Source organism: Alishewanella tabrizica, assembly GCF_014652375.1.
In the GTDB taxonomy this organism is placed as follows: domain Bacteria; phylum Pseudomonadota; class Gammaproteobacteria; order Enterobacterales; family Alteromonadaceae; genus Alishewanella; species Alishewanella tabrizica.
Genome location: NZ_BMYR01000011.1, coordinates 57,672 through 115,342, shown reverse-complemented (window position 1 = coordinate 115,342; position 57,671 = coordinate 57,672). Strand labels below are relative to the sequence as shown.

General features: G+C 46.2%; 58 protein-coding genes (2 of these 58 cut by a window edge). 26 read left to right on the top strand and 32 right to left on the bottom strand.

All coding sequences use genetic code 11. The features are described 5' to 3' along the window. On the top strand, positions 1-580 hold the end of the coding sequence (locus IE070_RS13485) for a serine hydrolase (protein WP_229797069.1). It extends 1,031 nt beyond the left edge of the window; only the last 580 of its 1,611 coding nucleotides appear in the window; its start codon lies off the left edge, out of view; the stop codon is at positions 578-580. 222 nt (positions 581-802) lie between these two features. On the opposite strand, the gene IE070_RS13480 is transcribed toward IE070_RS13485, so the two are convergent. Then, positions 803-3,043 carry a TonB-dependent receptor gene (locus IE070_RS13480; protein ID WP_189483719.1) on the bottom strand — a complete coding sequence of 747 codons (2,241 nt, stop codon included), beginning with the start codon at positions 3,041-3,043 and terminating at the stop codon, positions 803-805. Between the two features lie 227 nt (positions 3,044-3,270). Between IE070_RS13480 and IE070_RS13475 the strand changes: the two genes are divergently transcribed. Together IE070_RS13475 and IE070_RS13470 are read left to right on the top strand one after the other, a co-directional pair. Continuing rightward, entirely contained in the window at positions 3,271-5,343 is a 2,073-nt protein-coding gene (locus IE070_RS13475) for a protein-disulfide reductase DsbD family protein (protein WP_229797068.1), read from the top strand. Between the two features lie 50 nt (positions 5,344-5,393). Beyond that, positions 5,394-5,993 (top strand): redoxin domain-containing protein, encoded by a 600-nt coding sequence (locus tag IE070_RS13470; RefSeq protein WP_189483718.1) that lies wholly within the window; start codon positions 5,394-5,396, stop codon positions 5,991-5,993. 34 nt (positions 5,994-6,027) lie between these two features. Here the strand turns inward: IE070_RS13470 and IE070_RS13465 are convergent, their stop codons facing one another. The 9 genes from IE070_RS13465 to mtnK all read right to left on the bottom strand — a co-directional run bounded on the left by IE070_RS13465 (position 6,028) and on the right by mtnK (position 14,821). Continuing rightward, positions 6,028-6,957 carry an exo-alpha-sialidase gene (locus IE070_RS13465; protein WP_189483717.1) on the bottom strand — a complete coding sequence of 310 codons (930 nt, stop codon included), beginning with the start codon at positions 6,955-6,957 and terminating at the stop codon, positions 6,028-6,030. A 60-nt stretch (positions 6,958-7,017) separates the two neighbouring features. Beyond that, the gene (locus IE070_RS13460) at positions 7,018-7,812 is read right to left on the bottom strand and encodes a transporter substrate-binding domain-containing protein (RefSeq protein ID WP_189483716.1); all 795 of its coding nucleotides are present in this window, start codon (positions 7,810-7,812) and stop codon (positions 7,018-7,020) included. Then, a complete protein-coding gene (locus tag IE070_RS13455; protein ID WP_189483715.1) occupies positions 7,809-8,252 on the bottom strand; it encodes a nucleoside deaminase in 444 nt (147 codons plus the stop codon). Before IE070_RS13455 ends, IE070_RS13460 begins: the two co-directional genes overlap by 4 nt. A 179-nt stretch (positions 8,253-8,431) precedes the next feature. Beyond that, the gene (locus tag IE070_RS13450) at positions 8,432-9,667 is read right to left on the bottom strand and encodes an ABC transporter permease (protein WP_189483714.1); all 1,236 of its coding nucleotides are present in this window, start codon (positions 9,665-9,667) and stop codon (positions 8,432-8,434) included. A gap of 1 nt (position 9,668) precedes the next feature. Beyond that, positions 9,669-10,853, bottom strand: a complete 1,185-nt coding sequence (locus IE070_RS13445) for an efflux RND transporter periplasmic adaptor subunit (RefSeq protein ID WP_189483713.1) — start codon at positions 10,851-10,853, stop codon at positions 9,669-9,671. Continuing rightward, positions 10,850-11,854 carry an HlyD family secretion protein gene (locus tag IE070_RS13440; protein WP_189483712.1) on the bottom strand — a complete coding sequence of 335 codons (1,005 nt, stop codon included), beginning with the start codon at positions 11,852-11,854 and terminating at the stop codon, positions 10,850-10,852. The genes IE070_RS13445 and IE070_RS13440 overlap by 4 nt, the downstream gene beginning before the upstream one ends. Then, positions 11,844-12,794, bottom strand: a complete 951-nt coding sequence (locus tag IE070_RS13435) for an HlyD family secretion protein (protein WP_189483711.1) — start codon at positions 12,792-12,794, stop codon at positions 11,844-11,846. Before IE070_RS13435 ends, IE070_RS13440 begins: the two co-directional genes overlap by 11 nt. Continuing rightward, positions 12,782-13,462, bottom strand: a complete 681-nt coding sequence (locus IE070_RS13430; protein ID WP_189483710.1) for an ABC transporter ATP-binding protein — start codon at positions 13,460-13,462, stop codon at positions 12,782-12,784. The genes IE070_RS13435 and IE070_RS13430 overlap by 13 nt, the downstream gene beginning before the upstream one ends. Before the next feature lie 141 nt (positions 13,463-13,603). Beyond that, complete coding sequence (gene mtnK, locus IE070_RS13425; protein WP_189483709.1) at positions 13,604-14,821, bottom strand: S-methyl-5-thioribose kinase; 1,218 nt, start codon at positions 14,819-14,821, stop codon at positions 13,604-13,606. Between the two features lie 91 nt (positions 14,822-14,912). On the opposite strand from mtnK, the gene mtnA reads away from it, so the two are divergent. Both mtnA and IE070_RS13415 read left to right on the top strand, forming a co-directional pair. Then, positions 14,913-15,962 carry an S-methyl-5-thioribose-1-phosphate isomerase gene (gene mtnA, locus IE070_RS13420; protein WP_189483708.1) on the top strand — a complete coding sequence of 350 codons (1,050 nt, stop codon included), beginning with the start codon at positions 14,913-14,915 and terminating at the stop codon, positions 15,960-15,962. A 132-nt stretch (positions 15,963-16,094) separates the two neighbouring features. After that, the gene (locus IE070_RS13415; RefSeq protein WP_189483707.1) at positions 16,095-17,003 is read left to right on the top strand and encodes a substrate-binding periplasmic protein; all 909 of its coding nucleotides are present in this window, start codon (positions 16,095-16,097) and stop codon (positions 17,001-17,003) included. A 378-nt stretch (positions 17,004-17,381) separates the two neighbouring features. On the opposite strand, the gene IE070_RS13410 is transcribed toward IE070_RS13415, so the two are convergent. From IE070_RS13410 to IE070_RS13395, 4 genes are all read right to left on the bottom strand, one after another. Then, positions 17,382-18,287: a LysR family transcriptional regulator gene (locus tag IE070_RS13410; RefSeq protein ID WP_189483706.1), complete on the bottom strand. Its 906-nt coding sequence runs from the start codon at positions 18,285-18,287 to the stop codon at positions 17,382-17,384. 168 nt (positions 18,288-18,455) lie between these two features. Beyond that, entirely contained in the window at positions 18,456-18,998 is a 543-nt protein-coding gene (locus IE070_RS13405; protein ID WP_189483705.1) for a 1,2-dihydroxy-3-keto-5-methylthiopentene dioxygenase, read from the bottom strand. 3 nt (positions 18,999-19,001) lie between these two features. Continuing rightward, complete coding sequence (gene mtnC, locus IE070_RS13400; RefSeq protein WP_189483704.1) at positions 19,002-19,676, bottom strand: acireductone synthase; 675 nt, start codon at positions 19,674-19,676, stop codon at positions 19,002-19,004. After that, positions 19,673-20,314 carry a methylthioribulose 1-phosphate dehydratase gene (locus IE070_RS13395; RefSeq protein WP_189483703.1) on the bottom strand — a complete coding sequence of 214 codons (642 nt, stop codon included), beginning with the start codon at positions 20,312-20,314 and terminating at the stop codon, positions 19,673-19,675. Before IE070_RS13395 ends, mtnC begins: the two co-directional genes overlap by 4 nt. A gap of 150 nt (positions 20,315-20,464) precedes the next feature. Between IE070_RS13395 and IE070_RS13390 the strand changes: the two genes are divergently transcribed. The 6 genes from IE070_RS13390 to IE070_RS13365 all read left to right on the top strand — a co-directional run bounded on the left by IE070_RS13390 (position 20,465) and on the right by IE070_RS13365 (position 26,478). Further along, positions 20,465-21,643, top strand: a complete 1,179-nt coding sequence (locus IE070_RS13390; protein ID WP_189483702.1) for a methionine aminotransferase — start codon at positions 20,465-20,467, stop codon at positions 21,641-21,643. Then, positions 21,631-22,413 carry an amidohydrolase gene (locus tag IE070_RS13385; protein WP_189483701.1) on the top strand — a complete coding sequence of 261 codons (783 nt, stop codon included), beginning with the start codon at positions 21,631-21,633 and terminating at the stop codon, positions 22,411-22,413. The genes IE070_RS13390 and IE070_RS13385 overlap by 13 nt, the downstream gene beginning before the upstream one ends. A gap of 120 nt (positions 22,414-22,533) precedes the next feature. Continuing rightward, a complete protein-coding gene (locus IE070_RS13380; protein ID WP_189483700.1) occupies positions 22,534-23,703 on the top strand; it encodes an MFS transporter in 1,170 nt (389 codons plus the stop codon). A gap of 63 nt (positions 23,704-23,766) precedes the next feature. Beyond that, on the top strand, positions 23,767-24,195 hold the full coding sequence (locus IE070_RS13375; protein WP_189483699.1) for a cytidine deaminase: 429 nt from the start codon (positions 23,767-23,769) through the stop codon (positions 24,193-24,195). An 8-nt stretch (positions 24,196-24,203) separates the two neighbouring features. Beyond that, positions 24,204-25,514 carry a thymidine phosphorylase gene (gene deoA / locus IE070_RS13370; protein WP_189483698.1) on the top strand — a complete coding sequence of 437 codons (1,311 nt, stop codon included), beginning with the start codon at positions 24,204-24,206 and terminating at the stop codon, positions 25,512-25,514. 91 nt (positions 25,515-25,605) lie between these two features. Beyond that, positions 25,606-26,478 carry a hypothetical protein gene (locus IE070_RS13365; protein ID WP_229797067.1) on the top strand — a complete coding sequence of 291 codons (873 nt, stop codon included), beginning with the start codon at positions 25,606-25,608 and terminating at the stop codon, positions 26,476-26,478. 13 nt (positions 26,479-26,491) lie between these two features. Here IE070_RS13365 and rho read toward each other — a convergent pair whose 3' ends face one another. Together rho and trxA are read right to left on the bottom strand one after the other, a co-directional pair. Further along, positions 26,492-27,760 (bottom strand): transcription termination factor Rho, encoded by a 1,269-nt coding sequence (gene rho, locus IE070_RS13360; RefSeq protein WP_189483697.1) that lies wholly within the window; start codon positions 27,758-27,760, stop codon positions 26,492-26,494. Positions 27,761-27,950: 190 nt separating this feature from the next. Further along, the gene (gene trxA, locus IE070_RS13355; protein WP_189483696.1) at positions 27,951-28,277 is read right to left on the bottom strand and encodes a thioredoxin TrxA; all 327 of its coding nucleotides are present in this window, start codon (positions 28,275-28,277) and stop codon (positions 27,951-27,953) included. 101 nt (positions 28,278-28,378) lie between these two features. Here trxA and rhlB point away from each other — a divergent pair, with 101 nt between their 5' ends. Further along, entirely contained in the window at positions 28,379-29,668 is a 1,290-nt protein-coding gene (gene rhlB, locus IE070_RS13350; protein WP_189483695.1) for an ATP-dependent RNA helicase RhlB, read from the top strand. Continuing rightward, positions 29,634-31,193, top strand: a complete 1,560-nt coding sequence (gene gppA, locus IE070_RS13345; protein WP_189483694.1) for a guanosine-5'-triphosphate,3'-diphosphate diphosphatase — start codon at positions 29,634-29,636, stop codon at positions 31,191-31,193. The genes rhlB and gppA overlap by 35 nt, the downstream gene beginning before the upstream one ends. Positions 31,194-31,214: 21 nt before the next feature. Here the strand turns inward: gppA and hemB are convergent, their stop codons facing one another. The 10 genes from hemB to IE070_RS13295 form a co-directional block, all read right to left on the bottom strand. Further along, positions 31,215-32,216 (bottom strand): porphobilinogen synthase, encoded by a 1,002-nt coding sequence (gene hemB / locus IE070_RS13340; protein WP_189483693.1) that lies wholly within the window; start codon positions 32,214-32,216, stop codon positions 31,215-31,217. Next, positions 32,206-33,003, bottom strand: coding sequence for a TatD family hydrolase (locus IE070_RS13335; RefSeq protein WP_189483692.1), 798 nt, complete (start codon positions 33,001-33,003; stop codon positions 32,206-32,208). The genes hemB and IE070_RS13335 overlap by 11 nt, the downstream gene beginning before the upstream one ends. Before the next feature lies 1 nt (position 33,004). Beyond that, positions 33,005-33,496, bottom strand: a complete 492-nt coding sequence (locus IE070_RS13330) for a hypothetical protein (protein ID WP_189483691.1) — start codon at positions 33,494-33,496, stop codon at positions 33,005-33,007. Beyond that, complete coding sequence (gene tatC, locus IE070_RS13325) at positions 33,493-34,248, bottom strand: twin-arginine translocase subunit TatC (RefSeq protein WP_189483690.1); 756 nt, start codon at positions 34,246-34,248, stop codon at positions 33,493-33,495. The genes IE070_RS13330 and tatC overlap by 4 nt, the downstream gene beginning before the upstream one ends. After that, complete coding sequence (gene tatB, locus IE070_RS13320; protein WP_189483689.1) at positions 34,226-34,600, bottom strand: Sec-independent protein translocase protein TatB; 375 nt, start codon at positions 34,598-34,600, stop codon at positions 34,226-34,228. Before tatB ends, tatC begins: the two co-directional genes overlap by 23 nt. 2 nt (positions 34,601-34,602) lie before the next feature. Next, positions 34,603-34,902 carry a twin-arginine translocase TatA/TatE family subunit gene (tatA, locus tag IE070_RS13315; RefSeq protein WP_189483688.1) on the bottom strand — a complete coding sequence of 100 codons (300 nt, stop codon included), beginning with the start codon at positions 34,900-34,902 and terminating at the stop codon, positions 34,603-34,605. Between the two features lie 57 nt (positions 34,903-34,959). Beyond that, complete coding sequence (ubiB, locus tag IE070_RS13310; RefSeq protein ID WP_189483687.1) at positions 34,960-36,588, bottom strand: ubiquinone biosynthesis regulatory protein kinase UbiB; 1,629 nt, start codon at positions 36,586-36,588, stop codon at positions 34,960-34,962. A gap of 3 nt (positions 36,589-36,591) precedes the next feature. Beyond that, positions 36,592-37,197 (bottom strand): ubiquinone biosynthesis accessory factor UbiJ, encoded by a 606-nt coding sequence (locus tag IE070_RS13305; protein ID WP_189483686.1) that lies wholly within the window; start codon positions 37,195-37,197, stop codon positions 36,592-36,594. After that, positions 37,197-37,952 carry a bifunctional demethylmenaquinone methyltransferase/2-methoxy-6-polyprenyl-1,4-benzoquinol methylase UbiE gene (ubiE, locus tag IE070_RS13300; protein ID WP_189483685.1) on the bottom strand — a complete coding sequence of 252 codons (756 nt, stop codon included), beginning with the start codon at positions 37,950-37,952 and terminating at the stop codon, positions 37,197-37,199. Before ubiE ends, IE070_RS13305 begins: the two co-directional genes overlap by 1 nt. Positions 37,953-38,045: 93 nt before the next feature. Continuing rightward, on the bottom strand, positions 38,046-39,068 hold the full coding sequence (locus IE070_RS13295) for a GGDEF domain-containing protein (protein WP_189483684.1): 1,023 nt from the start codon (positions 39,066-39,068) through the stop codon (positions 38,046-38,048). Between the two features lie 284 nt (positions 39,069-39,352). Here IE070_RS13295 and IE070_RS13290 point away from each other — a divergent pair, with 284 nt between their 5' ends. Further along, the gene (locus IE070_RS13290; protein ID WP_189483683.1) at positions 39,353-41,104 is read left to right on the top strand and encodes a DUF885 domain-containing protein; all 1,752 of its coding nucleotides are present in this window, start codon (positions 39,353-39,355) and stop codon (positions 41,102-41,104) included. Between the two features lie 35 nt (positions 41,105-41,139). Here the strand turns inward: IE070_RS13290 and IE070_RS13285 are convergent, their stop codons facing one another. Further along, complete coding sequence (locus tag IE070_RS13285) at positions 41,140-41,382, bottom strand: hypothetical protein (protein ID WP_189483682.1); 243 nt, start codon at positions 41,380-41,382, stop codon at positions 41,140-41,142. A gap of 43 nt (positions 41,383-41,425) precedes the next feature. Beyond that, positions 41,426-41,881: an EVE domain-containing protein gene (locus IE070_RS13280; protein WP_189483681.1), complete on the bottom strand. Its 456-nt coding sequence runs from the start codon at positions 41,879-41,881 to the stop codon at positions 41,426-41,428. Positions 41,882-41,944: 63 nt separating this feature from the next. Between IE070_RS13280 and tesB the strand changes: the two genes are divergently transcribed. After that, positions 41,945-42,808: an acyl-CoA thioesterase II gene (gene tesB / locus IE070_RS13275; RefSeq protein WP_189483680.1), complete on the top strand. Its 864-nt coding sequence runs from the start codon at positions 41,945-41,947 to the stop codon at positions 42,806-42,808. A 2-nt stretch (positions 42,809-42,810) separates the two neighbouring features. Here tesB and plsB read toward each other — a convergent pair whose 3' ends face one another. Further along, positions 42,811-45,243 (bottom strand): glycerol-3-phosphate 1-O-acyltransferase PlsB, encoded by a 2,433-nt coding sequence (gene plsB, locus IE070_RS13270; RefSeq protein ID WP_189483679.1) that lies wholly within the window; start codon positions 45,241-45,243, stop codon positions 42,811-42,813. A 180-nt stretch (positions 45,244-45,423) separates the two neighbouring features. Between plsB and lexA the strand changes: the two genes are divergently transcribed. The 5 genes from lexA to IE070_RS13245 all read left to right on the top strand — a co-directional run bounded on the left by lexA (position 45,424) and on the right by IE070_RS13245 (position 50,598). Then, entirely contained in the window at positions 45,424-46,044 is a 621-nt protein-coding gene (gene lexA, locus IE070_RS13265) for a transcriptional repressor LexA (RefSeq protein ID WP_189483678.1), read from the top strand. 377 nt (positions 46,045-46,421) lie between these two features. Further along, positions 46,422-47,567: a cytochrome c oxidase subunit II gene (gene coxB / locus IE070_RS13260; RefSeq protein WP_444541863.1), complete on the top strand. Its 1,146-nt coding sequence runs from the start codon at positions 46,422-46,424 to the stop codon at positions 47,565-47,567. A 3-nt stretch (positions 47,568-47,570) separates the two neighbouring features. Continuing rightward, the gene (gene ctaD, locus IE070_RS13255) at positions 47,571-49,154 is read left to right on the top strand and encodes a cytochrome c oxidase subunit I (RefSeq protein ID WP_189483677.1); all 1,584 of its coding nucleotides are present in this window, start codon (positions 47,571-47,573) and stop codon (positions 49,152-49,154) included. A 9-nt stretch (positions 49,155-49,163) separates the two neighbouring features. Next, complete coding sequence (locus IE070_RS13250) at positions 49,164-49,718, top strand: cytochrome c oxidase assembly protein (protein ID WP_189483676.1); 555 nt, start codon at positions 49,164-49,166, stop codon at positions 49,716-49,718. A gap of 1 nt (position 49,719) precedes the next feature. Continuing rightward, complete coding sequence (locus IE070_RS13245; RefSeq protein WP_189483675.1) at positions 49,720-50,598, top strand: cytochrome c oxidase subunit 3; 879 nt, start codon at positions 49,720-49,722, stop codon at positions 50,596-50,598. A 22-nt stretch (positions 50,599-50,620) separates the two neighbouring features. On the opposite strand, the gene IE070_RS13240 is transcribed toward IE070_RS13245, so the two are convergent. Further along, positions 50,621-50,830: a DUF2909 family protein gene (locus IE070_RS13240; protein ID WP_189483674.1), complete on the bottom strand. Its 210-nt coding sequence runs from the start codon at positions 50,828-50,830 to the stop codon at positions 50,621-50,623. A gap of 22 nt (positions 50,831-50,852) precedes the next feature. Between IE070_RS13240 and IE070_RS13235 the strand changes: the two genes are divergently transcribed. From IE070_RS13235 to IE070_RS13215, 5 genes are read left to right on the top strand one after another with little or no spacing between them, the layout of a single operon-like run. Beyond that, complete coding sequence (locus IE070_RS13235) at positions 50,853-51,572, top strand: SURF1 family protein (protein ID WP_189483673.1); 720 nt, start codon at positions 50,853-50,855, stop codon at positions 51,570-51,572. A gap of 11 nt (positions 51,573-51,583) precedes the next feature. Next, complete coding sequence (locus IE070_RS13230) at positions 51,584-52,090, top strand: redox-active disulfide-containing membrane protein (RefSeq protein WP_189483672.1); 507 nt, start codon at positions 51,584-51,586, stop codon at positions 52,088-52,090. A gap of 51 nt (positions 52,091-52,141) precedes the next feature. Further along, positions 52,142-53,134, top strand: coding sequence for a COX15/CtaA family protein (locus IE070_RS13225; RefSeq protein WP_189483671.1), 993 nt, complete (start codon positions 52,142-52,144; stop codon positions 53,132-53,134). Then, positions 53,135-54,046: a heme o synthase gene (gene cyoE, locus IE070_RS13220; protein WP_189483670.1), complete on the top strand. Its 912-nt coding sequence runs from the start codon at positions 53,135-53,137 to the stop codon at positions 54,044-54,046. Then, positions 54,036-54,671 carry an SCO family protein gene (locus IE070_RS13215; protein WP_189483669.1) on the top strand — a complete coding sequence of 212 codons (636 nt, stop codon included), beginning with the start codon at positions 54,036-54,038 and terminating at the stop codon, positions 54,669-54,671. The genes cyoE and IE070_RS13215 overlap by 11 nt, the downstream gene beginning before the upstream one ends. 7 nt (positions 54,672-54,678) lie before the next feature. On the opposite strand, the gene IE070_RS13210 is transcribed toward IE070_RS13215, so the two are convergent. Then, positions 54,679-55,686 carry a polysaccharide deacetylase family protein gene (locus tag IE070_RS13210; protein WP_189483668.1) on the bottom strand — a complete coding sequence of 336 codons (1,008 nt, stop codon included), beginning with the start codon at positions 55,684-55,686 and terminating at the stop codon, positions 54,679-54,681. A 104-nt stretch (positions 55,687-55,790) separates the two neighbouring features. After that, on the bottom strand, positions 55,791-56,369 hold the full coding sequence (nfuA, locus tag IE070_RS13205) for a Fe-S biogenesis protein NfuA (protein ID WP_189483667.1): 579 nt from the start codon (positions 56,367-56,369) through the stop codon (positions 55,791-55,793). Positions 56,370-56,490: 121 nt separating this feature from the next. On the opposite strand from nfuA, the gene IE070_RS13200 reads away from it, so the two are divergent. Beyond that, positions 56,491-57,671, top strand: partial view of a M14 family zinc carboxypeptidase gene (locus IE070_RS13200; protein ID WP_189483666.1) — the start only. It continues 1,366 nt past the right edge of the window; only the first 1,181 of its 2,547 coding nucleotides appear in the window; its start codon is at positions 56,491-56,493; the stop codon falls past the right edge of the window.

Sequence of the window (57,671 nt, the reverse complement as noted above, 5' to 3'; positions counted from 1 at the left end):
AAAAGTGGTGCACCACACGGGTACTCTGTCAGGATTTCAAGCGCATGTACTGCTGGTACCAAAGCGGCAACTGGGTATAGTTGTTCTCAATAATGGCTCGAATAGCAGAGCGCGCCAGTCGGTTGTGCAAACCGTTTTAAAACACTATTTGGCGCCTGACCTGCAACGGGATTGGGTTGCTTATTATGCTGAGCAACAACAGCGGTTGCAGGGTGTTGCCTTTTCCGCCTTACCGGTGGGTACGGGTAGCGTATTATTGGCATTACAAGAGTATGCTGGGCAATATGCTGATCGTTGGTTCGGTGCGATAACGCTTTCGCAAACAGAGCAGGGATTAACGTTACACTCTGCGCGCATGCTTAATTTGCAAGGTGTGCTAGAGCCGTTCGCTGATCATAGTTTTATTGTGCGATGGCAGGATCCGAATGTGGCACAGCCAGCATTACTGCATTTTCAACTGAATAATCGCCGCCAAGTCATTGGTTTTACCTTAGAGCCTTATGCGGCCGAACCCGGTGAGCGGCATGCGTATCGTGATATGCAGTTTATAAAAATACCCGCCTCAAAAACCGAGGAATAACATCAACGGCAGTATATGGATCTGTGCTTATTTGCTTGTATTAACTAAGATTTATAGTGGTTAATAAAGAAGGGTAGCAATGGCTACCCTTCTTATTTGTATTGACACGACAGCTTATACGACAACGGTTTAACAAAACGCGTGTGCCGGTTTAACAGCACTTTTACTGGTAATTCGTCGCAACTAAGCGGGTGTTATTTCGCCCGCTTTTTGCTACACCAATCAATAAAAGTTGATTTTAAAATCAACACCAAATACCCGCGGTTCATTGACAAACCCAGTGAGATTACTAAAGTCGATAGCGCCTTTCAGATTATCCTGATCGGTAATATTGCGACCAAAAATCCCCACTTCGTAGTTGTTATTGTAGTTAACATAAGCCACACGCAAGCCCGCTTCGTAATTGCCATCAGTATTAAACTCAACAGATTCATATAAGAATAAATTGGTTTTTCCTTGACGCTGATAATCGGCAAAGACATACACCTCGCCGCCTGGTAGCGGATAATCGTAACGTGTGTTTAACGTTAAAATGGTTTCAGGTGCTTGCGGGAACGGATTGCCGTTAATCAGGGCTAAGCCATTTACGCGTGGATCTAAAACGGTACACAGACCAGAACCACAAGGCGCTACAGTTAAGGTATCGTCTTTTAATTCTGTGTTGTTATAACTAAAGCCGCCGCCGATGCTCAGGTTTTGTAAGACACGATAATCAAAATCGACTTCAAAACCATAGCCTGTGCCTTTATCGGCATTAATCAGCTGATTACCCTGTGTTTGTCCACCAATAGCTGATAATTGAATATCGTCAATGATGTAGTAAAACAAGGCGGCATTTAAGCGCAGTGTGTTTTTGAGTAAATCAGACTTCGTGCCGACTTCAAAGGAGGTAATGGTTTCAGCATCGGCCACGGACGGCGGCGCTTCAAACGCAACATCACGGCCTTGAATCGACTGAGCGCGGAAACCTTCAGCAACGCGGCCAAATACGCTGGTGGTATTGGTTAAGCGATAGTTGGCGCTTAATTCCCAGCTAATTTGATCGTCTTTGACTTTAATTGGCGCATAATCTTGAATTTGCGCTACACCAATAACTAATGCAAAGCCGTCGACATTTTGTTGACCCACAGAAAAGGTTTTTTCATCTTCGGTATAACGTAAACCACCCGTTAAGGTAAGTTTATCGTTTACAGCATACGATGTTTGGCCAAACAATGCCCAACTGGTATTGCCGTGGAACACTTCGGTAGCCCCAAAGAAACCATCAATACTGTTTACCCCAAAAGACGAATCAAAATAAAACGCACCTGTTTGCCAGCTTAATGCATTACCCGTGTCACTGGCCAAGCGGATTTCTTGAGTTACTTGTTTTAAATCTTTTAACTGATCTTCGGTTACTGCATTGGCTACTGCGGCAAACCCTGCTTGGTCTGGATTACCGCCGTCAATGTCACCAATTCCCCCACCTTTAGCTTTTTCAAGCGCAGAGATCGAGGTTAAAATCATGCCGTCCAGTTTTACATCAAGTTTTAAAGAGGTACCCCAAGCATCGTAGCTTTGTTCGTTGTTACCCGGCGCATCATAGGCTACTACGTCCCGATCATAGTTTGCATTTAACTGGTTGCTGCCTGGCGTTAGCACGTTTTTACGGAAAATCGTTGAGGTGCCATCGTAGCTGCGGCTGTGTACATTAAACAAGGCATCTACTTGGTCGGATTCATATAAAAATTGTAAGCGACCGGCACGCTCATCATAGCCACCCAGCGCATCTTTTTGGCCGGTAAAGCTGTTATCAACCCAATTGCTGCGATGCTGCGATAAAAAAGAGGCGCGCGCAGATAACGATTCGGTTAAGCCTCCGCCCACAGCGCCCTCAAGGTGTGCTGTTCCCAAGGTGCCTGCTGTTGTCTTAACGTAGGCATCAAAATCTTGGCGTGGTTTTACTGTATCAAATTTAATAATACCGGCCGTGGTGTTACGACCAAACAAGGTACCCTGTGGCCCACGAATCACTTCCACTTGCTGTACATCGAATAACGGAAAGCTTTTTAGGATCACGTTCTCCATTACCACGTCGTCCATGATAATAGACACGGGTTGTGAGGCGGCTAAGTCAAAATCTGTGTTACCTAAGCCACGGATATAAAAACGTGGTGCAGCACGGCCGTTAGAACTTTCGGCATATAAGCCCGGTACTTTAATCGCCAGGGCGGTAATATCATCCCCGGAAGAGAAAATACTATCAAACTTTTCACCTGATAAGGTGGCCACAGAAATAGGCACTTCTTGAATGCTTTGGCTGCGGCGTTGTGCAGTGATAGTAATTGTTTCGAGCTTTTTTTCTTCTGTTTCTAAGTTTTTGTCACTTTCCTGCGCCAGCAAGGCAGGAGAAAAACCTAGTGTTGCGCCAAAGAGGGCGGCTTGTACCGCGACAACCAAGGCCGATTTGCCGAATAGGGTCATTAACGTTATACCTTCATTTAAGTGATGGGAGATATTACAAGTGATAGCACTAACACGTATTGAGCCGTTGGAGTGACCACAGCGGCTAACCTGAAAGTGCACACTAATATAGCAGTTTGTCGCGTTTTTTGCTGCAATTAGCTGAATTTTCCTTCATGTTACCTAGCAAAGTGATCGGCTGTGTTGTAATAACGTAAAGCCAGTGAATGACTTAAGGATATTTTTTAATGTGGGTGATGCGATTAATCACAACGCTGTTATGCGGTATGGTTTTGGGCGTAAGCCCTACAGTGCTTGCAGCGAGCTCGGGGTGGCAACCGGCAAAGCATTTACAAGCCGAGCTGGTCAGTGAGTATCAAACGGTTCAGCCTGGGCAAACGCTTCAGTTAGCACTGCATTTTATCCCAGACGAGTATTGGCACACCTACTGGATCAATCCAGGAGATTCAGGCTTGCCCACCAGTATTGCTTGGCAACTCCCCACTGGGGTGACTGCTGGTGATATTCAGTGGCCTACGCCACAAGCGTTTTCTATTCCACCCATGATGAATTATGGTTTTGCAGGCCCAACCCTACTGCTTATTGATCTTACTGTACCCTCGTCCTACAGCGCGACGACGCTAGACATTACTGCGAAGGTCGATTGGCTGGTGTGTGAAGAAATTTGTATCCCTGCAGAAGCCAGTTTGCAACTCAGTTTGCCCGTTTCTTCCTCTGCTGAGCCCTCTGTTTACGGACAATCTTTGGTGAGCCAAGCCAAAGCACGGCAACCTCAAACGTTAGCGATTACCGGTTTTTATGATATTGCGGGTGACAGTTTTTCGGCAGCGATTGCTGGACTGCCTGATGACGATTTTCAGCAGTTTTTTGTTTCGGCCACGGAGCTTGTGGATCATGCTGCGCCACAACACGTGCTGTTTAGCGAAGGCGAATGGCTGTTACGGCAAAAACTCAATACCTATTTTACTCACGCGCCAACTGATTTTAGCGTGGTGTTAGTGAGCGCTAATGGTCAAAGCTATAGCGTAACCTTACAAGCTGCTGCCGAGGCCGCCGTAGTAAGCAGCCCTGACGCGTCGCAGCAAGCCTTGTGGCTAGTATTGTTGATGGCGGCAGCGGGCGGGCTTATTTTGAATTTAATGCCCTGTGTGTTTCCCGTATTATCGCTAAAAGCCCTCAGTATTGCTGGAAATACGGGGCAGCAACAGCAACAAAAGCGCGATGCGCTGTGGTATAGCCTTGGTGTAGTACTTAGCTTTGTTGCGCTGGCCAGTGTGTTACTAGCCTTACGTGCGGCAGGGACTGCAGTTGGATGGGGCTTTCAGTTACAAAGCCCAATACTTGTAGCCGCGTTAGCCTATTTGCTGTTTGCATTAGGGTTAAGTTTATCGGGCTTGGTGCAATTTGGCTTAGGCTTAATGAATGCTGGCGGTGGCTTAACTCAACAAAAAGGGGCGAAAGGCGCATTTTTTACCGGCGTATTGGCTGTTATTGTTGCCAGTCCATGCACAGCACCCTTTATGGGAGGGGCTTTAGGTTACGCGGTGACACAGCCGCCGTTTTTAGCGTTATTGGTATTTGTTGCCTTGGGGTTAGGCATGGCCTTGCCATTCTTGCTATTAGCCTTCGTACCCGGATTAGCGAAGCGTTTGCCCAAGCCCGGTGCGTGGATGGATACGTTGAAACAGGTATTAGCCTATCCGTTATACCTCAGTGCGGTCTGGTTAGCTTGGGTATATGGTCGCCAAACCGGAATCGATGCACTCGCGTTGTTATTGTGTGGTGCAGTGGCATTGGCGGCGGCATGCTGGTTATGGGGGCGCTGGCAATTACGACGTGAAGGAAAAGCAGACGCTGTTTTTGCCTTGCTTTTAGTGGCGTTAGCCTTGTCGGTATTATGGATGGCAACGCCAAAGCTTGCGGAAAATAGTTCTTCTCCCGAGGTCACACAGACCCATTGGCAAAGCTGGAGCGCCGACAAGCATGCCGCATTACTGGCAGCAGGTAAGCCCGTTCTCGTTAATATGACCGCCGACTGGTGTATTACCTGTTTAGTCAACGAGCGGGTTGCGTTAAATACCGATAGCAGCAAAGCCGCGCTGGCCTTGTTTGATGTGACGTATCTTAAAGGTGATTGGACACGGCGCGATGCGGCAATAACGGCATATTTACATCAATATCAGCGCGATGGCGTGCCATTGTATGTGCTGTATTGGCCCGGCCAGCCCGCCGAAGTGTTACCCCAAATTTTAACGCCGGACACCCTCCGGCAAACCTTAGAGCGGCTCAGTAAGCAATAAGCCGCATATTAATGTTAAACGTACAATCTACAAACAACAGGAGTGATACCATGAAAAAAATGAAACTGTTAGCCCTTGCTGCTGCCGCCTTGTTTGCGGGCAGTGTTGCCGCAGCGCCGCAAGTAGGCCAACCGGCTCCGGCATTTACGGTAAAAGATTCCACAGGCCAGGTACACAGCTTGCAAGATTTTGCGGGTAAAAATGTGGTGCTGGAATGGACCAATCACGATTGCCCTTTTGTCGTAAAGCACTATAACGGCAATATGCAGCAGCTACAAAAAACCTATACTGAACAAGATGTGGTGTGGTTAAGTGTTATTTCGTCTAAACCGGGTAGCCAAGGCCATATTGATCAGGCGAAATCAGACGAGTTGACCACGAGCCGTGGTGCCGCGCCGACAGCGGTTATTTTTGATGAAGATGGCGTAATGGGTAAAGCCTATGATGCGCGTACCACACCCCATATGTATGTCATTGATAAAGCAGGTATATTGCAATATATGGGCGGTATCGACAGTATCCCATCTGCCAAGGTAGAGGACATTGCTAATGCCACCCCGTATTTAGCTAATGCGACAAAAGCCGTAATTGCTGGGCAAACGCCTGATCCGGCGGTAACGCGCCCTTACGGTTGTAGTGTAAAATACTAAGCCCGGCGCTTAGGTTCAACAGGGCTGCCGTTGGCTAGGTAATAGATGCCATGCAGCCCGTTTTATTAAGTGTGTCTAACGAAAGCTGTGAAAAATAAATAGCCGTTTTGCCTTCATGCGATGAATAATAGCTAAGATAAAGTTGCTCACCTTCTATCACCATACCTGCATAGCTACAATCCCCGCCAGAGGGTAGCGTTAGGCATTCAGAGAGCGTGCCAGTATTGGCATCGAGCCAGCATAAGCTGGTACGGATCTTCTCGTTATACAAGCGAACACACGCCAATAAACGTCCGTCTGGCAACTGGAGCCAATGCGGCCCACCAATTCGGCAGCCAATCTCTTGCCAGTGCCATTGGGTATAAGGCGCGAGACTTCGGCCCAGTAATCCGGGTTCAGGATCGCGGCGCAACAAACATAAAGCCGTACCATCCTCTTGAAATAAAATACTATTTTCGTTGGCGTAGCTACCTTGATAAATATCGGCGCTAACGGAGAAGGCTAGCGTGTGAGTGGCCTGATACAGCCGTGAAACAGTTGGTTTAGCACAATGATACGCCAACGCATACACCGTATCCTGCAGCCAACTGAGGCGCCAGAGCCAAAAGTTCGGTTCACCAATAGCCATTGCCTCCGACCATGCTAGCCCCGTTTGTGAGTGCCAAAGGTAACTTTGGTGCGTGGCCAATTCGGTATGATGTAAGGCACCTGCAGCCACTAACAGCAAACGCCCATCTGGATGTGTGCTGAACTTGGGATCGCGCAAATCTGCAGCAGGATGTTGAACTAACGCCACACTTTGCCAGTGTCGTCCCTGATCAATCGATCGCAGCACGCGCAAGGCGCCATCTGGAGATACGTGCGCACTGGCTTCGCGAAAGACACACCATAATGCATCTTGCCATGCAATAAGATCGGTAAAAGCATTATGTGCGCCTTTTTGCCAGATACATTTAATATTCATAGACAGGCCTCAGGAAACGCTAATAGCAGACTGGAAAACACGCTAACACAAGGTATAACACTAATTAGGAATGGCAGGAGGCAATAATTGCAGCCCCTGTTTTGTCAAAGCTTGTTGCATTACAGGTTGCTGTAACAAATGGAATACCCATTGATACAAGGTGTTAATATCAAGAGAATGCTCCGCATCCAACAAAAGCTGGTGCTGGTAACGCTGATCAATGCGCTCTGAGATGAGTAAGATTTCTCGGTGATGCGGTTTTAAATTGAGGTATTGTGCTAAAAAAGAACGTGTCACTATGGCTGTGTCGGTTCGCTGTTTTAACACGAGTTCAATACTGGCGTTGTGGTCTGTGACAGGGATCATTAGATATTGACTGGCTAAAAGCTTTGGATCGGTTTGATAGTCAGCAATGCGATAATGGTAACCAAGAATGCCGGCGATCGTTTTTCCGCTTAAATCATCAAACCATAATTGTGATTTTGCTTTGCTGCGAAGCGCTATAAATACCTCATCGTCTTGAGCAAAGGCTGCCGAATGGTGTAAGGGCATTTCTCTTTGCTTCCAGCCCCAATTTATATCTTCAAAGAAAATGGCATCAAATAAGCCTTGTTTGAAATCTTGATGACGACGCACAGCTGTCGTCATTACCAACTCAAAGTGATATTTCTGCTGTAATTGATTTAGCAGTGCAATCAGCTCAACAGTCAAACCATTAACTTGATGTTGTTGAAGTTGGACGTAAGGAGGAAACTCGTAAGCGCCAACCTTCACCGGAATTTTGTCAAAAGCCAAAGATGGCAGCGCTAGCCAGCATAACAACGACAGTAGTGTGTTTTTGTAGAAGGTAATCATATTTTACCAATATCTTCAAACCAGAGTTCAGGCGCAGCAGCGATAAAGTCTTGCATCATTTTTATGCATTCTTCGTCTTGCACTATGCTAAGTTCAACACCTCGGCTACGCACATAGGCTTCTGGTCCCTGAAAGGTTTGGTTTTCACCAATAACTATTTTCGGTATTCCGTACAGCAAGGCCGTGCCACTGCACATGTCACATGGCGATAAGGTAGAGTAAAGTGTGGCTTTTTTGTAATCAGCAGGTGACAAACGACCAGCTTGCTCGAAGCAATGCATTTCAGCATGCAAAATAGCGCTACCCTGTTGCACTCGCTGGTTATGACCACGCCCAACAATTTTGCCATCAATCACCAGTACCGAGCCAATTGGAATACCGCCTTGAGCTAAGCCTTTTTGTGCTTCGTCGATGGCTGCTTGTAAAAAAGCATCGCGCATACTGTTCTCCTTTTAGCTGATTTAGCTAGCATAGCTGTTAAAACTAAGCTGGGCTAAGTTTTTTTATCAGTGAACACGCATACTATTGATATGATTTTGTTAGCGCTCTGCCTTGAGCGCTCATATATTTGTTATCAAATATGCTGACTAGAGGTAGAAGTTTGCTTTGAGCATGGTTGTTAATCCGTTTGCAAGGCAGTAATAGGATCCAGCTCCGACGCTTTTATTGCGGGATACACGCCAAATGCTACACCGATTAAGGCGCAAATACTAAAGCTTAGCACGATAGCAGGTAGCGACCAGGAGACTGCCCAGCCAGAATAAAAGGCGATCAACTCTGATAAAATGATGCCAAATAGAATACCGGCAATCCCGCCGACAATGGCAATGGTAAAACTTTCGGCAACAAACTGCAGTTTAATATCGCGTTTAGTGGCGCCAATCGCGCGCAGCAAACCGATTTCTTTGGTACGCTCTAGTACCGTGGCCAGCATAATATTCATAATACCAATGCCGCCAACCAGTAACGAGATGCCTGCTACGCAAGACATAACAATATTAAAAATCTTTTGTGTTTGCTCTTGTTGCGCCAGTAAAGCTGCCGGCACAATTAAACGAAAATCGTCGATATCATTATGGCGTTGCTGTAATAAAAAGTTCAGCGCTTGTGCGGTCACGGCGCTAACGACTCCGTCAGCTAATTGCACGCGGAACGAACTTAATTCAGCGGTTAATGGTAGGGCGCGAAAGCGATTATGCGCGGTTTGTAGCGGCATAAATAATTGGTTTTGTTCGCCCCCTAACTTAATGCCTTGGAATTCGTTATTACTCGTATGAGGTTCTGCTAAGACACCGATAACGTGTAACCAGACATGATTCACTTTGACATATTGCCCCAATGCGTTTCCTTGAGGAAACAAACTGGCCGCCATTTGTGAGCCTAATACCGCGACTTGAGCTGCATAAGTCTCTTCTAATTCGGTAAAGTTGCGCCCGCTTGCAAAGGGCAAACTGCTTAACGCCATATAACTGGGTAATACCCCAATGGCGATACCTTCACTTTTGCCACTATGACTAATAATAGAATAGGTTTCTATCTGCCGCTCAGCGCTGTATCCCGTAATGCCGGGTAAGGTGCTAATTGCGGCGTGTAAATCACTTTGGCTTAACCCAAGCGAATGTTTACGATGTTCCAGTAAGGTTTTCTCATCAAAGGTTTTGCTTTCAACAATAATATTGCGCAGCCCCATGGTTTCAATGGTTTTCAGTGCTTCGCGCTCAGCACCCTCACCAATGTTCAGCATGGCAATTACCGCACCGACACCAAAAATCATCCCTAATAAGGTTAAAAAGGTGCGTAATTTATGTTGAGCCAGCTCAGCGAGCGTGTCTTTCACCATTGCGCTGTGTTTCATATCAGGCCTCCGGATCTAACAAGGCAATGGTATCGCCGGCTTCGGCACCACTGGTGATTTCAGCATGGGTTAAACTTTTTGCACCCAAAGTGATCGGCTGGCGCTGAAAACCTAAGCCGTATTTTTTCCAAACATATTGCCCAGAATCATCACTAAATACGGCCTGTAAGGGCACGGTTAACACCTGCTCCAAGGTGTTGGCAAAAATTTCTGCTCGCGCTTTCGCCCCAGGTAAAAAGAACGAATGCTGTGCTGCGGGTTCAACAACTACCTCAATATAGCGGCGTGGATCTCGCCGTTCACGCGATTGAGCAACTTGACCGACACTTAGGATCTTCCCTTCTAATACTTGCTCTGGGCGGGACGTTAATACAAAGCGAACCTGTTGTTCGGCAGCCAGTCCTACCGCTTCTTGTTCGATAATTTGCAAGCGCAAATGTTGCAAACTGAGATCGGGAATGCTGCCTAACCGTTCGCCAGGAAATACCATGCGGCCCACTTCGGGTTTTTCGCCGCGCCAATTGGCTTCATAAAGTAAGATACCCGTATGGGGTGCACGTATTTCCAGTGCTGCAAGACCTGATTGTGCTTGCTCTAATAAGCCTTGTTGCTGGCCTTTTTGTAAACGTAACAAATCTAGCTCGCCTTGTGAGCGACTGGCAAAACTCTGTTCTTGCCATGTCAGGTAGGACTGTTTTTCACCTAAAAATTCTTTGTTTTGTAGTGAATCTAAAATTTCTAAGCGCGAGCGGATTTGTACATCATCAATACTAAAGCGATCGGCAAAGGCAAACTCTTGCTGCACTAAACGCTGATCTAAACCAATATTGGTTAGCTCTGCTGCTTGTTGCGCACCTTTAAATTGCTGATCTGCTAACACACCGGCGAGCGCATTATCGGCATCACGCAAGCTGCGCTCTAACTGGGTGGCATCAAATCGAATTACCAAGTCGCCCGGCGCTACACTGCTGTATTCAGCAGCCACTTCTGCAATAAAACGTGGGCCTCGGGTACTTTGTGGCGCGTTAATGCTAATGGAGTTTACCGCAAATAATTCACCCTCAGCTTGAATACGATGCGTTAGCGTGCCCGTTTCTAAGGTGATCACGGCATCACGCTCAGTATATTCTGCGCATCGGGTTAAGAGTAAGAACATGAGACAGGCTAGCATTAAACGGGTTTTCATGGGCGCTCTCCTTGCGCTAAACGTATTTGTAAGCGGGCTGTCATGCCTGGGCGCATAATAGCCAAGTCAGGCGTATCCATAGTGATGCTGGCATCTACCACCCGACTTAAATTTTCGGCCGACTTATTACGTACGGCATTGCCCAAATCGGTTAACACACCGCTAAAGCTGCGTTCTGGGTAAGCATCTAAGGTAATTTGTACCGTTAATCCAGGTTGCAGAAACTTTAAATCAATTTCATCAATTTCCGTTTTGATATAGAGCGTATCTAGTTGACTGACTTCCGCAATCGGTTGACCAAATTGAATCGTGTCGCCAACAGAAGATTTTTCACCATTATAGTCAGGCACGTACACCATAATGCCGTCAAAAGGCGCTTGGATGCGTAACGACGCCAATTCGCGCTGTAATTGCTGCACCTCAGCAGTTAAGCGGCTAATTTTAGAGGAGATAATTTGTTTTTCCGCCGCACGTTGTTGCTGATGAAAGTCTAAACGGCTTTGGGCTAACTGATACTGGCTTTGCGCGATGGTATAATCAATTTGCGCTTTACGGCGATCATTTTCTGAACGGGAATGATCGACTATTTCTGCTTTGCGCTTTTCACGATCGTGATCATTTTTACGTTCAGCTTGTTGTAATTTTAGCTCTTCAAAACGCTGTTCGTCCGCCGTTAGCCGATTGGTGAGCTCTTGTTCTGCACTTTTTAGTTCTAAGGTTTTATTGCGTAATTCATCTTGTAGGCTTTGGCCATCAAAGGCAATAACCGACGTGTCTTTGGTTAGCATAGTGCCTTCTGGTGCCATTTCCCGAATATTATACTGCCACATGCGGCCAACACTGGGGGGCGATACGGTAAATGAATTCGCGGCAGCCAATTGGCCAGTAGCGCGCACACTGGCCGCAGTTGGCGCATTGATAACGGTTTCGGTAGCGGGCTGGCAAGCCGTAAGCCATAAGCTACAGCCAAGCAGTAAAGGTAAAGCGGTGTTATTCGGCATGGCGCGCCTCTATTAATAATCCCATACCCAGTAATGGTTGGCGAATGGGTAAGGTGTCAGCTGTAAATTTCGCTTTATAATACAAAGCATTACCCCACGCTTGACGTTTTTCACCTTGCCCCGCTAATTGCGCTAGCGTCACGTTAAACGGCTGCTCGGGTGCAATATCAAAACGGGCTTGAATGCGTGTGGCTTGTTGTAAACGCGGCACATCAACTTCATGCACCCACGCTTCTACATATAACCCTTGTTGTTCGGTTACTTCGGCAATTTGCCAGCCCGGTTGCGCGGTGACACCTGCAAACAGCTTAGTGCGATACCAAGGATGCAATCCATAGCTTATGGCGCCATCGCGTTCGGCATACACACTCATGGTGGTCAGCGTTTTTTCTGCTTCTGCCAATTCTAACTGGCTTTTACTAATCACTAATTGTTGTTTTTGGAGAGCGGTTTGTTGCTCAATTTTCGTGGTAGCCAAGGTTTCTACGGCTTTTTTTAACTCTGTTTGGGCACGTTGTTGCTGCAACTGATTATTCTCGTAATCGTACAAACTTAAGTTATCTTTGGGGATTGCGGCATCAATATCGGCCTTTTCCAGTAATAATTTCCGCCGCGCTAATTCATAATCGGCTTCCATTACGCTTTGGGCATGGCTACTTTCAAGTTGTTTAAATTGCTCTTCAGCACTGACCAATTGGTTTTTTAAACGCTCGATGTTGGTTTGAATGCTGCCAGCGTCAAATACCGCCACTAAATCCCCAGCCTGAACTTTTTCAGCCTCTGGTTTTAACCATTGCACTTGAATACGCCAGGTGTCACTTATAGGGGCGACAATATTTTGCCGATACTCAGAGACTAAGCTCCCCGTTAATAATAAGGGTAATTCAGTTTGCGCTTGCAGGCCTATACTCGTAGCCAATAACACACTTATACCGAACATGCGCTGTCCTCCAAAATATGGCCATCACGCATTCTGATTACGCGCTGTGCATAGGCGGCAATATCATCTTCGTGTGTCACCATCACCACGGTATTACCGCGACGGTGTAGCTCGGTGAGCAGCTGCATAATTTCTACAGAGGTTTTGCTATCTAAATTACCTGTTGGTTCATCAGCAAAAATCACCTTAGGATCATTTATTAGCGCACGGGCAATGGCAACGCGTTGCCGCTGACCACCAGACATTTCAGCCGGTTTGTGATGCATCCGATGGCCTAATCCCACTTGGTGTAACAGGCTTTCAGCCCGCTGCAGTGCCAACTCTGTTGGGGTATCAGTATAGCGCAGCGGTAGGGCAACGTTTTCTGCTGCTGTAAGGCGCGGAAGCAAATGAAAAGATTGAAAAATAAAGCCAATATGCTGATTGCGCATCGCCGACAATTGTTCGTCGTTAAGTTCACTTACCGTGGCACCAGCTAATTTATAGTGGCCGCTACTTGGGGTATCTAAACAGCCAAGTATGTTCATCAAGGTTGACTTACCTGAGCCTGAGCTGCCCATAATGGCGACAAATTCGTTTTCGGCAATGCGTAATGTCACATCGCGTAAGGCTTTGACTTGGGTGTCACCATTACCAAAAAATTTACACAGCAAGCTGGCTTCAATCATGGCGCTTTCCTGTTGTAATAGTTTATTAACAACAGTGTGCCATGGCTATTACAGCACAACTAGCCGTAAATAGCGGAAAAATGTAAGCAGGTATTACAAGGCGTTTTCCTCATAACCGTTTACTATCTTTCTGCTGCTGGGCTAGGGCGCTGCTATGGCGGCAACAGTACGTTGTACTTTGTCTAGTAAGGCGGTGATTGAGTCTAATTGCGCCCGTTCCAGTATTAATACTCGCCCCAAAGTAAGCGCATGTATTTCACACACTGCCCGTTGTTTTGCGTCGCTGATGCGCTCTAAATCTGCCACATGGGCTAACCCCACCGTACGCCTGATCAGCTCGCAACCTGCGTAGCCGATAGCATCGGTGAACACCTGTTGTAAAAAGCGTTGCTGATAGCGGCTATTTTGTAGCGTGGGATCTTGGGTGGCAGTTTGTTGTAATTGGCTAAAAGTGTCGGCAAAATGTTGCCAAAGGGTGTGGATTTGAGTAAGTAAGTAGTGTTGCTGCTGCGATTGTTCTTCGGGCGTTTTAAACACCCCCGGGCTGGCAACATAATTAATCAGTAAATTGCCAATTAACACACCAACATCAAACCCAATTGGGCCGTAAAAACCAAACTCAGCATCGATAACTTTGCAATTCTCGTTATTAATAAAAATGCTGCCGCTGTGTAAATCGCCATGCAATAAGGCTTGAGGTTTAGATAAAAAATCCGCTTTTAACATGGCCACTTCTGCCTGCAAGTCGGTATCGTACCAAAGTGCACGAGCGCTTGGCAGAATCAGGCTATGAATCGTATTGCGCTCGTGGTTGCAATACGGATCGGTAAAAAATAAATCTTCGGTAATTAAACACAGATCAGGGTTAGTAAATTGCGCGACGGCAGCTTTTTTGGCGGGGCCGGTGAGTACAAAGTCGCTGGTATAAAACAGCGTATTGGCCAGATAGTTCGCCAGCTGTGGAGCCAAATGGGCAAACTGCTTACCTTTGATCAGGGCTGTGCGCAGGATGTCATACTGCTTTAAATCTTCCATTAGAATCGCCGATAACGCTCGATCAAAATGCAGCACCTCCACCGTATGTTCCGGGCAAAAGCGGGCGTGTAATTTTAATACCTCGGCTTCTATGCGTGCCCTATCGGTGCTCAGTGGCCAGCTTTCTCCTACACAGCGGGCGTAGGGCAGGGCTTGCTTCACAATCAATGAAGTCCCTTTATCGTTAACAACACGAAACACCAGATTAAGGTTGCCGTCACCAAACTCCGTCGCGCTCAGTTTGCTATGTTCGCCAAATAGCTCACTGTGTTCATCGGCAAACCGCATGGCCTGTTCGGAAGTAAAGATTTGATAAGCCGTCATTTACAAAAGCCCTTGTTACTTGAATCAAAAAACGAAAGCTTGCATAATCGCAAAACTTCTAGACGTCTGCAATGCTAAATGGATCTATGTTATGAAAAACCTGCTGGCGCTTAGCCTAAAAACTGTACAAGGCGAGCTGTATGTTTTGGATCAAACGCTGTTACCACATCAGCAACACTGGGTACACTGTACTACCGTAATGCAAATGGTAACGCTGATTCAGCGCTTACAGCTGCGTGGTGCGCCGGCTATTGGTATTGGTGCCAGCCTATTGCTGGCATATCGGGCAACTCAAGGTGATAGCCGCGAGCAACTGCTGCAAGCCGCTGAAATACTCCGCGCGGCAAGGCCTACTGCCGTAAATTTAATGAATAATCTTGATGCGATGATACGTGCTTTACAGCAAGCGGATTTTGCCGATGCCGCCGTGGCGTGTGCCGAAGCCTTATTTGCCGAAGATGTGGCGCTGTGCCAACGTATGGCCGAGCATGGTGCTGCCTTAGTGCAGCCCAAAGAGCGGTTATTAACCCATTGTAATACCGGCGGCTTAGCAACAGCGGGTGTTGGGACGGCCTTGGGGGTGATTAGCTTGGCGCAGCAACAGGGTAAAACGATTCAGCTTTGGGTAGATGAAACCCGGCCACTCCTGCAAGGCGGCCGCTTAACCGCCTGGGAGTGCCAGCAATTGGGTATTCCTTTTCAGCTTATTTGCGACAATATGGCTGGCATGTTAATGGCGCGTGGCGAGGTGGATCGCCTCTTTGTTGGCGCTGATCGTATAGCCGCTAACGGCGATTTTGCCAATAAGGTGGGCACGTATAGTCTGGCTGTGCTGGCGCATTATCATAATATCCCATTTTATGTGGTTGCCCCGCATACCACCATCGATTTAAGTTGCCCAGATGGTAGCGCCATTCCGATTGAACAGCGCGCCGCCGACGAAGTGCGCGGCGTAAGAGGTGCCTTTGGTCAAACCCTTTGGGCACCCGAGCAAGCCCCAGTCTTTAACCCGGCGTTTGATGTAACGCCTGCCTGCTTAGTGAGTGGCTGGGTGCTGGATACTGGGGTGTATAGCCAAGCAGATATTCAAACTGGGATATTGCAGCAGTTTGCCAGCAAGTCGCAACAGGCAATGGTTTAGTCATTATTGATTGCGCGCTTTTTGTCGCGCAGCAAGCTGACAATCGAGTGTCTAACGAGTGTCTAAAAACTTTGACACCCCCAACTTGCTTTGCAAAGATAAGGTATCTTTTATTTAGCCGATACAATTCTAATGCGCGTTAACCTAAACTTGCTTAAGATCTCAACCTTCACTGCGCTGTTACTGTTTTTGACTGCGGCGCATGCAATACCAAGCGATAACAATGCTACTGATCAAGGCATTACCTATTCCCACGTTAAGCAACAGAAGCTTGCGGCAACGCAACAGCCAATTCCTTTAACAGTACTTTATGTCCCTGCTGAAGGCTTTGCGTATGTTAACCCGCAAGGGCAGCTAACCGGGGTTAGCGTAGAAATTATGCAAGACTTCGCCGCTTGGCTTAAGCAACAACATCAGCTGGCGGTACAGCTAAACTTTGTGAGTGAACCCAATTGGCAACAGTTTTATCAGCGTATTGTGCACGCGCGAGGTGGTGTGTTTGGGTTAGGTAATGTCACTATTACGGAGTTGCGTAAACAAGAGCTGGCCTTCTCACCGCCTTATTTGCATAACATCGCTGCACTTATTACCCATCAGGATATAGCGCCGTTATCAGAGTGGCAGGCACTGCCTGAGCAGTTTGCGACGCTAAAGCCGCTTGCCTTTAGCGGCACCTTGCATCAACAGCGGATCAACCGCTTGCGCGATCAATACCAGCCTAATGCTGAAGTGCAGCAGGTAAACAGCAATCCTGATGTATTGGCCAAGGTCGCCAGTGGTCAATATTATGCCTATGTGGATGCTTACAATTACTGGCGCGCCCGTGAGGCCGGTATGCCACTTCGTGATCATCCTATCGCTGCAGAGGGCGGCGAAACCTTTGGCTTTATTATGCCGCACAGTAATGATTGGGCGGGCTTGCTAGAGGGGTTCTTTGCTGCAGACAGCGGCTATTTGCACAGCCCGCGTTATCAGCAAATTTTAACAGAGCAATTAGGGGATGAACTCGCGCAATTGTTACTGAGTCAGCAACAACAGTAGTGGCGGTTTAAACTGCTTCAAAATGTGTCAATACGCATTGTTTGCTTAAACTTAGTGGCTTTTTGTTCGGAAAAAACGTTTGCAACAGCCCATATAGTTGTTCGCAGCGTCATGATTTTTAGACAAAAAAATGCCCGATTTATTCAATCGGGCTAAGACAAGGTAGACAGGTAAGGGTAGGTTACACCCTTCAACAACTTTAACCGCTGTGTCCGAATCTCGAACACGGGTTAACTATAAGCCGTACCAATCAGCTATACAAACGATAAAAAAACACCTAACAAGTGAAAAAAATTCACCTGTAATAATGGAACTTTTGTCATAAAGATATTGGTTGTTTTAGCGCACTTTAGAAACGGTGTGCTGCTCTGGTAATCGTTATGCCACGGGAGGTAAAGCGAAATCTGAGCTATTGAAGCTTTGCAGGATCCAGTCTATCAGCAGTTTAATTTCTGGCCGCTCGGAATCGGCATCATGTTGCACCAGATAATAGCGATCGCGGCTTAGTAATTCTTGCTCAAACAACTTTACCAAAGAACCACTACTAAACCAGGCATGGCTAATCGGCATGGGGATAAGTGCTACGCCTAATCCCTGCTGGGCCGCGCGGGCTACGCTAAACATACTGTCAAGTTGCATAATTTGTTTGGGGTGAAATTGATGAAAGCCAACGCGTTCGGCCCATTGATGCCAGGCAGTTGGGCGGGCTTGATGCAGGATAAGCGGGGTTTTTTCTAAAATGCGATAGCCTTTACCATGCAGTTTTTGAAATAACGCTGGGTTACAGGCGGGTAAATAGCTGATAGGGAACAAATCATACACCGCGCCCTCAACCGGTTTTTTGCCGGATAAGATCACCGAAACATCGGTATACTTGGGGCTTTCGCGGCGAGACTTTACCGTTTCCAGCTTGATATTGATATTAGGATATTGCTCAGACCAACCGCGTAAGCGCGGGACAAACAGCTCGCTGGCAAAAAACTCTGGCATCGAGATGCTCACTTCCAGCACGCGTTCAACCTGGCTAAACTGATTAATGGTTTGGCTCAGTTGTTCTAATAAAGGCTTAATTTCCAGGTAAAACTGCTTGCCGGTTTCGGTTAGTTCAATGGCACGGGTTTTCCGCTCAAATAGGCTAAGGTTTAGGTTATCTTCTAATTGTTTAATTTGATGGCTAACTGCAGACGGCGTTAGATAAAGCTGTTTCGCGGTTTCTTTAAAACTAAGGCATTCAGCGGCCACACAGAAACAACGTAAGCCACGTAGCGGGGTTTGCAACGACATTCAATCTTACCTGCAATTAGCATCCAATCAGAGTATAAGCGTAAAGTATGACAAATTTAATGCAAGAGCTGAACCATTATATAAAAATAGCGTTGATAAAGGCAGTGCGTACGGAGTTTAGTGCGGTTTAACAGGGGCTGCACAGCATAAATGCAGCCCGCGTAGTGTTTAGTTTAATAACGGAAACTGACGTGCGAGGGTGCTGCCTGTAAAGTGCGCCACCCAACCTTGTGGATTGTTAAAAAAGCGGATAGCCGTAAAATCGGGCGACGAGCCCATATCAAACCAATGTGGGGTATTGGCGGGGACACTGATAAGATCGTGTTGCTTACAGAGGACTTGATACACTTTGTCGCCTAAATGCAGGCAAAATAAGCCTTGGCCGCGCACAAAAAACCGTACTTCATCTTCGGTGTGAATATGTTCATCTAAAAACTTCTGCCGTAAGGCGGCTTTGTCTGGATGATCTGGGCTTAACGAAATCACATCAACCGCAACATAGCCTTCTTGTTGCTGTAAACGCGCAATCGCATCGGCGTAGGCAGTTAGTACCTGTTCGGTGCTGCTGTGCGCATCGATGGCTGCCGTAGCGCGCCATTGTTCAAAACGAATACCATGTTGTTGCAAGTGTGCGGCAATGTCTGTCACGTCTTCGGTCACAAACAGCGGCTCAGTAGGTTGGTGTAGTGCAAAGATATGTAATGAGCTCATGGATCAGACCTCTATTTGATAAAAGTCATGGGCGGTAGGGTGATCGCTCGGTGCTTGCTGTTCACGAATTAATTGCACTGTTGCGATGCCTAGTGCTCTGGCAGGATCTAATTCGGCGATCACATCGGATAAAAACAAGACTTGGTTAGGCGGTAGCTGCAATTGTTGTAAAATAGCGGCATAGCTAGACAATTCACGCTTGGCGCCAATACGAGTATCAAAATACCCACTGAGCAAAGGCGTTAAATCGCCAGCATCACTATAGTGAAATAATAATTGCTGCGCAGCGACCGATCCCGAACTATAAATATACAGATTAATGCCTTGCGCATGCCATGCTTGTAATTGCGCAATAACGTCGGGATAAAGATGGCCCGTAAAGTGGCCCTGCTGGTAACCGGCACGCCACACCATGCCTTGAAGGCTTTTTAACGGGGTAATTTTTTGATCTGCATCCAACCAGCTGATTAGGGCGTTAATGCATTGCTCAACATCCGCATCGGGTGCCTGTAATTGTTGGCGCACGGCAGCCAGTTCCTGCGCTACTTCGGGAAGCTGTTGCTGGCTGCGCACAAAGTCGGGTAGATGCTGCCGGGCATACGGAAACAGCACGTCGGTAACAAAACTGATGCGGCTGGTGGTGCCTTCGATGTCGGTAATAATAGCGGAATACTTCACGGCTTTCCTGTTAACTTAAGGTACTCTAGTTCGCAGTTTATAAGAAATTCCCACCCTTCTAAATGCCTTTTTGCTTGCTCCAGGCTATGCCCCCATACATAAAGGCCGTGACCTCGTACGAGCAACCCAAAATGCAAAGGCTGTTGGTACCAACGTTGTTGCACCTGTTGCGCTAACGCCGAAATATCTTGGGTGTTCTCAAAAATGGTCAAGGGTAAAGCCTGTTCGTGGCTATTAATGCCACTAATGGCTTTTTGCATTTCGTAACCGATAAACGCATGCTGTGGCGCAGTGATGATCCTAGAAAACACGGTGGCGCTAACGGAATGGGTATGCAGCACGACTTTGATCGCGGGATCTAATTGATATAGCTGAGCATGCAAGGCCGTTTCTGCCGAGGGGGTACCTAATGGGCTAGTTAATTGCGCACCTTGCCACGATACAGGCAATAAATCTTGTGGGCTTAGCTCGCCTTTATCTTTGCCAGAGGCGGTAACGAGCGCCATATTGTCACCTTGGCGAATTGAAAAGTTGCCACCAGTTGCCGGTACCCAATGACGACTCGCTATCCAGCGACCTAAGCTACACAAGGCAATAGCATTGGGATTGAGTTGTTGTACATGTGCGGTGCTATTCATAGTGTGTTGTTATCACCCTAGTTTAAAACAGTGACTTATTACAGTAATGTCTGTGTTAACGCGTGTGTTATGGCTGTTGGTATTGATTTGATTGCTAAACGTTTGAACGTTTAGATGTCTATACTTGAAACCTGCCAAATGATAGCATTGATGTCAATTTTCGCAACGTTTTCTGCCATTATGTCGATAATCTCCAAGTTACCTGCGGTAGGTACCACCATTTTTAGTCAGATGTCGCAGCTTGCAGCCAGCCATGATGCGATTAATTTATCTCAGGGTTTCCCCGATTTTCCTGCCGATGCCAGTTTGCTGGCCAATTTGGCACGGTATAGCCAGGCAGGATTTAATCAATACGCGCCAATGCCCGGGGTGATGGTATTGCGTGAACAAATTGCTGCGTTAACAGCACGCTGTTATCAACGACAGCTGTGTGCTGCAGAGGAGATCACGGTGACGTCGGGGGCTACCGAAGCGTTATTTGTGGCGATTCAGATGTTAGTGCAGCCGGGTGATGAGGTTATCCTTTTTGATCCGGCTTATGATAGTTATGCCCCAGCCATCCAACTCGCTGGCGGTAAGTCTGTGCATATACGTTTAGATGCACCGCAGTATCGGGTGAACTGGCAACAGGTGGCGGCTGCTATAACCGCGCGAACACGCGTAATTATTGTTAATAGCCCCCATAATCCCACGGGGATGGTATTTAGCCAGGCCGATTGGTTGGCGTTGGAACAATTGGTTTGCCAACATAATTTATACTGCATTAGTGATGAAGTGTATGAGCATATGGTATTTGATGCACAGCCACAGCGCAGTGCGCATTGTTTTGCGGCGCTAGCCGCGCGCAGTGTTATTGTCTCCTCGTTTGGCAAGACTTTTCATGTTACGGGGTGGAAACTAGGGTATGCCATTGCACCCGCGGCGTTAACTGCTGAGTTTCGGAAAATCCATCAATATGTTACCTTCGCCAGTTTTACGCCGGCGCAGTATGCTATTGCTGAGATGTTGCAGCAGCATCCGGAACAGGTGACCAATCTTGGACAGTTTTATCAGCAAAAGCGCGATGTTTTTGCCCAGGCGCTTGCCGACAGTCGTTTTCAGTTATTGCCTTGTCAAGGTACCTATTTTCAGTTAGTAGATTATTCGGCGATAGCGCCAACACTGTCTGACAGTGCTTTTTGTCAATGGTTAACCATTGAACACAAGGTTGCGGCTATTCCACTTTCGGTATTTTATCAGCAAGGCTCTGACGCGCGTATCGTCCGCTTGTGTTTTGCGAAACAACACGCCACCTTGCATGCAGCGGCGGAGCGCTTATGTCAACTTTAAGGGTTGCCGTAATCCAAACGCATTTGGTATGGCAAGATTGCCAAGCGAATTTGCAGCAATTAACTGAACAATTAGCCGCACTTAAGCCAGTTGATTTAGTGGTGTTGCCTGAAATGTTTGCCAGCGGTTTTAGTATGGCCAGTGCCGAGATTGCCGAAACTGAGCCCGGCCCTGCCTTATCGTGGTTAATTGAGCAGGCTAAACGCCTTCAGGCCGCCATAACAGGTTCGTTGGCGGTAAAAACTGCGGAAGGTACTTACGTAAACCGCTTGTATTTTGTGCAGCCAGATGGCCAGATCCAGCATTACGATAAACGACATTTGTTTCGGATGGCCGGCGAGCATAAGGCATATCAAGCCGGTAGTGAGCGGGTAATTGTGCTTTTTCGGGGCTGTCGGTTATTACTACAAGTATGTTACGACTTACGTTTTCCAGTTTTTAGTCGCAATTGTACAGATTATGATGCCATAGTATATGTGGCGAATTGGCCTGCGGTGCGCAGCAGAGCCTGGTGGCTACTGTTGCAAGCTCGCGCAATCGAGAATCAGGCCTTTGTATTTGGCTGTAACCGCGTAGGAGAAGACGGGAAGGGAATATCCTATGCGGGTGACAGTTTAATTGTGGATTACTTGGGGCAACCTTTAGCTGAGTTGGCGCCGTCGGAGCATGGTGTGCTTTATGCTGAGGCCGATTTAGCCGCGCTTGCTACATTTCGACAGCAGTTTCCAGCACATCTAGACGCGGATCATTTTAGGTTAGGCATGCACTAAGCCACCTGTTTTGGGGCAACATGCTGGTGATACCATGATTATCGCGCTTGCTACTATTATGATGACTGTTTTTTTCTTAACCTCGGCCGGCTTTTGCCGGCTTGATTTTTGGAGCAAGTTATGTCGCGCAGTGCGCCGACCGCAGTGATTTTTAGCGGTTTTTTTATTTTAGGTAATTTAATTATTTTATGGGGTTTGCTATTACCCGATATGGCGGCTGCATTAGGGATGTCGGCGACAATTAGCGGCTTGTTCTTTAGTTTAATGTCTGTCGGTACCATTATTGGTGCTATTTTAGGCGGTAAGTACGCACAGAAATTTCATTTTTTGCGGTTATTTGGCGCGCTCGCCCTGTGCGAAGTTGTTTTACTATTACTGCTGTCGATCATTCCTTCTTGGTATTTGTTGCTGCCACTGATTATTTTGGTGGGTATGACCTATTCCATTATGTTCACCATTGGTCATACATTAATTGCGCGGCTATTTGCCAATAAGCGCGCAGCAATGATGGGCTTAATGGATTTTATGTTTAGCTTAGGCACCTTGGCCGCACCCCTCTGGGTGGTGGCACTGTTTTGGGTGTTGGATGATTGGCGCTGGCCAGTCCGGATTATTGCTGTGGGTTTATTGGTGGTGGGGCTATACAGTTGGCAGGTGGCAAAAGCACATCCTGTGCTGGGGCTCAGTGTGAGTACTCAGGGACAAAGTTTGTCTTACGCGGCCATTTTACGCCAACCGTTGTTTATGCTGTTATTGCTGGTGATGATTGGCTACGGGGCCGCAGAGTGGGGCCATGGAAACTGGTTTGTGAGCTATGCTGTCGATGGGCTAGGATTGGCGTCTGAGCAAGCTCGCTTATTATTAGCGTGGTTTACGGGGGGCATGGTACTCAGCCGTTTAGGGTTTGCCTTGCTGTTGCGCTGGGTCAGTGCAGGGGTATTAATGCTGATGTTAGGTGCCTTAGCGCTAACAGGCGCTTTATGCATTGTATTTAGCCCTAGCGTAACATTGTTAATGTTAGGCAATTTGCTGCTGGGCTTAGGGGTAGGTGGGTTGTTTCCATTAATGCTAGCAACCGTTATGGATATTGATAGTGATAATGGTCCAGTATTGTCGGGGGTGGCCAGTATTGGTAGCTCGATTGGTTTTCAATTTGCCGGTTTAGCCACAGGATTATGGGCGCAACAGGCGGGAATTTTGCAAGCCTATTGGCTGGTGCCGCTGGCGTGTGGCTGGTTATTGCTGATGATTGTATTATTTTATCAAAGACTACGCCGCTTAGCGGCGTGAAAGCTTGACCGCCAAGCAAAACAAGGCAAAACTGTATGCCCATTAGCAATAGAGACTTTTGCCTTGACAACAATTAATTGGGCAGCCCTACAAGCGGCTGCTAAAGATGCTGCAGCGCAAGCCTATGCGCCCTATAGTCAATTTCCGGTAGGCGTAGCAGTACTGGCTGAAAATGGCCAAATTTTTACCGGTTGTAATGTTGAAAACGCCTCTTATGGCGGTACAGTGTGTGCCGAGCGAAACGCTATCGCTGCTGCTGTTGTAGCGGGGCAACGAAAATTTCACGCCGTGATGGTGTACACCCCACAAGAAAAACTGACGCCGCCTTGCGGTATTTGTCGTCAGGTCATTGCTGAGTTTTTTCTCCCTGACAGCCCTATTGCCAGTTGTAATCATCTTGGACAACAGCAAAGCTGGACATTACAGCAATTATTACCCGATGCCTTTACCCCGACCTATTTGGCGGCTAGCAATAAAATGAAGCAGGAATAAATAACACTATGGCAATTCCACAGGAAATTATTAAAAGCAAACGGAACGGTAACGCGTTAACAGAGGCCGAAATTAAGCAGTTTGTGCAGGGCTTAACCGATGATAGCTTCAGCGACAGCCAAGCTGCTGCGCTGGCTATGTCTATTTATTTAAATGGTATGTCAGTACCAGAAACCGTGGCCTTAACGCTGGCGATGCGCGATTCAGGCACCGTATTAAACTGGCAAGGTAAGCTGCATGGCCCGGTTGTGGATAAACATAGCACGGGGGGGGTAGGTGACAAGGTGACCTTAATGTTGGCCCCCATGGTGGCAGCATGCGGCGCTTATATGCCAAGCATTGCTGGTCGCGGCTTAGGACATACCGGCGGTACGGTAGATAAATTAGAAGCGATCCCTGGTTACAGTTGCACCCAATCGTTGAGCCGTATTCAACAATTGTTACCCGAATTAGGCTGTGTCATTGTGGGGCAAAGTAGCGAGTTAGCACCCGCTGATCGCCGTTTATACGGGATTCGTGATGTGACGGCGACGGTTGAGTCAATTCCGTTAATCACCGCTTCAATCTTATCGAAAAAGCTCTCAGAGGGCCTCGATGCGTTAGTGATGGATGTCAAAGTTGGCAACGGCGCGATTATGGCAACCGCTAACGATGCGCAGGCGTTGGCGAACAGCATTGTTAATACGGCAAGCGGTGCAGGCGTAGCGACGCGCGCGCTGATTACCGATATGAACCAAATTTTGGGTACGACTGCCGGTAATGCGCTTGAAGTGATTGAAACATTGGATTACTTGACTGGTAAATACCGCGAGCCGCGCTTGCATCAACTGACATTGGAACTGGGTGCTAATATGTTGCTGTTAGGCAAATTATACCAAGACAAAGCGTCGGCTATTGCAGCGTTAGAGCAGAGTTTAAGCTCGGGTAAGGCGGCAGATATTTTTGCTAAAATGGTTGCGGCTATGGGTGGACCAACCGATTTACTGGAACGACCAACCCAGTATTTGGCTGCAGCACCAGTAGTTATGCCTATTTTAGCGCCACAAAGTGGAGAGCTGCACTATACTAATACCGTAGGTTTAGGCATGGCAGTGGTAAGATTAGGTGGTGGGCGCTCACATCCGGCGCAGCAAATTGATCCGGCTGTAGGGTTTAGTGCTATTGTGCCAGCAGGTACTGCGGTAACCGCAGGTCAACCGTTGGCAATGGTTCATGCTGCGTCTGTTGCCGCAGCAACACAAGCTACCCAAGAATACTTAGCAGCTTGCCGTTTTGAGGCCGATAACCTCATGCCTTTAGTCCATCAACAAATAGGCTAATCAAAACATCTTTAATGCGTTTATGTAGCAGCAAATCGGTGAATAAACAGACTTTTCCGGTGTCGGGTAAGTGGTCAGAAAAGGAGTTCATGTGTGTAAACGGATCACCTTGCTGCTAGCAGCATTATTGTTATCAGCCGCAAACGACGTTCTTGCCCAACAGCAAAAGGTGGTGTGGTTGCAAACAGATTGGGCGCCACACCAAATTGTTGATGGGCCACTGGCGGGTCAGGGAACCTTTGATGTATTACAAACGCGTTTAAGTCGTTTATTGCCGCACTATCAGCACGAAATACAATTAACCAGTCTAGGACGTATTGAGCCGCTTCTTCTAAGTACCCACATAACGGTATGTGTGATTGGCAGCTCATTTACCGAGCAGCGCGCTACTACACGCTATTATTCGCTACCAATCGCTATTGGCTCAGGGTTTGCCATAAATTATGTGGCAGGTAGCAAGGTTGCAGCCATTGTGGGTGATCAACAGTATATTGATTTAACCAAAATCGCATTCAATCAGCAGCTATTGGGGGCTTATCAACCCAATCGATATTATCCTGATGTCATATCTTCGGTAATTCAGCACCCAGAAGCCACCTTGTTGGCGAATGAATTTAGCAGTGGGCTGAATGTTGCCGCGTTATTAACCTCAGGTAGGTTGGATTACGTGATTGAGTATCCCGAACGCATTCAATTTTTTCAGCGTGCGATTACAACCGCCCCGACGATTGTCAGTACGGCTATTTCGGGTACTGAGTTTTTTTCTTTAAGGTATGTAACTTGCAATAAAACGACGTTAGGCGAGCGGGTAATTAACGATATTAATCAGCTACTACCGGCGTTATGGCAAGCGGATGATTACGCAGAAGTGTTATTTTCTTGGCTAGATCAACAGGCTCGTGCGCTGTTAATGCCGAAATTTGAAGAGGTTCGCCAAGATATGGCGAAAAAAAACCGGCCTTAAGGCCGGTTCAGTTTTAAGATGATTTTTGTCGTTTCATGGCATCGAAGAATTCATCGTTCGTTTTAGTCATGGACAATTTATCGATTAAAAATTCCATGCAATCTGTTTCATCCATCGGATGCAGAATACGACGCAGGATCCACATTTTTTGTAGCTCTTCTGGTGAGGCTAATAGCTCTTCACGACGGGTACCTGAGCGGTTAAAGTCGATTGCGGGGAATACCCGACGCTCAGCTATTTTCCGCGACAGATGCAGCTCCATGTTACCCGTGCCTTTAAACTCTTCGTAAATAACCTCGTCCATTTTTGAACCGGTATCTACTAGAGCGGTAGCAATAATCGTTAAGCTACCCCCTTCTTCAACATTACGCGCAGCACCAAAAAAACGTTTTGGTTTGTGTAGTGCGTTAGCATCGACACCACCGGTTAATACCTTGCCAGAACTAGGAATTACGGTGTTGTAGGCGCGCGCTAGGCGTGTAATGGAATCTAATAAAATAATAACGTCTTTTTTGTGTTCAACCAAACGTTTGGCTTTTTCAATGACCATTTCTGCCACTTGTACATGGCGGCTGGCCGGCTCATCAAAGGTAGAGGCGACAACTTCGCCTTTGACTAAGCGCTGCATTTCAGTCACTTCTTCTGGCCGCTCATCGATAAGCAATACCATCAGTACGCATTCCGGATGGTTAGCCGCGATAGATTGAGCAATGTTTTGCAGTAAAATAGTTTTACCGGCTTTGGGCGGCGCAACGATTAAGCCACGCTGACCTCGCCCAATAGGTGAAGCTAAGTCTAATACGCGTGCAGTAATGTCTTCGCGGCTGCCATTACCTCGCTCCATACGCAAACGTGAGTTGGCATGCAGCGGCGTTAAGTTTTCAAATAAAATCTTGTTACGGGCATGTTCAGGTTTGCCAAAGTTAACTTCGCTCACTTTTAACAAGGCAAAGTAACGCTCACCTTCTTTTGGTGGCCGGATTAACCCTGAGATGCTATCACCCGTACGCAGATTAAAACGGCGAATTTGGCTGGGTGATACGTAAATATCGTCTGGACCCGCTAAATAAGAACTGTCTGAGGAGCGCAGAAAGCCGAAGCCGTCTTGTAAAATTTCTAGCACGCCGTCGCCGTAAATTTCTTCACCGTTTTTGGCATGGGCTTTAAGAATGGCGAAAATAATGTCTTGCTTGCGCAAACGGGCCATGTTTTCTTGGCCCATAGACTCAGCTAACTCAACCAGCTCGCTAATTGGCTTCAGTTTCAGTTCTGTTAAATGCATATTTGATGGATTCTTGTTGGTAAAAACAGAGTAAATGCTTATCAGCTCGATAAAAAAATGGGATAGAAGTTGGTTTTTTCGACAGACAAGCGTGGTTAAAGAATTTTGCTGCTACACACAATAGCAGCTGCGTCAACGTACGTCCAGCAGACAATGAAAAAAGGCGTACAAAAATACGCCTTATTTCAGTTTAGATGTTGGCATCTAAAAATTGTTTAAGCTGTGTTTTAGACAGGGCGCCTACTTTAGTTGCCGCAACCTGGCCATTTTTAAACAGTAATAACGTGGGAATACCACGAATACCGAATTTAGGCGGTGTATTAGGGTTTTGGTCAATATTTACTTTGGCAACAGTCACTTTGCCTGCGTATTCAGCAGCAACATCGTCCAGAATTGGCGCGATCATTTTACAAGGCCCACACCATTCTGCCCAAAAGTCTACCAGTACCGGGACTTCTGCTTTTACCACGTCAGTTTCAAAACTGTCGTCAGAAACCTGTAAAATATGTTCGCTCATCTATTTCTCCGTTAAGGCTGTGCAGTTACACTGCTAAAATATGTTATCAATTTAATCGCGGCTGTTTCTTATTGCAAGCGTAACAGTTATGCTAGGCAGGTATGAATAAAACACACTTAACATCGCATAAATTCGCCGATTTCGCATTGGCGCCACAGGTTCTTGACGCGCTAAACGCTCAAGGTTATAGCTATTGTACGCCAATTCAAGCGCAATGTTTACCCCTTGCTTTAGCAGGTAAAGATATTGCCGGTCAGGCGCAAACAGGGACAGGTAAAACGTTGGCGTTTTTAACCGCCACCTTTCATCACCTGTTAACCCATGAACCTAAAGGTTCTGGTCAACCTCGTGCCATTATTATGGCTCCTACGCGAGAGCTGGCTGTTCAGATCCATAACGACGCCGTTATCTTGGCACAAAAATCAAATCTGCGCCTTGGTTTGATTTATGGGGGCGAGGGTTACGATTCTCAACGCCAATTGTTGGAGCAGGGTGTTGATATTTTAATTGGCACCACGGGTCGCTTAATTGATTATCTAAAGCAAGGCTTGTTTGAATTGTCGCAAATCCAAGTGGTTGTGCTAGATGAAGCCGATCGCATGTTTGATTTAGGCTTCATCAAAGACATTCGTTTTATGTTTAATCGGATGCCGCCAGTAACGGAACGGTTGAGCTTATTATTTTCGGCCACCTTGTCTTACAAAGTGCAAGAGCTGGCTTTTGAGAAAATGAATCAGCCCGTGCATATCCACATTGCGCCAGAGGAAATGACAGGTAGCCGGATCAGTGAAGAACTGTTCTATCCTGCTCATGAGCACAAAATGCCTTTGTTATTAACCCTGCTCGAAGAAGAGTGGCCAGACAAAGCAATTGTTTTTGCCAATACGAAACATGCCTGTGAAGATGTGTATCATTGGTTAGATACCGATGGCCACCGTGTAGGTTTATTAACCGGCGACGTGATTCAGAAAAAACGCCTGAAAATTTTAGATGATTTTACTACCGGTAAGCTAGATATTTTAGTGGCTACCGATGTCGCAGCACGTGGCCTTCACATACCAAAAGTAAGCCATGTCTTTAATTATGATTTACCCGACGATTGTGAAGATTATGTGCATCGTATTGGTCGTACGGGGCGAGCTGGCGAAAGTGGTAAAGCCATAAGTTTTGCCTGCGAGCGCTATGCTTTAAATCTCACGGCAATTGAAGAGTATATCCGGCATCCTATTGCAGTGACGCAGTACGACGCTGAGGCATTGCTCACCGATCTCACTCCACCCAAACCACGCGTTAGGCGTCGTCCTGGTCAAGCTAGAACGGGTTCAGGTGGTAGAAGTAACAACGGGCGCACTAACAATGGCTCACGATCTCCGCGCAGCCGCCCTCGCTAGCACGCAGCAAGGCAGCGATTTAGCTGCGCTGGCTAACTCACCGCATAGCGATATCTATGCGGTGATTGATCTTGGCTCCAACAGTTTTCACATGCTAATGGTGAAGGTAGTTGGCGGCTCAGTGCAAGTTATTGGCCGAGTGAAGCGCAAAGTGCGTTTAGCCGCTGGGTTAAATGACAATCTTGTGTTAAGCCACAAAGCCATGAAGCGCGGCTGGGAATGTTTGGCGCTGTTTGCTGAGCGTTTACAAGACATTCCCCCACAAAACATTCGTATAGTTGGTACCGCGACCTTGCGCTTGGCGCAAAACGTTAAAACCTTTCTGCAAGAAGCCGAAGCGATTCTTGGGCAAAAAGTCCAAGTGATCAGCGGTGAAGATGAAGCCCGGATAATCTACTTGGGCGTGGCACATACCTCAAATAGCGATAGCAATCGTCTGGTCATTGATATTGGCGGCGCCAGTACTGAAGTGGTAATAGGTCAGGGGTTCACGCCAAAACTGTTAAGCAGTTTAAATATGGGCTGTGTGACCTTTCTGGAACGTTTCTTTAGTGATCAACAATTAAGCGAAGAAAACTTTCATGCGGCTATTGCTGCCGCAGAAGTGGCGATTAAGCCTATGCAGCAGCAATTTATTGCCGAAGGGTGGCAAATTGCCGTGGGGGCGTCAGGCACGGTTCAAGCGATGCAAGAAATTCTAGTTGCTCAAGGTAAAGACGAAGTAATTACCTTGCAGCGCTTAGAAGATATTATGCAGCAAGCGATGGCGTGTGGCCCGGTTGAGCAGTTGAATATTTCAGGGCTCGCGCAAGAGCGTAAACAAGTTTTTGCTTCAGGGTTGGCGATCTTGATTGCGTTATTCCGACAATTGAATATTCAGGGCATGACCCTATCTGGCGGCGCACTAAGAGAGGGTGTGCTATACAGCATGTTACCGCAGCTGCAAGATACTAATGTGCGTAATCGTACCGTTAATAGCTTAATGGTACGTTATTTCATTGATCAACAACATGCTGAACGTGTTGCCGAGATGGCGACAGAGCTTGCAGAGCAGTTGCAAAGCCGCTGGGATTTACAACGCTTTGAAGGCCACAGTATGTTGCGCTCTGGCGCCTTATTACATGAGTTAGGCTTATTGATTGAATATAAAAACCATCATCACCATGGTGCCTATATTATTAATCATTCAGATTTACCTGGCTTTACGCGTGCGCAACAACAGTTAGTCATGGCGCTGGTACATAATCATCGTGCCGACATTACCCGTGAAGTGATTGCCCGCCAAACAATGACCTCAGTATTGTTAACGGTGCGACTAACGCGTATTTTGCGTTTAGCCGTTATTTTATCCATGCGGCGTCGGCATGAAGCCTTACCGCAAGTAAATATTAGTGCAAAGGCCGAATCACTTACTTTGCACATGCCCGCAGGTTGGTTAGATCAACATCCGTTAATGCGCGCCGAGTTAGAGCAAGAAGTACAGTATCAGCAGCAAGCTGGCTGGGAGTTGTTGATTAGCCAATAACGTGCTGCTGTGCGTACTGGGTTAGCGTTTTAACCAAATGGCAACTTGTTTTGCAAAATACGTTAAGATGCCATCGGCGCCGGCCCGTTTAAAGGCAAGTAGCGATTCCATTACCACAGGCTGTTCGGCTAACCAACCGTTTTGAATCGCCGCCATATGCATAGCGTATTCACCACTAACCTGATAGGCAAAGGTTGGCACGCCAAACTCGTCTTTGACTCGACGAACAATATCTAAATATGGCATGCCCGGCTTGACCATCACCATATCGGCACCTTCTTCCAAATCCATCGCGACCTCATGTAAGGCTTCATCGCTATTGGCGGGATCCATCTGATAATTTTTTTTGTTGCCACCTTTTAAGTTGCCTGCTGAACCCACTGCATCGCGAAAGGGACCATAATAGCTAGACGCGTATTTAGCGGAATACGCCATGATGCGCGTATTCACAAAACCGGCTTCTTCAAGCGCTTCTCGAATGGCACCTATACGGCCATCCATCATGTCAGAAGGCGCTACAATATCCGCCCCTGCTGCGGCATGTGAGAGTGCTTGTTTTACTAACGCTTCGGTTGTGATGTCGTTCAAGACATAGCCTGTATCATCAATAATGCCATCTTGGCCATGGGTAGTGAACGGATCTAATGCTACATCAGTAATAATACCTAGCTCAGGCACATGGGCCTTTAGTAAGGTAACAGCACGTTGTGCTAAGCCTTCAGGATTCCAGGCTTCTTCCGCCATTAACGACTTTTTTTCGATCGGCGTCACCGGAAAGATTGCAATAGCGGGAATACCCAGGACTACCAGTTCTTTGGCTTCTTGTAATAGTAGATCGAGGGTAAGCCGTTCTATGCCCGGCATGGAGGTGATGGTTTCACGTTTATTTTCGCCTTCAATAATAAACATGGGATAAATTAAATCATTTACCGTTAGTTGGTTTTCTGCCATTAACCGCCGACTAAAATCATGTTCACGCATACGGCGCAAGCGGCTGGCCGGAAAATAACGATTAGTGTGCATTTGGAGTATCCTCAAAAGGTAATTGCAGTAAACGACAACTGTTTTGATAGCTTTGTTCGGCCAGGTGATGCACGGTGCGGCCCGTTATGCGGGCTAACTCGACAGCAATAGCGGGTAATAGTGCAGGACTATTATATTTAGGCCGTGGCCGAATGGTTCTTGGGGTTAAATACGGTGCGTCTGTTTCTAAGATAAGCCGATCAGCAGGTATGTAGGCCACGGCGTCTTGCAATGCTTGGCCACGCCGTTCATCACAGAGCCAGCCAGTAATACCAATATATAAGCCTAGATCGAGATACACTTTTAATTGTGTCACATCGCCAGTAAAACAATGGGCGATACCCGCAGGCGGTGGTAGCGCGTTAAGCATGGCAACTTGCGTAGCAAAAGCATCGCGTTCATGTAAATAAACTGGTAAACGATACTGCTGCGCTAAAGTGAGTTGGGCCGCAAAGACGTTTTCTTGTTGCGGCCGTGGTGAGAAATCACGATTAAAGTCTAAGCCACATTCACCAATCGCTAAGACGTGGGGTTGCTCTAGTTGCTGGCGTAGCTGATTTTCCCAGTCTGTCGAAACGTGCGCCGCCTGATGCGGATGCACCCCAGCCGTAGTGTAACAGCCATTATGGTGTTGACAAAACTGACTATTTTTATGGCTTTCAGCAAGATCGCTCGCAATTAACAAGCAGCGCGACACCCCAACCGCTTGTGCTGTGGCAATGATGCTCGCTTCTTGCCCTGCAAATTGTGAGCTAAAAAGATTTACGCCAGTATCAAACCAGCGCATATTAGTTTTCGCGGCTAACTTTTAATGTACGATTATTATTATCGTTACCTAAATAAAATGAGCCGAACATGCCGCGTTTAATGTAATGCCGTTCACCCACGTTTATCATATAGGTACCCGCTGCCGTTTGGCGCCAGACTTGGCCATTATCAAACTCAATGATCATTTCTCTTCGTGGGCTATAACTGATTTTACTAACAATGGCAGATATTTTATCCGCTGTTTCACTTTCTTGTTGTTTGTGTTCACGACCAAACTCACTGGTTGCCGGTTGCTTGGCAATCTGTTGTTCAGCGGCAACAGTTGCTGTTGCCGCAGGTCTGTTTGTCGCGGTATTACCCAGTGTAATTTCATCGTAGCAGACTAAACGTTTTAGGGCATTTTGCTCAGTACGGCATTTTTCTATCGCGGAGTTAACTGCGGTTTGTGCAACAAGAGAGGGGCTGAGAAGCACACTGAAAACGCAGATGCTTAATAGTAAGGTTTTGTTCATTGTTGTTGTTCCTCAGGTGAATCGTCGGTGGTTTTCGGTTCATAAAACCGACTCAGCCACAGACCTACTTCGAATAATAAACACATTGGAATAGCTAATAAAATTTGAGATAACACATCGGGTGGCGTTAAGAGCATACCCAACACAAAAGCCCCCACGATGATATAAGGACGTTTTTCAGCCAACGCTTGTCGGGTAACACTGCCACTCCACACTAACAGTAAAATGGCGATAGGAATTTCGAATGATAAGCCAAATGCGAAAAAGAGTTTAAGGACAAAATCAAGGTAGCTACTGATGTCTGTAGCGATAGTTACGCCCTCAGGTGCGACACTGGTAAAAAAAGCAAAAACAAGTGGAAATACAATAAAGTAGGCGAAGGAAATGCCGGCATAAAACAGTAAAGTACTGCTAAAAACGAGTGGTGCCATTAAGCGTTTTTCTTTGTGGTACAGGGCCGGGGCAATAAATTGCCACATTTGTAATAGCAAATACGGCACCGCAACACAAATGGCCACAATGAACGTTAATTTAAAGGGCGCAAAAAAGGGCGCCGCCACGTCGGTAGCGATCATACTGGCGCCTTCTGGGAGAACCGCCAATAAGGGCTCGGCTAAGAACGCATAGATATCTCGTGCAAAATAGGCCAATGCAATAAAGACCAGCAATACGGCGACAACACAGCGTAACAATCTATTACGCAGTTCAACAAGGTGGCCTAACAGACTATCAGGATCCGGTTTTGTTTTCATTTTTTACAGCGGTCTCACTGAGCGGTTGAGTAGGAATAGCGGTGGGTTTTGCCGCTTCAGGGAGAAGTTGCGCATTCGCGGGTCTTACTGAATTGGCGGCAGCAGTCAATTCGTCAATAGCGGCTTGCTCATCGCTGGTAAGATCCAGCATCCCTTTTGCTTCGGCATCTTTTAACTTTTGATGCAGTTCATGTACTCGAAGATTATCATTTAGCTCGGCCTGCATTTGATTGCCGAACTGCTTAATACTGCGTACTGTTTTCATGGTACTTCGGATAGCACCAGGTAGGCGTTCTGGCCCTAATACGAGTAGAGCAACGACCGCAATTACCAGCAGTTCCCAAAAACCCATAGTTATACTTTATCTTTGTCAGACGTAGTAGGCGTGCTAGGTGTTTGTGCAGCTGCGGCAGGCTGTTCAGCTTGCGGTTTAGCGTGCTCAACCATCTGTGCTGATTTAGGGGAAGTGTTAAAGTCTTCGTCTTGTTTTACTGCATCGTTATCTTTGTCTTCGTCTTTGATGGAATTACGAAAACCTTTGATTGCTGAACCCAGATCAGTACCGATACCACGAAGCTTTTTAGTACCAAATAGCAATACAATGATTGCGAGAATAATAAGTAGATTCCAAATACTAATACCACCAAAACCCATGTTAACTTCCTCGTCTAATTCGTAAAATGTGGTGAGGCAACTTACTCAACTGTGCATTTAGATCAACAACGCTTTTACCGTAAATAAAGCGGCGATTAATCCTAGCGAAGCAGCAAGCCATCCAGTACTTATTGTGAACGCTATACTAGCACTAATCAGACAAGCTGCTGCAAGTATAGCGTGAATTATTTGCTGTTTACTCTGGTGTTGTTGCTGCTGCATTTGCTGCATTTGTAGCAGCAAGGCTTGCTGTTGTCTGGGGCCCTGCTCCAGATAACGATGCAATAGCTCAGGCATCTGCGGCATTTTTTCAGCCCAAAACGGCAGGTTTTCTTTTACCTGACGCCAGATAGCGGGCAAACCCACCTGTTGTTTGACCCAGTTTTCTAAAAAGGGTTTAGCCGTTTTCCATAAATCTAATTGTGGATAGAGCTGTCTGCCTAAGCCTTCAATATAGAGTAAGGTTTTTTGCAGTAAAACCAATTGTGGCTGCACCTGCATTTCAAAACGTCGAGCGGTATTAAATAAGTTTAATAACACATGGCCAAACGAAATTTCAGCCAACGGTTTTTGAAAAATCGGCTCGCATACAGTACGAATGGCGCTTTCAAACTCTTCCACTTTGGTGTGGGCCGGAACCCAGCCTGAATCTAAATGTAATTGTGCTACTTTGCGATAATCACGGTTGAAAAAGGCAACGAAATTTTCGGCTAAATAACGTTTGTCTTCAGCATTTAAGGTGCCGACGATGCCACAATCGATACCGATATACTTAGGATTGTCTGGGTGTTCACGGGCAACAAAAATATTGCCTGGGTGCATATCGGCATGAAAAAAGCTGTCACGAAATACTTGAGTAAAAAAAACCTCTACACCGCGCTTAGCGAGAAGCTCCATATTGGTGCCTTGCGCTTCCAGCGCGGCAATATCTGATACAGGTATGCCATAGATTCGTTCCATTACCATCACGTTATGTCGGCTGTAATCAGCATAGACAAAGGGGATGTAAAGCGAGTCTGAATGCTCAAAGTTGCGACGCAACTGAATGGCATTTGCTGCTTCGCGCTGCAGATCCAGCTCGTCTAAAATGGTCTTGCGATACTCTGCCACCACTTCGCGTGGCCTTAAGCGTTTACCGTCGGGTAAGAATCGGGCTGCCATTACCGCAAGGCTGTCCATGAGGGCTAGGTCTGCTTCGATTTGTTTGCGGATCCCCGGGCGAATTACTTTAATCACCACATCGGCCAAGCTGCCATCCGCTTGCTTTAGTTGTGCCGTATGCACTTGCGCAATGGAGGCGGACGCTAAGGGTTTTTGTGAAAAATGTTCAAAAAGTTCATCGATATTGCCTAATCCCAGTGCTTGCTCAATTAAAGTTTGCGCTTCTGCACCAGGGAATGGCGCAACGTTATCTTGTAGTATTGTGAGCTCATCAACTAACGCTGCCGGTAATAAGTCACGGCGGGTTGAAAGCATTTGCCCAAACTTAATCCAAACGGGGCCAAGACTTTGTAGCGCTAATCGTAAACGTGCACCTAAACTATGCTCTGGATAGCGGTTTTTTAACCAAAAAGCGCTGCGACGGAGTAATTTGGCATACCAAGGTTGCCAATGTGCAGGGATCAGCTCATCTAGCCCGTATTGCAATAATGTTTTTTGGATCTGATAAAACCGGCTAATCCGCACCAGTTACTCCTGAAGTGTGTTGAGCTGGCGGCGCAAGCGTTCAACTTTGGCTTGCAGCTCGCTAAGTTGCTGGCTAAATTGTTCTGTTTCAAGCCGACTGGGGGTAAGAAGCAGTTCGTCTTGGGCTAATTCACGTTGCACCTGAGCAAGCTGGCTGGCTTTAAGCTGAATATAGTGTTGAACTTGCTGCAATGTACGGCTTATTTTGTAAGCCAGCGCATCACCAACATAACCAGCCAACGCATGTTGCCAATCGGGATTGAGCTGTTGTAGGAATTGTGAGAACTGCTGAGCCACCTGGAGATCGCCATCAATCTGTAGTGCGTCGTTTCTAATCAGGCGTGTTAATTGACTGGGATCGCGTAATTGTTTCAGTGTCGCGATGTCAGCGGTGATGCGGCAATCCGTTGGCTCGTCATGTTGATTAAACAACAAGGCGTCTGATGTGGCACTTAACACTAAGGTGAGTTTTACATCGCGTAGGGTAACCGACAATTGCTTACCTTGTAACTTTGCCAACGCAGGCTTTGCGTTAGCATCCATAGCAATAAGTTTACGGCTGAGCTTTTCCGCTACAGCGCATAACAATTGTGGTAACAGCGGTAGCATTAGAATTTGTATCCTCGATGTAATGCGACAATACCACCCGTCAGATTATGATAGGTTACTTCGGCAAAACCCGCCTCTACCATCATCTGTTTAAGCGTCTCTTGGTCTGGGTGCATACGAATAGATTCTGCCAAGTACTGATAACTTTCTTTGTCGTTGGCGATCAGTTGCCCCATAAACGGTAATAATCTGAAGGAATACACATCATAAGCTTTACTTAACCAGTCATGGGTAGGCTTAGAAAACTCGAGTACGAGTAAGCGGCCACCTGGTTTTAGGACTCGAAACATAGAGCGCAGTGCTGCATCTTTGTCGGTAACATTTCTTAAGCCAAACCCTATTGAAATGATATCAAAGCTATTGTCTGTAAAAGGCAATGCTTCAGCATTGGCTTGCACAAATTCAATATTATTTATAATACCCAAATCACGTAATTTATCTCGGCCAACGTTTAGCATGGACTCATTAATATCAGCGAGCACCACCTTGCCTGAAGGGCCTACACGCTTTGAAAATAATGCGGCGATATCACCTGTCCCGCCCGCCAGATCTAAAACCTGTTGTCCTGGTCTTACGCCGCTACAATCGATGGTAAAGCGTTTCCATAGGCGATGGATACCCATCGACATGACGTCATTCATAATGTCGTACTTTGCTGCAACAGAATGAAAGACATCGGCGACCATCGCCACTTTTTGCTCGGCAGGAACCGATTTAAAGCCAAAATGGGTAGTAGGAGAGGTAGGTTCGTTCATAACAGTGCCTGCATAATTTAATAGGCAACTAGTGTAAAAGATTACGCCAGTTGAGCCAACAGCCGTAATCAATCAAGTGGGGAAAATTCCACGTTATTGTGCGGCAAGCATCGTTTCACTTGCGACTTGATTACGACCTCGTTGTTTTGCTAATTGCATGACGGTGGTGGTGCGCGCTAAAAATTGATACCAGTTTTCTGATGCTTGGTATAACGCCACCCCCAATGAAATAGTCACTTTAGGTAAGCTTTTTTTATCGCGAGCTGAAATAAACCGGAGTTTTTCAACACCCTTACGTACTTGCTCGGCAATTTCGGCCGCGGTACGTAAATCAATATCCGGCAGTAACAGTAGGAACTCCTCTCCGCCTGCACGAACTGGCATGCCGCTTTCTTGTACGTAGCTACGTACTTTGCGGGCCACTTTAGACAAAATAATATCGCCAATTGTTTGGCCATAGTCTTGGTTAAATCGACTAAAATGGTCTAAATCAACTGATATAGCGGCAATACGGCGATCGGGTTGTTCGCTTAGCCATAACTCCACTTGATTTTGCATAGCTACGCGATTGTACAGTCCCGTTAGGGGATCTTGAAGGCGTTGTTGCTTTAATTGTTCTAGCTCGTTTCGGAGTTGATGGCTTTGCTGATTAGCGCTAAGCAATTGCTGATTCAGCTGCTGTTGCTGTTTACGATACGATAAGGTGACTTGTTTTAATTCGGCTAAAGCAGGTGGCATTGGTAAAGCATCCTGCTCCAATTTAAACACCGTATGATCAAGTTGATCGATAAAGTTCTCGGTTGCTTCGGCAGCTAAATCGGTATAACCCGATAAGCGGCTGACCATGCCTGATACATCTTGCAGTAACTGCTCTTGCTGTTGTTGCTCGGGGACTAAATAGCGGTTATAGAGCTCTGCCATGATAAAATCGTCAAAGCGTGCTTTGGCAGCAAGCTTCTGTTCTATTGCTTGGCATAGTTCAATATTATTACCGCTTATGTATTCATAGCCTACAGTATAATTAGTAGGATGAGCAGCCAATTGATTGTGCCTTAAAAATGCACCAACCTGGGCGGCTTTATCCATGGCTTGCTGCATCGTATCTTTATACTTCATAGCACGAATCAGAGCTCCGTTAGCGGAAAGCAGTTTATTAACAATTTCTATAGTACGTGATAAAACGTGACTGGCAATATGTTTTAAGAATAATTTCAGAGATATGCTTAAATTTGCCACATTTTCACATGTAACTTAACGCCGCTAGGAAAATGATAGTTAAGCTATTTTTAACATTCTTTGGCCAGCAGACGCGGTCAATACCGTGTTTCGTGCGGCTCTTAACCATGTTAGATTGAATTTATGCCATTACAATTACAGAAAATAAAAAACAGGGAATTGATATGTTAAAAGCTCACCCGTTACTCGGCGTGTTAATGGGGGTAACCTTATTAGCCAGTTGTGCCAGCAACACGCCGCCGCCATCGGCAACGACAACACCTTTATCTTTTAGTGCCTTAGCGGCTGATATTTGGCAAACTGAACAAGCGCTGGGGCGTGCGCAACCTGATACGTTGTTAGATATGTCTTTACCTGCATTGGCACAGCGGCAACAGCAACGTTTAGCACTTCAACAACGCTTGTTGGCAGTTGATTTGACGACGTTAACTGAACAAGAGCAAATCGATCATGCCATTTTGGCTTATCGTTTAGCAGACGACATTGATCAGTATCGCTTTTTATCTCATTTAACGCCGTTGACCTCCGAGTCTGGCTTTCACACGACACTGGCGTTTAGTTTTCAACGAAGTGCCTTGCGTCAACCCGAAGAGTTCCAACACTATTTAGCACGTTTAGCGGCAGTACCGCGTTATATGGAACAACAAACGGCATTAATGCGCGAAGGCTTAGCGCAAGGGGTTACCCAGCCTAAAGTGGTATTAGCTGGTTTTGAGCAAAGCATTATTTCTTATGTTGCTACAACGCCTGAGCAAAGTGTGTTTTTTCAACCGCTACAGCGTAAGCCTGACAATATCGACGATGCCCAATGGCAGCAGTTTCGCGATCAAGCTGCTGAGCTAATTCGTACGCACATAAATCCAGCGTATCAGGCTTTCTACACCTTTATGGTGCAAGAGTATTTACCTAATGCGCGTGAGGATATTGCTGCGAGCAGCTTACCGAATGGTGCGGCGTTCTATCAAAATCGGTTGGAGCATTACACCACCTTAACGCTTACACCTTTGCAAGTACACCAAACAGGGCTTGCTGAGGTGAAGCGTATTCGTGCGGAAATGCAAAACGTGATTGATAGTTTGGGTTATGCCGGAAGTTTTGCCGAATTTATTCAATTTTTGCGCACGGATCCGCAGTTTTACCCCACCTCGGCAGATGAATTATTGCGCTATGCTGCGTGGTTATCTAAACGGGCCGATGCACAACTGCCGCGGTTTTTTAACCTATTACCCCGTACACCCTATGGCGTAGTGGAAGTACCTGCAGAAATTGCCCCTAAATACACTACTGGCCGTTATGCCGGCGCTAACCGAGATGATCAAGCAGGATACTATTGGGTTAATACCTATGCGCTTAATCGCCGACCTTTATACGAGATGGAAGCGTTAACCTTACATGAAGCGGTTCCTGGTCATCACTTACAAATATCCTTAGCAAGAGAGCAGGGCGAGTTAGCCGATTTCCGTCGCTCGTTCTATACGTCGGCCTTTGGTGAGGGATGGGGACTTTATGCTGAGTATCTAGGCTTAGAAATGGGGTTTTACCAAGATCCCTATAGTAATTTTGGCCGTTTAACCTATGAAATGTGGCGTGCAGCGAGGTTAGTGGTGGATACAGGGATGCACAGCATGGGGTGGACTAGGCAGCAAGCAATTGATTTTTTAGCAGAAAATACGGCTTTGTCTATGCATAACGTGCAAACAGAGATTGATCGTTACATAAGCTGGCCAGCACAAGCGCTGTCGTACAAACTTGGTGAGCTGACCATTAAGCGTTTACGCCAAGAGGCCGAAGCACAATTAGGTGAGCGCTTTGATATTCGCGAGTTTCATGCTGTGGTACTGGGTAACGGCAGTGTGCCACTTGCTGTATTAGAGCAACAAGTAAATCGCTATATCATTGATAAACTGGCACGTTAGAATACTCTAAAGCATTCGCCGGCGCTTGCCGGTAATTAATGTCTAAGGCTAATTTGAGGGGCGAGATCAATCTGCCCCTCGTCAGTAACCACAGCTAATTGACCATCGACATCCAATACAGCAATATTGCCTGATGGCATAGCGCGTACAAAGAGTAACTGATAGCCATACCGTTGTAATTCTGCGACAGAGAACTTTTGCGCTAAATTCAGCTGTTCCCAAAAAAAGTTGAGATCTTTGTTGGTATGACGCCGCTCTTGCGATTGGACTGCGAGCATGTGACTCCTCCGATACTTGATGGTTTAAAATCTAAACATTTGTTTATAGTGACAAAATGTCTTTCCATTGCGATGGTGTCACCGGCATAACCGATAATCGATTACCTTTTTGAACTAAAGGCAGCTCAGTTAGCTTAGTGGAGCCTTTAATTTTGTCTAGTGATATAAGCGCGGGTAGCTTATTTACAAAACATACATCCACAGCGATCCAGCGTGGTTGCTCCAGGGTTGCTTTCGCATCAAAGTAGCGGCTAGCAGCATCAAATTGACTTGGATCAGCATAAGCAGCTTTAACAACTTCAACGATTCCAGCAACGCCAATATGTTTACAACTAGAGTGATATATTAGTACTTGGTCACCTTGGTTCACTTGATCGCGTAAAAAATTTCTAGCCTGATAGTTGCGTACGCCTTCCCAAACAATCGCTTTAGTTGGGGCGTTTGCGAAATCGTCAATACTGCACTCTGTGGGTTCTGTTTTGAATAACCAATAGTTCATTTTGCCAGGCTCCTCGCTTTACGGCAGAATAACAGGACTTTTAATCAGGAAACAGGCTGGAGTATGAGTCAGGTATTAGCAAATCTTTTATCGCTGCTTAAATTAGAGACAATCGAACTGGGATTATATCGGGGTCAAAGTCAGGATCTGGGTTTTAAAGCCGTTTTCGGTGGGCAAGTTATGGGGCAGGCGTTGTCGGCGGCTAAAGAGACCTTACCGGAAGAGCGCAAAGTGCATTCTTTTCATTCTTACTTTTTACGACCTGGTGATGCGAGTAAACCGATTGTTTATGAAGTAGAGGCTATTCGTGATGGTAAGAGTTTCAGTACCAGACGGGTGAGTGCGATTCAGTTTGGTAAACCGATTTTTTACATGACGGCATCGTTTCAAACGGAAGAGATGGGTTTTGAACATCAAGTTTTAATGCCGGAAGTGCCTGGGCCTGATGAGCTAGTCTCAGATTTAGATTTTTACCAGCAGCATGCCGCATATATTCCTGAAAAATTACGCAGCAAATTTATTTGTGAAAAACCGATTGAAATGCGGCCGGTGGATTTTCAAAATCCGTTTTCGCCGCAAGTCAGCCCTGCTAAACGTCATGTTTGGTTTAAAGCTAATGGGGTCATGCCAGATGATCTTCGGGTTCATAAATACTTATTAGCGTATGCATCAGACTTTAACTTTTTGCCAACCGCTTTACAGCCCCATGGTCGTTCTTTTATGGCGCCGACTATGCAAGTGGCTACGATTGATCATGCCATGTGGTTTCACCATGATTTTCGCTTCGATGATTGGTTGTTGTATGCGGTAGATAGCCCTGCTGCCTCTGGTGGCAGAGGATTGGTGCAGGGCCAGTTTTTTAGTCGCGACGGCAAGTTAGTCGCCACGACGATTCAACAAGGGGTGATTCGCGAGTACCGTACTTAATGTTATTGAGGCATTATACTATTGATACTTTGCAGTACCTCACTACGGAGTAATGAATTGACCGTATGCGCTAAATGCGTTAATTCTGGGGTTGCCACCACCCGGTTGTCATGATCAAGCTGGGTGTATCCCGCCGTTTTTAATGCTTGGCTGAGCGTGGCAAACAAATTTTTATCGTAATATTCGGGAGCATTAATGCCATGAAGCGTGAGTAAACGCTGTGCTAAGTGATGGCTTTGCTGCTCTAACTCAGCGCGAATATGCGGGCCCTTGATGCGAAGTAAGTTAAATACCATCGCATAGCGTTGTAAGGTATGCTCAGCGTTGTGCGCCAGTAAATCTAACATAACGTACTGCTGGCTATGTTGTGCCGGTGCGTGATAGTACTCGCCTTCTAATTCAATCAAGCCTTGTGTGTGCAGTTGCGCTAGTATCTGGATGCAGTATTGCGTAATAGAGGGTACATATAAGAAGAGTTCTTGACGCAAAATGGCGTAAAGAGGCTCTACAATTTGCAGCAATTGCTGTTGAGTCACCTGGCGTTGATGTAGTACGGCTGAGGCCAAAATCGCCGGTATGATAAACAGATGCAGAATGTTATTGCGATAGTAACTCATTAGTATGGCGTTAGCGGGTGTTAAGCTAATGAGTTCGCCAAAGCTGTCACGTGATACCTGGATTTTTTGCATTTTTTCTGCGTGATCAATCATCTGTTCTGGCGTCATATCCGGCGTGCTCACTAACGCATGATAAGGGGCTTGTGCTTGCAGTGCTAAGTAGCTATTTAGCTGTGCGATGACTTCTTGACGAGTGAGCGTTTTTTTATCGCTTGCCAATAAACATAGGGCTAATAAATTGATACTGTTCAATGCTGCAGCCTGATTAATGTGCCGCATAATTTGATCAGAAAGTTTCGCAACAAGCGGATTTATCCAATGGGGTTTTGGTGCTTCTAAAGGATTTATATCGCTTTTCCAGTCGGGTACTTGTTGCGTAAGATAGTGATTAAGTGAAATCGGCTCACCAAAATTAACATACCCATAGCCATAATCACGTAAATTACGTATTGCTTTGATTACCCCGCCAACGGATTCTTTCTTCTTACCCGAGCCTTGTAATTCGCTAAGGTAAGTATTCACTTCCATCACATGTTCGTAACCCAAATAAACGGGCACTAACGTAACGGGGCGATCGATACCTCGTAACATCGATTGAACGGTCATGGCCAGCATGCCCGTTTTAGGCGTGAGCAATCGCCCCGTTCTGCTGCGCCCCCCTTCGGTATAATATTTAACCGCATAGCCCTTCATAAACAATAAGCTGAGGTATTCTCTGAATACGGCAGAGTAAAGTTTATCACCACTGAAACTGCGGCGGATAAAAAAGGCGCCACCGCGACGAAATAAGGTTCCGGCTGGCCAAAAGTTCAAATTAATCCCTGCGGCAATGTGCGGCGGTACTAAACCTTGATGGTAGATAATATAACTGAGGAGTAAATAATCCATATGGCTGCGATGACATGGAACATAAACAATTTCATGCCCCTTTTGTGCCAGATCACGCAACATTTCTGCGTTATTGACCTGAATGCCGTTATACAACTTTTGCCAAAGCCAAGTAAGTAGCCGATCGCCAAATCGCAACGTCGAGGTTCGGTAATCTGCGGCAATTTCATTAAGCAACTTACGCGCCGCTTGCTGGGCCGCCTGTTGACTGATCCGTTTGCTGGCGGCTTCATCAGCAATGGCTTTTTTTAGCGCTGGGCTGGCAAGTAGAGCATTAAACAACTGATTGCGATTCATCAGTTTAGGGCCGGTTGCAGCCAAGCGTTGACGATAAAAGTGAATACGTGACATGCGCAGCAGTTTACGGGCAGTCACTTCTTCAGCCCCAAACTGCTCTGCCATTTGTTGTAAATCTACGGGTTTACTTAGGCGTACCAATGTGTGGCGGCCTGACACTAAAACAATGATCAGTTTCGCCAGCCAGTTGGGCGAGTGCGCTTCACCCAATAACCATTTAATACTGTCTTCCTTGCCAGGTGCTCGGCCCCATAAAATGGCGGCTGGCATCAGTTGCGCTTGTAAAGCAGGATTTGCAAGGTGGGCGGCTAACAGCGCTTGTCCCCACTTGAGCGCATCCGTTTTACGTCTACCACCGATCAATTGATGTGGCCGCTCTAAAAAAAGGGTTCTAGGTAAAAGCTGGCCGTTAAGGGTGATTTTACCCAGTGGATCAGGTAGCGCGAGTTGCTGACAGACTCGGCGTAAGGTGGCTAAATCGCTCGCCGACTCGGTATGGCAAATATAAAATAAGGGTTTATCTGGCGTGATACCCAATTTTAGTTGCGGATTGTCAGGCACAATTTTGAATTTAACGAGTAAGCGAATTGGCCATTTTAACAGCGTGGTGAACAGCGCTAAGCTAGAAAACATACTTAATATCAACCAGACAAAAGACAAATACAAAGTGCGTTAGAATAACACATGCCTTGCTTAACTCCCTATACCTGCCTTGTGCTTATCTGCCCCAGTACCGCTACATACGGTAAATACTTGGCAATCATTAAAAGGCTGTATATACTCACAGTAAATACTGTATAGGTAGCCAGCACTATGAGACCACTTACGCCGCGCCAGGCAGAAATTCTGCAGCTTATTAAAGATTATCAGCTAGAAACCGGTATGCCACCTACTCGTGCCGAGATTGCCTTAAAGCTGGGGTTTAAATCGGCTAATGCGGCAGAAGAGCATTTAAAGGCGCTTGCCAAAAAAGGGGTGATAGAAATGCTCCCGGGTACGTCTCGTGGCATCCGTTTACTGGAAGATGAGCCTGCGCCAGAACAATTGGGCTTACCACTTATTGGCAAAGTGGCGGCTGGGCAACCCATTCTAGCGGCAGAGCATGTACAAAATCATTATCAAATCGCCGCACATTTATTTAAGCCACATGCTGATTTTCTGTTAAAAGTTCAGGGGATGAGCATGCAGGATATCGGTATTTTAGACGGAGATTTACTGGCAGTTCATAAAACAAGCCAAGCAGAGTCTGGGCAAGTTATCGTGGCGCGCGTTGATGAGGAAGTGACGGTGAAACGTTTTCAACGCCAAGGACATCAAGTACTCCTTTTACCTGAAAATGCCGATTTTGATGTAATAAAGGTGGATTTGCGTCAGCAACAATTTGCTATAGAAGGCTTGGCAGTTGGCGTTATTCGCAATGGAAGCTGGTTATAATAAATACTGCGTTTAAAATGTGTTCCAAACGTGTGGCAATGCCGTTTTTGCTGGAGTGCAGGCTATAAATCACACGTTACTCAATGAGTTAATCTAGTTATGCGCTGGTACGACCAGAGGGTTTTATTAGCGCATTTTCAATTTAGGGGTTTACATTATCCCATTCCTGGACAATTCTTAATCTGAAGCTGCTTAAAAAATAACAAAGCATAGCCGCTTCCGATTATTGCGCATGACGCTAAATCGATTAAAAAAATAACAATAAAAAAAATTGCCAAGCTTAACACATAGATTCGGTAGGGTGGGTTGTTGAAAACCGTGTAGTTCTGTGTACTTAGCTGCTGCAATTGCATTGCAAATGACAGAGGAGAAGTACAGTGACAAACGCGCGTTGTCTGCTTTGGTCGCTGCCGACCCTGCTTTTTACCGCTTCGGTAAACGCATCATCATCTATGCCTTTAAATATGACTAAAGGCGTAACAGAAATTAGTCAGCAGGTTTATCAACTGCATATGACTATTTTTTGGATATGTTGCGCTATTGGTGCAGTGGTGTTTGGGATTATGTTTTGGTCCATCATTCGCCATCGTAAAGCAAGAGGGGTGCAGCCGGCTTCATTTCACGAAAGTACCAAAATTGAAATTCTTTGGACCGCTATCCCGGTTGTAATTTTAATTGTGATGGCGATACCCGCAACGAATACCTTAATTGCTATGGATGATACTACTGATGCTGATGTCACAGTATTAGTCACCGGTTCGCAATGGAAGTGGCATTATAAATATTTAGACCATGAGGTTGAGTATTTCTCGCTACTTGCTACCCCGCGTGAACAAATCTCCAATAAGTTAGCCAAGGGTGAAAACTATTTACTCGAGGTTGATCGCCCTCTTGTTATTCCTACTGGTAAAAAAGTACGGTTTTTAATGACATCCGATGATGTTATTCACTCGTGGTGGGTTCCTGCGTTTGCTATTAAGAAAGATGCGAACCCGGGATTTATCAATGAGGCATGGACACGTGTTGATGAGCCGGGTCTTTATCGCGGTCAATGTGCGGAACTCTGTGGCAAAGATCATGGCTTTATGCCGATTGTGGTTATTGCTAAAACGCCTGAAGACTATCAAGCCTGGGTAACCCAAGAGGAAACCCGAATTGCGACAGCCAAAGCTGCTGAGCGCGAGTTGCTTGCGATGAATATGAGCATGGAAGAGTTAATGAGTACCGGTGAGCGAGTTTATCAAGGCTGGTGTGTAGCATGTCATCAGATCGCGGGAACCGGTTTACCGGGTATATTTCCGCCGCTCAAAGGCAGTCAACTTATTTTGACAGATCGTGCAGCCCATATTGATATTTTGGTCAATGGTAAGCCAGGCACGGCCATGCAAGCTTTCGGACAGCAGTTAAGCTTAAAAGAATTAGCGGCTGTTATCACCTATACCCGCAATGCATTTGACAATAACACCGGTGACACCGTGCAAGCTGCCGATGTGTTCGCTGTTCAGCAAGGCAAGGGAGAATAACGGATGTCAGCAATCAGTTCAGAACATGATGATCATGCTCATGATCACAAACCAAGCGGGATTAAACGTTGGCTGTTTACCACCAATCACAAAGACATTGGCAGCATGTACCTTATTTTTGCGTTGCTTATGTTTTTTCTCGGTGGCGCCATGGCCATGGTTATCCGGTTAGAGTTATTTCAACCAGGGATGCAGTTTGTAGAGCCGCAGTTTTTTAATCAGATGACAACGGTACATGGTCTTATTATGGTTTTTGGTGCCGTTATGCCAGCCTTTACTGGCTTGGCTAACTGGATGATTCCCATAATGATTGGTGCGCCTGATATGGCGTTACCGCGGATGAATAATTGGAGCTTTTGGATTTTACCTTTTGCTTTCCTTATTTTGATTTTAAGTTTGTTTATGCCAGGTGGCGGCCCCAGCTTTGGCTGGACCTTTTATGCTCCGCTCTCAACGACATACAGTAATGACAGTACGGCGTTATTTGTTTTCGCGATACATATCATGGGGATCTCGTCCATTATGGGCGCTATCAATGTCATCGTAACTATTTGGAATATGCGCGCGCCGGGCATGACTTGGATGAAAATGCCGCTATTCGTTTGGACTTGGTTTATTACGGCATTTTTACTGATTATGGTGATGCCTGTGCTGGCAACCGTAGTCACCATGGTACTTACTGATAAATACTTTGGTACCAGCTTTTTTGATGCGGCTGGAGGGGGCGATCCGGTGTTGTTCCAGCATATTTTCTGGTTCTTTGGTCACCCAGAAGTGTACATCATGATTTTACCTGCTTTTGGTATTGTCTCGGCGATCATCCCCACCTTTGCCCGTAAACGCTTATTTGGTTACGCCTCTATGGTGTATGCCACTGCCAGTATTGCTATTTTGTCATTCCTGGTATGGGCGCACCATATGTTTACAACAGGTATGCCGGTATTTGCCACCCTGTTTTTTATGTATGCCACCATGTTAATTGCGGTACCCACTGGTGTGAAAGTATTTAACTGGGTTGCAACTATGTGGCGTGGTGCCATGACCTTTGAAGTGCCCATGATGTTTGCTTTAGCCTTTATTGTTCTCTTTACCATTGGTGGTTTTTCAGGATTGATGCTGGCGATTACGCCCGCTGATTTTCAATACCACGACACCTATTTTGTGGTGGCGCATTTCCATTATGTATTGGTAACTGGAGCGGTATTTTCCATTATTGCCGCGGCGTATTACTGGCTACCAAAGTGGACAGGGTATATGTACGACGAGCGCTTGGGGCAAATGCATTTTTGGTGCTCGTTAATCTCGGTTAATTTGCTGTTCTTTCCGATGCATTTTGTGGGGTTAGCAGGCATGCCTCGGCGGATCCCAGATTACGCGTTGCAATTTGCTGATTTTAACGCCTTTATCAGTGTGGGAGGTTTCTTATTTGGCCTATCGCAACTGATTTTTGTATGGGTAGTGGTGAAATGCGCGCGCGGTGGTGAGAAAGCTACTGCACAAGTGTGGGAAGGGGCAGAAGGCTTAGAGTGGGAGATTCCCTCGCCAGCGCCTTATCACACCTTTGAAACGCCACCGGTGATTAAATAGGACAGTATTATGCCAGCACATCGCCGCTTAGTGAGTAAATTACTGCTTGTCGCCTTGCTGATGTTTGGCTTTGGCTATGCGTTGGTGCCGCTGTATGAGGTATTTTGTGAGGTAACCGGTATTAACGGTAAAACATCGAATACCCCAGCAATGCTTTTGGTTGATGGCGTGGATACCAGTAGGGTAGTCACCATTGAGTTTTTAGCGAAGCCCAATAAAGATATGCCGTGGATCTTTAAACCTGAAGTACGGCGTATGACCGTTCATCCTGGTGAAGTTCATGTGATGAACTATCTAGCAGAAAATCCCACTGCACAGATGATCGTTGGTCAAGCGGTACCATCCGTATCGCCAGGCCAAGCTGCATTGTACTTGCATAAGATCGAATGTTTCTGTTTCACCCAACAACAATTAGCTGGCGGCAAAAATATGCTTATGCCAGTGCAGTTTTATGTAGACCCAGCGTTGCCTGCACAGTTCAGTACGATCACCCTGAACTACACCTTGTACGATGTGACCGCAAGTTGGCAACCCGTGGCGTCAATAGAAAAGATTGGGGAATAAAATGACGAAAACCTATGAAAAATATTATGTACCTGCGCAAAGCCCTTGGCCAATAGTCGGTGCTGTAGCGTTATTCTGTATTGCCTTTGGTGCAGGGCATTTTGTTATTGATATCAGTAAGCAACAAAGTGGTTTTGGTGGCTGGTTACTGTTATTAGGTTTGGCAATACTCGTGTTTATGTTAATCGGCTGGTTTCGGAATGTGATTGAAGAATCCATGTCAGGTTTATATAGCAGCCAAATGGATCGCTCGTTTCGGCAAGGGATGAGTTGGTTTATTTTATCGGAAGCAATGTTTTTTATGGCGTTTTTTGGCGCGCTGTTTTATGGCCGTTTTATTGCGATGGAATGGCTGGGGGGAGCCAGTAACAACGCCATGACATTTGCGATCTTGTGGCCAGAATTTCAACCGTCGTGGCCATTACTCAAAACACCAGGGGGTATTGAAACGCAGGCGATGCCAGCGTGGGGGTTACCAGCGATTAATACCTTTATTCTGATTGTATCTTCTATTACTTTGCACTTTGCGCACACTGGGCTAATTCAGAATAAACGTGGCCAGTTAAAAGCGATGCTTGGGCTAACCTTGGTATTAGGTGCGATATTCCTCTGCTTGCAAGGTTATGAATATGTACATGCTTACCGTGATTTGGGTTTAAAACTCGATTCAGGTTTTTATGGTAATACCTTCTTTTTACTTACCGGCTTTCACGGGGTACACGTCACGCTCGGAGCGGTAATCCTGTTGTTTGTTTTTTTTCGAGTACTAAAAGGGCATTTTACGCCTGAAAAGCATTTTGCCTTTCAAGCGGGTGCGTGGTATTGGCATTTTGTGGATGTGGTTTGGGTGTGCTTATTCTTTTTTGTGTATGTGCTGTAACACCCGTAGCCACCGTTTTAGGTTAATAAGGCCGTGGATTTGGCGTAATTAAACCGGTGGCGATAGCAAGCACAATCAATGCTAATGCCACAGCGGAGTACAGCACGCGCTTTCCGAGTAACTGAGCCATTGGAATAGCGCTGTCCTGCTGACGTAGCATGCTTATGCCAGCCCGAAATAAATTGACCAAAATATATAATAATAACAGTGCGATGATGATTTTAATCAGCATACATAACTCCGAGGTTTGACTGATGCAGTTAATGTTGTTCGGTCACAGATTTATCATTAACCGACTTTGGTTATTACTTACTCTGGCTGCATTTGCCATTTTAATCAAGTTGTCTTATTGGCAGTTACAACGTGCGACCGAGAAAACCGAGCAATTACAGCAATTAGCCCAGCAATTGCAGCAAGGGCCGGTGGCGGGTGAGGACTTACTTTCTCAAGTTGTAACGGCGGTTGATGGTCTGGTTATTCAAGATGATGCCTATTGGTTACCGCCCTTTATTTGGCTACTTGATAATCAAATTTTAGAGGGGCGTGTTGGGTATGATGTAATCATTCCGGTGCAATTTACGGACAGTACTACGGCGGTGTTGGTAAATTTGGGTTGGGTAGCCGCTCCCCCCAGTCGCCAACAGCTGCCTCAACTTGACATTCCTGAGGTGCTAGCGCTCGACGGGTTAGTGAGAACAAAAATGGGCGGGGTATTGCTGGGGCAAAATATCGAGGGCAATACTTACCCAATGCGTATGCAACAGGTTGACTTTAGTCTTTTACAGCAACAGCTGCCTTTGTCCCTCTATCCCGCGCTGGTTTACCAACAACAACCCTCAGCTTTTATACCGCATTATCAAGCCGTTGTGTTACCGCCAGAAAAGCATCGAGGCTATGCTTTGCAGTGGTTTGGTTTAGCCCTTGCAGTATTGGGCGTAGCGTTCGCAGCCAGTAAGCAATCTATAAAAGAGTAGCCGGAGAAAATATGAATAAGAATAAATTTTTAATACTCTTTATTTTGTGTTGTGCCTTGCCATTATTAGCCGCCAAAGTAATTTTAGAATTAGGCTGGTTTACGGCTGGCTCCTCTAGTCAGGGAAAATGGTTGCAACAAGAAATCTTCTTATTAGAGGATGCAAGTCTTCAACAGAATCATTGGCGAATTGCGGTTGTTGCCGAACACTGTGAACAATTACGCTGCCAGCAAGCATTACATACTGTGCAACAACTTTATGTCGGATTGGGCCGCAAACAAAATCAAGTACAAACAGTTTTTGTTGGCCAAGCCTTACCCGCAGAGTATTCGTTATTTCACTTACATCAATCACCGGCGGCCAGCCAATTACAAAACCAAATTGTTATCGTGGACCAGCATGGTTTGGCTTTGCTGAGCTACCCCATGCCAGAACAGGCTGAGCAGATGGCAACAACCGCTAAAGCAATTCGTGCTGATTTGATGAAGTTAATTAATTATGACAGGACCAGTGTATGACTGGCGTTATATCAATAAACCGTAGTCATGGGTTGGGCCGGGAGTAGTCAAATGACGTTACACAAAAAATTAATAACATTTACGTTATGTTGGACCATGTTGGTAATTATATTAGGGGCTTATACGCGATTAACGGATGCCGGTTTGGGTTGTCCGGATTGGCCAGGTTGTTATGGCTTTTTGAAGGTGCCTCATAAAGCTGAAAAAATGGAGATTGCTGCTGCACGCTTTCCTGAACGCCCGTTAGAGCATCACAAAGCGTGGAACGAAATGATTCATCGATATTTGGCGGGCACCTTAGGATTGCTAATCGGTGCGTTGTTTGTGATCTATTGGCGCCAACAAAAACGGCTAACTGCATTACCAACTGCGTTACTAGGTATTGTCATTTTTCAAGCCACTCTCGGCGCTTGGACTGTGACCATGGGATTATTGCCTATAGTTGTATTAGCGCATCTTTTATTTGGATTTATTTTATTTAGTTTATTGGCGGTATTTTGGTTACAACAGCACCCAAGCTGGCGCAACACCGAGCAGCATTTACGCCCGCTTCTGCCACTCGCTTATGCGGCATTAATTGTGGTGTTTTTGCAAATTGCTTTAGGTGGGTGGACTGCCGCGAATTATGCTGCCTTAGCCTGTATTGATTTACCCCTTTGTGAGGCTGGATGGTCAAGCCGTTTGGCTTTTGCTGAGGCCTTTGATCTCCATTTAGGTCATGACGATTACGAATACGGTGTTATGTCACAAGATGCGCGAGCCACTATTCATGTGTTGCATCGACTGGGCGCCGTGATCACTTTTAGCGTGGTTGCTTGGTTTGCATGGCGTTTATACCGCGTTGCGCAAACACAACTAATGCAGCGATTGGCGCAGGCAATCGCACTGGTTTTGCTTGTACAGTTTACCTTAGGTGTACTGAATATCGTATTACATTTGCCGTTAGCTAATGCGGTAGCACATAACTTTGTCGGTGCTAATTTGCTGATGTTACTCGTAATTGCATGTTATCAAATTCGTAAGCCGCAAGGCAGGGAGGTTTAAATGGCAACGGTGTTATTAACGCGGCAACATAGTCGGATCTGGCGTGATTATTTGGAACTTACCAAGCCTAAAGTAGTGGCACTATTAGTGCTAACCGCATGGGTAGGCATGGTGCTGGCCAGCGAATCACTGGCAGCTTGGCCATTACTCTTTGCGGCTACATTAGGTATAGGCTTGTTGTCTGCCGCGGCAGCCGCGTTAAATCATGTGGTAGATCAACGAATTGATGCCATGATGGCGCGGACACATACTCGGCCGGTTGCTCGCGGCCGGGTGAGTAGTAAAAACGCAATTATATTTGCCTGCAGCTTAGCAAGTAGTGGTTTTATATTGCTGTATGTTGCCGTTAATCCTTTAACGGCATGGCTAACATTATTAAGTTTATTTGGGTACGCGGTGGTATATACCATGTTTTTAAAGCGTGCTACGCCGCAAAACATTGTGATTGGCGGTCTGGCTGGCGCCATGCCACCGTTGTTAGGCTGGACAGCGGTGACTGGGGAATTACATGGGCACGCATTATTGTTAGTAATGATTATTTTTGCTTGGACGCCACCGCATTTTTGGGCGCTGGCGATTCATCGTCGTGACGATTATGCTCGCGTAAATATGCCAATGTTACCGGTCACTCACGGTATCGAATTTACTAAAAGTGCCATTTTACTCTATACACTTTTATTGTGTTTAGTGTGTTTATTACCCTATATAGTTGGCATGACAGGGGCCGTTTATCTTATAGGTAGCACATTATTGAATATTCGTTTTTTACAGTATGCCTGGAGGTTAAAGTTTGCCGCTGACAATACCACGGCAATGGCCACCTTTAAGTTTTCAATTGTGCATTTAATGGTACTATTCTTGGTATTACTGGTAGATCATTATTTTAAGGTGTTGGCGCTGTATGTTTCGTAATATGCATTATGGTTTATTGATTGTTGGCGCGCTGGTGGCTGGCGTGCTTGCGTATTTATTTTGGCAACAGCAAGCAGAACCGAAGCAAGCCCTCGTTTATCCTCAAGCGCGTAATTTAGTTGAATTTACGCTCACTGATCAACATGGCAATACGATTGGGCGCGAGAACTTGTATCAGCAATGGACATTAGCTTTTGTTGGTTATACGTATTGCCCAGATATTTGTCCTCTGACCCTAGCAAAACTGGCTGGTGCGCAACCCGAGCTCGCCGCTATGGTCCAAGAACCTTTAAAAATCTGGTTTATTTCGGTTGATCCGCAACGGGATACACCTGCACAAATCAACGATTATGTTAATTATTTTCAGCAACCTGCGTTGTTGGGCGTCACCGCAGGTCATGATCAATTGTTCCCTTTTGTGCGCCAACTGGGCTTAATGTATGCCATGAGTAGCAATGCAGAGGGGAATTACTTGGTTGATCACAGTGCTTCTGTGGTACTGATTAATCCACAAGGTCAGTTAGTGGCAATGTTTAAACCTGAAATGATCGTTGGGCAGCCGCCGGTCATCGATACCGAGCAGCTGCTGGCTGATTTCCCAAGGGTACTAGCACGTTTACGCTAGCGTGGATTTAATTGAGCCAAGGTTGCGAATACCAATAAAAGTAACCACGTTTGCTTAGTGATGGTGCAGTACAGTTGTAACGACTGCGGCCTCTGTTCACCGGTTTACTGGCTTTGACTTCAAAGGTATTTGCATCTAGCCAGACTGGCTCTAATACTTCAGATCCTGCATAGCAACGTAACTGTTGTGGCCTAAAATCGTCAATATTGAGTTTAAGTCTGAGCAATGGCGGGTTACTTGTAATCACTTGATTCGCTGAGAGGTAATCGGTGATCGGAAAGGCTAACGTGCGAAACTTTTGCCCAAGATCTTTCAAATCAGCATATTGACCGGCGGCAGGATAGCGTGGAATGCGAGTAAGTTTTGTCAGTGGGCCAATGGCACCAGATTGTTGACCAATACCAATAAAGCCAAGTTCTGCCACTAAGTTTTCTAGTGCATCGCTAAACTCACCGTAAGGGTACGCTAACCATTTATGGTGTTGTCCGGTTTCATCTTTGATGCGTTGTTCTGCTTGCAAAATACTGTTTTGCATCCGTTTTAACCAATCTGCTTCACTCTCGCCCTGTACTGGCCTTGCCATGTGTTCATGCCACATTGCATGATTAGCAACTAAGACGCCATCTTCAGACATTTTTTTAACTTGTTGCCACGTCAGTACCGGTCCGATGCGATCATCAATGGCCCCTGGGCTGATAAAAATGGTATAGGGATAGCCAAATTCTTGCAAAATAGGGTGTGCGGTGGTGAAGTTATTTTCGTAGCTATCGTCAAAGGTAATGACCACCGCGTTATCCGCAATAGGCTTACCTTCTTTCAGTTGGTTTATCAGCACATCTAAGCCAATAACCTCAAAATTGTTATCACGAAGATAGCGCAAATGTTCACGAAACTCTGCTGGCGTGACACTACTTACTCTGGGAGTATCTTCGGCAACATGATGGTAAATTAACATAACGGCGGCGTGGCCAGGCGATAACCACAGCATCACTATTAATAACAAAAGATAACGCATAAAAAAGCCCCGATTTAGCCAAATACGGGGCAGTTATACCATAGACCGGCGAAAAAATCTGCTTACAAAGCCTTAGCTCGCCTCACAAGCTGCATAGGCTTACATTAGTAGTAAGAATGCTCGCCGCGTTGATGTTCGGTGATATCTTTGACGCCAGTTAATTCACCCACAAAGCGATTTAATAGTTCTTTCTCAATGCCTTCTTTTAATGTCAGATCAACCTGAGAACAACCATTACAGCCACCGCCAAATTGCAAAATAGCTACGCCGCTGTCGGTGAGTTCCATCACGGATACTCGACCACCGTGATTAGCCAGTTGCGGATTGATTTCGCTGTCGATAACGTACTGTACGCGCTCCATTAAGGGAGCGTTGTCGTTTACCTTGCGTACCTTGGCGTTCGGCGCTTTTAGGGTAAGTTGCGAACCCATCTGATCGGTAACAAAATCGATTTCAGCGTCTACTAAGAAAGGCTTGCTTTCATCGTCGACTACCGCGTCAAAGCCGGTAAAGTGTAAACGGATATCGGTGTCTTCTACAGCATCAGCGGGACAATAAGATACGCCACACTCCGCTTGGGCCGTGCCTGGATTAACAACGAACACGCGAATGTTCGTGCCAGCCGGTTGCTTTTCTAGCAATTTGGCGAAGTGCGTTTGAGCCTGTTCAGAAATTGTGATCATAGTAGTACCTGACTAAATTACTAGGTTATGCCGTATAATACTCCTACTCATGCAGTGATGCCAGTCCCGCTTGAGTTTTGTGCTGCTTTCTGGCTAACTTAGCGGCAATTGGGGGAGAACAATGAAAAAACTGGCAATCTTTATTTTACTGTGTGGTATTTGGCAGGCTCATGCCGCTTACTTTAACGAAACGATGTCGTCAGATGTCCCTGCGCCTGAACAAGTATTGGGTTTTGCTGTGGGCGACTGGCATGCACGTCATGATCAAATTGAACGTTATTTTGCGTTATTAGCAGAGCAATCTGATCGTGCACAACTTGAAGCGATCGGCACCACACACGAGCAGCGACCGCTATTACAATTGGTGGTGTCGTCACCTGAAAACTTGGCGAGACTTGACGACATTCGGCAACAACATCTAGCACAAGTTCGCGGCAATCGTCAGGTAAGTGACGACAGCCCAGTGATTATTTGGTTAGGATATGGTGTACATGGTAATGAACCCAGTGCTGCTAACGCCGCCTTAGTATTGGCATATTACTTAACCGCGAGTAGTGATCCTGAGGTTCAGGAATGGCTGCAGCGTGCAATCATTTTAATTCAACCGAGTTTGAATCCCGATGGGCATGATCGATTTGCGATTTGGGCTAATATGCACCGTGGCCAGACGCCGGTAGCCGATCCACAACACAGAGAGCACATTGAACCTTGGCCTAATGGTCGGCCTAATCATTATTGGTTTGATTTGAATCGTGACTGGCTGTTATTACAGCATCCAGAGAGTCAGGCTAGGATTGCGCAATTTCATAAATGGCAGCCGAATATTGTGGGTGATTTTCATGAAATGGGCACCAATACCAGCTACTTCTTTCAACCGGGTATACCCAGTCGTAATTATCCCTTAACGCCAGAACGCAATTTTGAGCTAACGCGTATTCTGGCTGGTTTTCATGCGCAAGCGTTTGATCAACGTGGCCAATTATATTATACCGAAGAAAGCTTTGACGATTTTTATGTTGGTAAAGGTTCTACGTATCCGGATATCACCGGCAGTGTCGGGATTTTGTTTGAACAAGCCAGCAGCCGAGGGCATGTGCAAGAATCGATTAATGGTGTGCTGACGTTTGCTGCAACAATTAAAAATCAATTTGATGCCTCGTTATCAACTATCCGGGGCAGTGTGGCTAATCGTCAGGCGCTACTCGGTTATCAGCAGACATTTTTTCAAACCGCGGCTCAAGACGCACGAGCCGATCGTATTAAAGGGTATATTCTTACTGAAAACCAAGATAAAAGCCGCTT

Coding starts and splice junctions, on each gene's coding strand:
- IE070_RS13480 (WP_189483719.1), bottom strand. CDS start 3,043: ATGACCCTATTCGGCAAATCGGCCTTGGTTGTCGCGGTACAAGCCGCC.
- IE070_RS13475 (WP_229797068.1), top strand. CDS start 3,271: ATGTGGGTGATGCGATTAATCACAACGCTGTTATGCGGTATGGTTTTG.
- IE070_RS13470 (WP_189483718.1), top strand. CDS start 5,394: ATGAAAAAAATGAAACTGTTAGCCCTTGCTGCTGCCGCCTTGTTTGCG.
- IE070_RS13465 (WP_189483717.1), bottom strand. CDS start 6,957: ATGAATATTAAATGTATCTGGCAAAAAGGCGCACATAATGCTTTTACC.
- IE070_RS13460 (WP_189483716.1), bottom strand. CDS start 7,812: ATGATTACCTTCTACAAAAACACACTACTGTCGTTGTTATGCTGGCTA.
- IE070_RS13455 (WP_189483715.1), bottom strand. CDS start 8,252: ATGCGCGATGCTTTTTTACAAGCAGCCATCGACGAAGCACAAAAAGGC.
- IE070_RS13450 (WP_189483714.1), bottom strand. CDS start 9,667: ATGAAACACAGCGCAATGGTGAAAGACACGCTCGCTGAGCTGGCTCAA.
- IE070_RS13445 (WP_189483713.1), bottom strand. CDS start 10,853: ATGAAAACCCGTTTAATGCTAGCCTGTCTCATGTTCTTACTCTTAACC.
- IE070_RS13440 (WP_189483712.1), bottom strand. CDS start 11,854: ATGCCGAATAACACCGCTTTACCTTTACTGCTTGGCTGTAGCTTATGG.
- IE070_RS13435 (WP_189483711.1), bottom strand. CDS start 12,794: ATGTTCGGTATAAGTGTGTTATTGGCTACGAGTATAGGCCTGCAAGCG.
- IE070_RS13430 (WP_189483710.1), bottom strand. CDS start 13,462: ATGATTGAAGCCAGCTTGCTGTGTAAATTTTTTGGTAATGGTGACACC.
- mtnK (WP_189483709.1), bottom strand. CDS start 14,821: ATGACGGCTTATCAAATCTTTACTTCCGAACAGGCCATGCGGTTTGCC.
- mtnA (WP_189483708.1), top strand. CDS start 14,913: ATGAAAAACCTGCTGGCGCTTAGCCTAAAAACTGTACAAGGCGAGCTG.
- IE070_RS13415 (WP_189483707.1), top strand. CDS start 16,095: ATGCGCGTTAACCTAAACTTGCTTAAGATCTCAACCTTCACTGCGCTG.
- IE070_RS13410 (WP_189483706.1), bottom strand. CDS start 18,287: ATGTCGTTGCAAACCCCGCTACGTGGCTTACGTTGTTTCTGTGTGGCC.
- IE070_RS13405 (WP_189483705.1), bottom strand. CDS start 18,998: ATGAGCTCATTACATATCTTTGCACTACACCAACCTACTGAGCCGCTG.
- IE070_RS13395 (WP_189483703.1), bottom strand. CDS start 20,314: ATGAATAGCACCGCACATGTACAACAACTCAATCCCAATGCTATTGCC.
- IE070_RS13390 (WP_189483702.1), top strand. CDS start 20,465: ATGTCAATTTTCGCAACGTTTTCTGCCATTATGTCGATAATCTCCAAG.
- IE070_RS13385 (WP_189483701.1), top strand. CDS start 21,631: ATGTCAACTTTAAGGGTTGCCGTAATCCAAACGCATTTGGTATGGCAA.
- IE070_RS13380 (WP_189483700.1), top strand. CDS start 22,534: ATGTCGCGCAGTGCGCCGACCGCAGTGATTTTTAGCGGTTTTTTTATT.
- deoA (WP_189483698.1), top strand. CDS start 24,204: ATGGCAATTCCACAGGAAATTATTAAAAGCAAACGGAACGGTAACGCG.
- rho (WP_189483697.1), bottom strand. CDS start 27,760: ATGCATTTAACAGAACTGAAACTGAAGCCAATTAGCGAGCTGGTTGAG.
- trxA (WP_189483696.1), bottom strand. CDS start 28,277: ATGAGCGAACATATTTTACAGGTTTCTGACGACAGTTTTGAAACTGAC.
- rhlB (WP_189483695.1), top strand. CDS start 28,379: ATGAATAAAACACACTTAACATCGCATAAATTCGCCGATTTCGCATTG.
- gppA (WP_189483694.1), top strand. CDS start 29,634: ATGGCTCACGATCTCCGCGCAGCCGCCCTCGCTAGCACGCAGCAAGGC.
- hemB (WP_189483693.1), bottom strand. CDS start 32,216: ATGCACACTAATCGTTATTTTCCGGCCAGCCGCTTGCGCCGTATGCGT.
- IE070_RS13335 (WP_189483692.1), bottom strand. CDS start 33,003: ATGCGCTGGTTTGATACTGGCGTAAATCTTTTTAGCTCACAATTTGCA.
- IE070_RS13330 (WP_189483691.1), bottom strand. CDS start 33,496: ATGAACAAAACCTTACTATTAAGCATCTGCGTTTTCAGTGTGCTTCTC.
- tatC (WP_189483690.1), bottom strand. CDS start 34,248: ATGAAAACAAAACCGGATCCTGATAGTCTGTTAGGCCACCTTGTTGAA.
- tatB (WP_189483689.1), bottom strand. CDS start 34,600: ATGGGTTTTTGGGAACTGCTGGTAATTGCGGTCGTTGCTCTACTCGTA.
- tatA (WP_189483688.1), bottom strand. CDS start 34,902: ATGGGTTTTGGTGGTATTAGTATTTGGAATCTACTTATTATTCTCGCA.
- IE070_RS13305 (WP_189483686.1), bottom strand. CDS start 37,197: ATGCTACCGCTGTTACCACAATTGTTATGCGCTGTAGCGGAAAAGCTC.
- ubiE (WP_189483685.1), bottom strand. CDS start 37,952: ATGAACGAACCTACCTCTCCTACTACCCATTTTGGCTTTAAATCGGTT.
- IE070_RS13295 (WP_189483684.1), bottom strand. CDS start 39,068: ATGAAGTATAAAGATACGATGCAGCAAGCCATGGATAAAGCCGCCCAG.
- IE070_RS13290 (WP_189483683.1), top strand. CDS start 39,353: ATGTTAAAAGCTCACCCGTTACTCGGCGTGTTAATGGGGGTAACCTTA.
- IE070_RS13285 (WP_189483682.1), bottom strand. CDS start 41,382: ATGCTCGCAGTCCAATCGCAAGAGCGGCGTCATACCAACAAAGATCTC.
- IE070_RS13280 (WP_189483681.1), bottom strand. CDS start 41,881: ATGAACTATTGGTTATTCAAAACAGAACCCACAGAGTGCAGTATTGAC.
- tesB (WP_189483680.1), top strand. CDS start 41,945: ATGAGTCAGGTATTAGCAAATCTTTTATCGCTGCTTAAATTAGAGACA.
- plsB (WP_189483679.1), bottom strand. CDS start 45,243: ATGTTTTCTAGCTTAGCGCTGTTCACCACGCTGTTAAAATGGCCAATT.
- lexA (WP_189483678.1), top strand. CDS start 45,424: ATGAGACCACTTACGCCGCGCCAGGCAGAAATTCTGCAGCTTATTAAA.
- ctaD (WP_189483677.1), top strand. CDS start 47,571: ATGTCAGCAATCAGTTCAGAACATGATGATCATGCTCATGATCACAAA.
- IE070_RS13250 (WP_189483676.1), top strand. CDS start 49,164: ATGCCAGCACATCGCCGCTTAGTGAGTAAATTACTGCTTGTCGCCTTG.
- IE070_RS13245 (WP_189483675.1), top strand. CDS start 49,720: ATGACGAAAACCTATGAAAAATATTATGTACCTGCGCAAAGCCCTTGG.
- IE070_RS13240 (WP_189483674.1), bottom strand. CDS start 50,830: ATGCTGATTAAAATCATCATCGCACTGTTATTATTATATATTTTGGTC.
- IE070_RS13235 (WP_189483673.1), top strand. CDS start 50,853: ATGCAGTTAATGTTGTTCGGTCACAGATTTATCATTAACCGACTTTGG.
- IE070_RS13230 (WP_189483672.1), top strand. CDS start 51,584: ATGAATAAGAATAAATTTTTAATACTCTTTATTTTGTGTTGTGCCTTG.
- IE070_RS13225 (WP_189483671.1), top strand. CDS start 52,142: ATGACGTTACACAAAAAATTAATAACATTTACGTTATGTTGGACCATG.
- cyoE (WP_189483670.1), top strand. CDS start 53,135: ATGGCAACGGTGTTATTAACGCGGCAACATAGTCGGATCTGGCGTGAT.
- IE070_RS13215 (WP_189483669.1), top strand. CDS start 54,036: ATGTTTCGTAATATGCATTATGGTTTATTGATTGTTGGCGCGCTGGTG.
- IE070_RS13210 (WP_189483668.1), bottom strand. CDS start 55,686: ATGCGTTATCTTTTGTTATTAATAGTGATGCTGTGGTTATCGCCTGGC.
- nfuA (WP_189483667.1), bottom strand. CDS start 56,369: ATGATCACAATTTCTGAACAGGCTCAAACGCACTTCGCCAAATTGCTA.